Genomic DNA, 45,354 nt, shown 5'->3' with positions numbered 1-45,354 from the left:
ACCAAGGCGGCGGCTTCCACCTTAAATTCCTGTGTAAAAGTACGACGTTTTCTGGTCATAGACACCTCTCATTGAGTGGTAATAATACCACCTAAAATAGTGTCCGGTTTTATTGAATCACAACAATCAGTTTATTGGTGAGAGTGTGTATTTCAAAGCTTTTCATTGCAATGTTGGAGCCGGGCCAGAACAGTAAAATCAATGTCTTTAACGGTGATTCATCTAGTTGCGCAGATCTGGCGTTCAATTGACAAGTAAATAGTACCAAGGCGAGCAAAGACAAGATAAATTAAGCGGTCATCTCTGATGAGATAGTGGCACCACATCTTTCAACCTGGATTGGTTATAAAGCATGTGATGCCGAAAGCGTTAGCAATAAGCGCTCAATGCCCTCAGCTGAGGGCTGTTATTTCTCACATTCAAGAGCTGGCAATTCAATGTCTACCCATACCAGGCGGTGATCTGATGATGATGCTCTGTCTGCAACCAGCTCTGCACCAGTCTCGTTGCTTGCAGGCCAAAACACGCCGCTGCCGGTAACGGCAAGGTCTGCAGAGGGCAGGACATAGTCTGCTCGCATACCCCAGTGTGCGGTGTGTGTAGCGCCATGCTTGTTTTCGGGCTTATTCAGTAGTCCACCTTGCGACGTCGGTGCCGGGTAGTCATTGACGCGGAGGTGTTTAAGTAGCTGATCAATGGCACCCGGATACGCATCACCATCAACCGAGCTGGCGTTCAGGTCGCCCAGGATGACAAATGACGTATCAGTAAATCCACCTTTTTGTCCTTTGTCGTCATAGAGGTAGTCGTTACCCGTCGCGCTGATATAGTCTTTCCACAACCTCAGCTCATCGTGATTACGCTTGCCGTTTCTGTCTTCCGGACCGTCAAACACTGGTGGTGTCGGATGGCTGGCCAGCACATTGATTTGCTTGTTACAGATCTGAACCGGGATGTCCCAATGGGATTTTGACGATAAGCGCATGGCAGATACCTCTTTTGCAGAATACCAGCTGCTGCCATCTGGCTGGGTCGGCATCAGGTTACCAGGCATGTCTTTCCATAAAAAGTGCTGAAATGTTCTTACCTGCTCCTGTTTGATGGGGTATCTGGACAACAAGACCATGCCATACTGACCCGGATACTTGCCAAATCCATAATGCGTCAGACGAGTATTATCGCCGGAAAAAGGGGTTTTTACACCGGTATTAACCGGTGCCAGATACATATAAGGATACTCTATGGGGTCAAAGCCATTTTGCGATACTTCAAGGTAGTCTCGCTTGAACAGGTTAATGCCTTGCTCCGGGTCTTTGATATAATCAAACTCGTTCAGCAAGATAATATCCGGGCGGGTACGTTGAATGATCTGGGCAATGTTGTTGATCTGGTTGAACTCTGCGCTTTTCAGGGCAAAGGTTAATGCATTACCCGATTGCGCAGTATGCTTAGCCATATCATAGTTGGTGGCTTCCATGCTGACATTAAACGTGGCCACTCTCAGAGTATGATGACTAGTTGACTGAGAGTCTGATGACACTGTGGTTGACGTGCTCTGACAGCCAGTATTTAAAACGCCGGCGGCCAGTACTAAAGGTAAGAAAATTGCTTTCATTGTTAGCCTGATACAGAGTAATACTCGCTTTACTATACCGTTTTTCTGCAGAAAAATGTGTTAATATTTCGTTGTGAGTTTGATTCTAAGTCTAGGTTAAATAAGGAGCTTGCCTGTGTATTTTTCAATTCGCTCAGGACCCCGGGGGTGGGGCCTGAGCGGGTTGGCCTTACCCTCAGAGCTTGGCTTTATTCACCATAGCTTCTATGTGTTCAAGTGCAATCCAGGGATCTGTCTCATCAAACAGGTGTGAAGCGTATTTCATGGTAACCGCCTGCGTATTGTTGTTGAGCTTAGCCAGTTTCTTTTGTGAGTCGTTCCAGGTCTGTGTGTAGACATCAATATCAGCGTAACTCATTTTGGTTTGTCTGATGGTTACATGAGGGATGCCGCGCGATAATACGGTAACAGGCAGATCATCTTTAATTTTATAAAGCGCAGAATGGCTGGATGCCTCGGCAAAGTCCTCAAACGAGTTATGCTCACGCTCCCAGTTGATGATCATCTCCATCGTGCCCCAACCGGGCTTAGACATGTTTGACTTCATGGCGTCGAACCAGGATTCATGGGCCGTGTCTATCAGCACCATCCCTTTCACTTTGTCAGGGTATTTGCTGGCGTAGGCACGGGCGACAAAACCGCCAAAAGAATGCGGCACCAGCACCAGAGACTCGACTTTCAGGTGCTCAATCAGGCCGGCAAGTTCATCGCGCAGCTCAACCATGGTTCTGACTTTGGGGTTCTCATACTGGCTTTTGCCATAACCGGCGCGGTCGTAAAAGCACAACCGGTAACCTTCAGGGTTGGCATTGTGCAAGGTATTTTTATAGGTGGTATGGGCATCAAGCCCCATACCTGCAACCAGCAGCGCCGTCACTTTACCTTGTCCCTGACAGGCATAGGCCAGCTTCTTTCCCCTGATCTCAGTATATTGGTAATTATGAGCATCCTGCGATTGGCCTGCCTGGCCTGCAAATGCGGTGCCCAGCAGCACGACAGTGGCGAGTTTATTCATAGTGCAAGTTCCTGTTGTTGATTGTTTATTATTTGATTCACCACAGCTAGCTTAGCGCGGTTGTTATTGAACTTTCAATAAAAGTTGAAACCTAATCGCTGAACTTTTTCTTTTTCTGGTTCGTAAAAGGTCGCATATATCCGAATCCAACAGGGCAGCGTGTGAAAAAAACACTCTACTGGTTTACTCAAGATCTCAGGCTGGATGACAATCTGGCACTGGATTTTGCCGCTCACAACAGTGATGCGCTGACGTTTGTGTATGTGATAAACCCAAAGTATCGCACTCAGACCAACCATCACTGTAAATTACTTGGCGACAGACAGGCGGCATTCATTGCTGACTCGCTGATGACGCTGGACAGCCAGCTTGTAGCCTGTGGCCACAAACTGTTGGTACTGGAGGGGGAGCCCAATCACCTGTTGTCGGAATTAGTTGCGAAGTATCAGATAAATCAAGTGATCTGTGCCGAACCCGTCGGGTTTTATGAACGAGCGATATTGCATCAGACGCGCCGGGCACTGGGCGCTGTTCCTGTGCATAGCTTTTGGCAGCATACCTTATTCGACCAGGCACAAATTCAGACTCTCAACAGTGATTTAGGCAGCTTTACTCAGTTCCGTAAGCGCGTTGAAAAGGCACCTTTGTCGGTGGTCACTGCATGCCGTTTTGATTCAAACAAATTGCAGGCTCCCTTAACCATCGACAATAGCGCTTGCGTAGCGCTTGAACATTGGCAGGCACAACTCCAGTCAAATTTGTCAGAAACTCGCGTACCGCTGGACTTTCCAGCCGGTGAAGAAGCCGCTCAGGCCCATCTTAAGGACTATTTTGAGAGTGGCGTGGCACGCAGATACAAAGAGACCCGCAATGAACTGGATGGCTGGCTGAATTCAACCAAAATGAGCCCTTATCTGGCGCTGGGTAATTTGTCACCCCGCCAGATTTGGTGGGCGACAGACACCTTTGAGCGCCAAGTAGAGGCCAATGAGTCGACCTACTGGATCAAGTTTGAGCTGCTGTGGCGTGAATATTTTCAGTGGCTGAGTCTCAAGCTTGGTGCAAAGCTCTATCGTTTTCAGGGGCTGGCTCAGTCGAAACCTTTAACCACCTTTATGCCCGAGCGCTTTGTGCGTTGGTGCGAGGGCAACACGCCCGCACCTTTGGTTAACGCATTGATGAACCAGCTCAACGAAACCGGCTATATGTCAAACCGCGGCAGACAGATTGTCGCCAGTTACTTTGTTCACGAGCTGGGGCTGGACTGGCGCTACGGCGCAGCTTATTTCCAACAACAGCTGCTTGATTTTGACGTCGCCTCAAACTGGGGTAACTGGCAGTATATCGCCGGTGTAGGGGTTGATCCCCGCGGTGGTCGCCACTTTAACATTGAAAAGCAGGCACAGTTGTACGACCCACAAGGCGTATTCGTGGCTAAGTGGCGGGGTAAACAGGGTATAACAGCTGTGGATAGTGTGGATGCGGCGGACTGGCCGATGCCTGCTGAGGCTGATGTATGAGTGTGGCGCTGGTCTGGCTTAAGCGCGATTTGAGGTTGTCTGATCATGAGCCTTTGTGCCGGGCTGTGGCCAGTGGTCATCCGGTGTTGTTGTTATATTGCTTTGAGCCTATGCTGCTGGAAGACCCGCATTATTCGCCGCGTCACTGGCAGTTTGTTTTACAGTCGCTGCAGGACATTCAGGCACGTGTGCCACACGCGGCGTTGTGGGTGTGTGAGCAAAGTGCACTGCAAACCCTGCAACAGATCCATGCTGATCACCAGATTGCCGGGCTTTATTCGCATCAGGAAATTGGCCTGGCGAATACATTTGAGCGGGATAAGGCCGTTGCTGCCTGGTGCCGCGAAGAGGGGATCGACTGGCTGGAGTCGCGCAGCGGTGCGGTCCAGCGTGGCTTAAGACAAAGGCAAAGCTGGGATAAACAATGGCAAAAAACCATGCGCTCAGTCTGCGCGACGCCAGATCTGTCGCAGGTTAACTGGTTCACAACAGGTAAGTCCATTGGTCAGCTTCATGATATTCAGCAACGCTTTAGTGCACCGCCGGGGAATTATCAGCCGGGCGGAGAGTCGCAGGCGCAGCGGGTACTGGACGAGTTTTATCAGGGGCGGGGCAAAGGGTATTCGTATAGTCTTTCAAGTCCACTGCTCAGTCAGCAGGCCTGCTCGCGTATGTCTGCCTATCTGGCGTGGGGCAACATCAGTTTGCGTCAGGTGTACCAGAGTGTGCTGGCCCACTCGCAAATGGTTGGCTGGCGCCGCACTCTGGTGGCCTTTTCTTCCAGGCTGCACTGGCATTGTCACTTTATTCAAAAGTTTGAAAGCGAATGCGAGATGCAGTTCAGGCACATTAACCGGGGCTATGAGCCGCTGCCGCGCTGCACCGGCGATGAGGCGAAGCGAAGGTTACACGCCTGGGAAACGGGCAACACCGGGATCCCCATGGTGGATGCCTGCATGAAATGTCTGCTCGAAACCGGTTATATTAACTTTCGTATGCGCGCCATGCTGGTGAGCTTTTTATGCCACCACCTTGAGCTTGACTGGCGCGCCGGGGTTGCGCATTTGGCTCGTCTGTTTCTGGATTTCGAGCCTGGCATTCATTACAGCCAGTTTCAAATGCAAGCAGGCGTGACGGGCATTAACACCATTCGTATTTATAATCCTGTTAAGCAGGGGGAAGAAAAAGACCCCGATGGCGAATTTGTGAAAACCTGGCTGCCTGCGCTCAGAGATATTCCATCGCCGCTGGTCCATCAGCCCTGGGCGCTTTCGCCAATGGAGCAGTTGATGTACGGCATTGAACTTGGCAAAGACTACCCCGAGCCGATTGTTGATTTAAAGCTAAGCTATAAAGCAGCCCAGGAATTGCTGTGGCAGTGGCGCAAGAAACCTCAGGTAAAAAAAGAGGCGCAGCGGATCTTAAAACGGCACGTACGGCCAAGTTAAAAGCTGGATGAGAGAATGAAAAAATCACAGTTACCGCAAAAAACCTGTCCAGTCTGCCTGCGTCCTTTTTCCTGGCGCAAGAAATGGCAACGGGACTGGCCCAATGTTAAGTATTGCTCCAAACGCTGTGCAGGCAGCAAGTCAACGCAAAGAGAACCTCATGAGTAAGCAACTGAGATTAATCCTGGGCGATCAGCTTAATGCTGGTCACACCTGGTACAAAGAAAAATCCGACGATGTGCTGTATGTGGTGGCCGAGCTGCATCAGGAAGCCAGTTACACACGGCACCATGTTCAAAAGGTGTGTGCGTTTTTCGCTGCAATGCAAGCCTTTGCGCAGGCGCTTGAGTCGGCCGGGCACCGGGTACTTCACCTGACATTGGATGATACTCAGGATTTTGCCTCTCTCCCTGAACTACTGACGCATCTGTTTAGCGAGCACAACATCAGTCATTTTGCCTATCAGCTCCCTGACGAATATCGGCTGCGCACGCAACTGGCTGAGTTTTGTGAGTCGCTTTCAGTCACATCAAGTGTGCACGACACTGAGCATTTTTATCTCGCCGATGAACAGCTAAGTCGTTATTTCAAGCGCGACAAGCGTCATCGCCTGGAGCACTTTTATCGCAAGATGCGCAGTGAATTTAATGTGTTGATGGTTGATGGTGAGCCGCAAGGAGGCCAGTGGAACTTCGACAGCGATAACCGCAACAAACTCAAAGCGGCGGATCTTGCCGATATCCCTGAGCCACTGGTGTTCGCTAACGATGTTACTGACATTTTATCGCGACTGGAACGCCATCAGATCAAAACCATAGGTCAGGCAGATAAGCAGTTATTGTGGCCCGTTAATCGGATTCAGGCAAAAGACTTGTTGACGTTTTTTTGCCAACATTGTTTGCCGTCTTTCGGTCGATTTCAGGATGCCATGACGGGCAAGCTGATAGAGCTGGGTGAAGACCGGGGCTGGAGCTTGTATCACTCCCGCCTGTCTTTTGCGATTAATGCCAAAATACTCAGCCCAAAAATGGTGGTCGATGCGGCCATTGCGGCCTTCGAGCAGTCCCTGGGGGCCATTAGCCTGGCTCAAATCGAAGGCTTTGTCCGTCAGATCATTGGCTGGCGCGAGTTTGTGCGGGGGATTTATTGGGCCAATATGCCCCAGTATGCACAGCTCAATCATTTGCAGGCCAAGCGTGCTCTGCCATCCTGGTTCTGGAGCGGTGAGACCAAAATGCGCTGTCTCAGTCATGCTATCACCCAATCGTTGACCTATGCCTATGCGCATCATATCCAGCGCCTGATGGTCACTGGCAACTTTTGTCTGGTGGCTGGCATTGACCCGGACGAGGTGGATGACTGGTATCTGGGCATTTATATCGACGCCATCGAATGGGTTGAAATGCCAAACACCCGGGGCATGAGCCAGTTTGCCGATGGCGGCATTGTTGGCTCTAAGGCCTATGCAGCCAGTGGCAACTACATTAAAAAAATGAGCGACTATTGCGGCGATTGCGCCTACAAGGTGACAGAAATCGTGACTGAGTCTGCCTGTCCGCTCAATGCCTTGTACTGGCACTTTATGCAGCAACACCATGCACAGTTTGCCAGTAACCCGCGCACCAAAATGGTCTACAGCAACTGGCTGAAAAAGTCAGACGAAGAAAAACAAGCCGTGCTCGAGCGCGCCAGGCAGGTGCTCGATAATATTGAACAGCTTTAACACTGACGTACCAAAAAAGGACTCAGTGCAGTAAAAACAGTGATAAATGAGGAAGGTATACAGATGATCAAACAGCTCAACCGGGAAGACATAGCCAATATGCAGGAGCGAGAAAGGGCACGGCTGATCAACAGCTTGTCGGGGTTTAAAAGTGCTAACCTGGTGGGGACTCAGGATGCGCAGGGCAACCCGAATCTGGCGATTGTCAGCTCGGTGTTTCATATCGGGGCTAACCCGCCGCTGATAGGCATGATCATTCGCCCCGATACGGTAACAAGAGATACCTTAAGTAATCTTAAAGCCACCGGTTTTTATACGCTGAATCATGTGAATGCGGATATCTGGCAACAAGCGCATCAGACTTCAGCGCGCTATGCGCCTGGCGTCTCAGAATTTGCGCAAGTCGGGCTGGAGGTTCAGCATGAAGCGGGTATTGCGGCCCCTTATGTGGCGCAAAGCCAGCTTAAGTTTGCGCTGGCGTTGCGTGAAGTGCAAAAGCTGGAGATCAATGGCACTATTTTGGTGATTGGCGAAGTGATGGACATCCAGCTGCCGCAACAGAGCATTAAAGCCGATGGTTATATCGACATTGAGTCTCTCAACACGGTCGCTATATCCGGGCTCGACAGTTATCATAAAACCCAAAGACTGGGCCGTTTGAGTTATGCAAAGCCTGAAAATCCGCCCAGAGCGCTGAGCCTGGATGGCGAATAGGCACCACAAAAAGGAGTATTAAGCGCAAGGTGACAACCGCTTCTCATAAGTTATGGCATGCATCCATTGCAGCAACGCTTTTATTAGCCTGTAGCACGGTTCTGGCAGCGCCAAAAATAGAGGTAACAGACTCACGGGTAAACGGAGTGTATTTGGTATCCGTGTCAGACCCCGATGAGCTGGCAACTGAGTTGCTGACATTGTGGCTGAGCACAGCAAAAGAGTTGTGTGCAGGTGGTACTTATCGTGTAGAGCCAAAGGGTCATCCGGTGGTGCGGGAGAAACGTTGCAGCGACGCTGTGAAGTCAGTCCAGAGTGGCTTGCAATGCCTTGAGGTAGACGCCAGCGTGTTTGGAAAAGTGATCTGTGAACTAGCCCCGCCAGCTGCATCTCGCTAAAAGCGGGGCCCTGCGCTTATTTGCTCAATCGCATCGCCAGAGCATTGATCTCCCGAAGAACACTTTGGCGATTCATTTCCATAAAGATCCACAGTTTGGTGGCTATTTGCACCACTAACCCGGCGATAAACCACACCGCCCAGAAGACCTGATCCATCACCGATGTGGCAATATAAAAACGATAACCGCTGTACACAAAACCTAGTGTGATCAACAGGGCGCTGATAGACGCCAAAATCACCCAAAAGCGGGTATTGCCCTGATATACATTGCCTAACATAGTGAACAGGCCTTTTTCCTCAGCGAGGATCGGGGCCATGTCTGCTTGTTCTTGTTGTAATGCTTTACTGATCTCTTTGTCTAAATTCATGATGCTTGCTCCTCGTTAACCATGGCACGCAATTGGGCTCGTGCGCGGTTCAATCTTGATTTAACGGTGCCCTGGGGGGCATCCAGTATATTGGCGATGTCTCTGAGCGACATCTGCTCTAAATAAAATAAATACACGCAGTGGCGCTCGTCATCCCCAAGCTGATTTATCAGTGCCAGAATGCTCAGCGAGGTATCCAGATCAGGTGTCTCGTAGGCTTGCTCCGGTTGGGTGTCTTCGAACCTGCTTTCGCCTTGCTTTTGACTGATAAAGCGTCGATAGATGGCCTTGAACACCCAGGCGCGAAAAGCACTGGGCTCTTTGAGCTGCCCCAGCTTTTTTGCCACACTGGTCCAGACATCCTGACAGATATCATCTGCACAGGCGCGCTGGCCACTGAGTTTCATTGCAAACCGCCAGCTTGGCTGATAAAACGCCTCGCATAAGGTTTCGAACGCACGCCGGTTACCCTGTTGGGCAGACAATACCAGTAATGCGGCCTTTGATGGTTCCATGCTGTTCCTTGTGGCTTTTTCTACAAGACGGCGCAGAACATAAAAAGGTTCACGAACATCACATTATTTTTCCCAGTAAGGGATATCGCCGAAATAGCGGGTCAGGTAATCAATAAAAACCCGTACTTTAGGCGCGAGTAATCGGGAGCTGGGGTAAACCAGCCAAATGGCGGTATCAGACTTCAGAGGGTAGTCCGCGAGCACCTCAACTAACTCTCCAGAGCGCAATGCCTGATAAGCACTCCAGCGCGAATTAATGGTGATCCCAAGGCCAAGTTGACAGGCTTCTCTGATGGCATCGCCGTTGTCGGCGCGCAGCTGACCCTGAACTTTAATGGTCTGCACGCCATCCGGGGTTTGAAAAGACCAGTGTTCCAGCCCAGAGAGTGTAATGCAGGCATGAGAGCGCAAATCCTCAGGGCTTTGCGGGGCTCCTTTAAGGGCCAGATAGTCGGGAGCCGCAGTGAGCAGGCGAGTGTCTGTTGCTAACCGCTTGGCCACCAGAGTTGAGTCTTTCAGCGCACTATTTCGGATGGCCAGATCAAACCCGCCTTCAACCAGATCCGCTATGGTGTCAGAGAGTTTCAGGTCGAGCTTAATGTCCGGATACAGTGCAAAAAAGCCAGGCAAAGCCGGCAGAACGTGCATGCGGCCAAAGGAGGCGGGCATGGTCAGCCTCAGTGTGCCACTGGGTTTGGTGGTGCCTGCGCCGATGGCGGCGCGGGCGGCTTCAATGCCATTTAAGACATCCTCGGCGTGAGGCAAAAACGCCAATCCTTCTTCGGTCAAAGCGACCTTGCGGGTGGTGCGGTGCAGTAGTCTTACGCCCAAGTCTGTTTCCAGCTTATTAATATGGCTGCTCGCGACTGCAGCTGACAGCCCCAGATCCTGACCTGCCTGACTGATGTTGTGCGTGGAGGCAATGCGGATAAACAGCTTCAGATGTTCAATGTTCATTATCAACAAAATGCATAAAGTGATTATAAAACCAAGTCTATTATCAAAATAGTGAAAGACAAGTATAGTTTTCGTCATCAACACAGGAGAGCACAATTATGAAAGCAATGGTTTTGAATCAATATGGCGATGACGCTGAGTTTACTGTTACAGATGTGGTTAAACCTAGCGTGAGCGCCGGTCATGTGCTGGTGCAGGTCGCAGCCAGCAGTGTTAACACTGTGGATACTATGATCCGTACCATGGGTGAGGCGCTGCCCTTGTCACCAGCTTTACCAGCCCTTTTGGGGATGGACTTTGCCGGTACCGTGGTTGAGGTAGGCGAAGGCGTAACCGGCTTTGCACCAGGCGATGAAGTTTATGGCTGTGCCGGTGGGCTGGTCGACTTACAAGGTGCGCTGGCGGAATATATGCTCGCCGATGCACGACTGATTGCACGTAAACCGCGTAATCTGAGTATGCGAGAAGCAGCTGCGTTACCCCTGGTTGGGATCACCGCCTATGAAGGGCTACAGCGTGGCGGTATTACAGCCGGACAACAGGTGTTAGTGCATGGTGGCTCTGGCGGGGTCGGTCATGTGGCATTGCAGTTAGCTAAGCATTTTGGCGCCCGTGTTTATTCTACCGGCGGCGGTGAAGCGCAGCTGGACTTAATTCAGCGTCTGGGCGCCGAACCAATCAACTATAAAACCGAGCAGGTTGCTGACTATGTTGCTAAGCACACCGATGGCAAAGGGTTTGATCTGGTCTTTGACTCGGTCGGGGGAGCTAATATGGCCAACTCGTTTGAAGCGGCTGCACTCAATGGTCATGTTGCCTCAACGGTCGCTATGGTGGACCTTGATCTGTCGCAGGCGCACTTTAAAGGGTTGTCGTTGCATGTGGTCTTTATGCTGATCCCCATGTTGCATAACCACAAACGTGAAGCACATCATCACATTCTGAACGAGCTAACAAACATAGTCGAAGCCGGTGAGCTAAAGCCGGTACTGGATGAGCAGCGATTTGAGTTGGCTCAGGCAGGGCAAGCACATGCACGTTTGCAAAGTGGCCGGGCGATGGGCAAAGTCGTGATTGATGTTTAGCGCTATTTGTTAGTATCTTTTGTAAAAGAAAGGAAACAGCGTCTAAAGTATCAGTGCTTAATTGACAAGGACTAACAACTTATGACGCTGGATTTGGGACTCATTTTAGCGGGTATTGCCATGCTGACACTGGGTGGTGAGGCGGTGATCGGTTTAACTTTGGTGGCGGTGGGCACCTCCTTGCCCAAACTGTCCGTCTCTTTGATTGCCGCAATGCGTCGCCATGCCGATGTTGCCATTGGCAATGTTCTGGGCAGTAATATTTTTAATATCCTTGGGATCCTCGGTGTTTCTGCTTTACTACAACCACTACCTGCTCACCCTCGCGTATTGCAGTTTGATCTGTGGGTGCTACTTGCCATTGCGTTTATTTTGTTGTTTTTTCTGTTCACCGGGCGTCGTCTAAGTCGACTGGAAGGCGGCGTGTTGCTTAGCGGCTACATAGCTTATCTTATCCTCAGTTTTAAAGTCTTTGTCAGCTAGTTAATATGAGAGAGCCTGCTTCTATCTAACAATCGATACGCCATAGATGGACCGAGATGGCATAGCTTTTGACTCTGTAACTGAGAAAAAATTACCGTCTTGCGCGCATTAAAATCCTAACACTATGAAATATATTAAGTTATAGGGGTATAAACAAAATGCAAGGCAGATCATCAACAAAAACAATAACCAATCTGGTGCATAGCATGAGTCCAAAGCTGGCTGCTTGCACCAAAAGGGGGCAATATGAACTACTACGAAGTGAATTTTGATGGCCTGGTTGGCCCAACGCACAATTACGCCGGGCTGTCGTATGGTAATGTGGCGTCCAAGTCAAATGCCAATAAAATCTCGAACCCAAAACAGGCGGCACTTCAGGGGCTCGAGAAAATGTGGCACCTGGTTCAGCTGGGTCTGCATCAGGGCGTGGTTGCACCTAATGCCAGGCCGGACCTGATCACGCTCAGGGCTTGCGGCTTCACAGGCTCAGACAGTGCGGTGATAAGCAAAGCGGCAAAAGAACAGCCTCAGCTGCTGAAGGCATGCTACTCAGCTTCTTCAATGTGGACAGCAAACGCGGCGACTGTATCACCGAGCTGCGATTCAGCCGACGGTAAATTGCATATCACACCAGCCAACCTGAATAACAAGCTACACCGGGCCATTGAAGCACCTCAGACCAGCCAGATCCTCAAGGCCATGTTCAGTGATCCTGACTTTTTTAGTCATCATGAGGCACTGCCACAGCACCCATTATATGGCGACGAGGGCGCGGCAAACTACACGCGTCTGGCAGACAGCTACGGCCATCAGGGTCTGGCATTATTCGTTTATGGCGAAGACGCCCATACCCAGGTAAAACCGCAATTATTCCCTGCTCGCCAAACGCGCCAGGCATCCGAGGCGGTAGCGCGCAGTCACCAGCTGGACCCGCAGAACACTTTATTTATTCAGCAAAATCCTGAGGTGATTGATCAGGGCGTGTTTCACAATGACGTGATTGCCATTGGCAATGAAAATGTCTTTTTATTCCATGAGCAGGCGTTTTATCAGCAGCAAGGCGTGATTGAGCAGATCAAAGCGGGCTATCAGGGCGACCGGCCGCTTCACCTGATTGAGGTAAAAAATGCCGATATCAGTGTTGAAGAAGCGGTTAAGAGTTACGTGTTTAACAGCCAGTTAGTCAGCCTGCCCTCCGGTGGTATGGCCGTGATTGCACCGGGAGAATGTCAGATGGTAGATAAAGTAGAGCAGTATTTATCTGCGCTGTGTCAGGCCAGCAACCCGGTAAGCGAAGTGATCTACATGGATCTTAAACAAAGCATGCAAAATGGCGGTGGGCCGGCCTGCCTGCGTCTGCGGGTTACTTTGTCCGAGCAAGAGCTCAGTGCTGTGAACCCGGCATGTTTACTGGACGAGGGGTTGTACCATCGGCTGCGTGACTGGATAAACCAGCATTATCGCGACAGGCTGAGCGAGGCTGACCTGGCCGACCCAAGATTAATGGCAGAGAGTCAGGCGGCTTTGGATACGCTCACGACTATCCTGAATTTAGGGTCGGTTTACCCGTTTCAGCAGGCCTAGACAGCATTGTCTGAAACAAATTCTATTCGCGGGCTTGCCAGGGTTAAGGGTTAGCAGGTTTAATGGTCTTGATAATAACAAACAAGACCATGCACTACTAAAAAGGAATACTATGCCAGCTTATACCATCAGCAACGATCCGACCCGGCTCAATTTTGACGTAATTTATAACTTTATCTCAGGCTCTTACTGGGCAAAAGGTATTCCCCGCGAGACTATGGCCAGGGCAATCGACAATTCACTGTGCTTTGGCGTGTACTGCGAGGCGGAAGAGCAGGTGGGGTTCGCCCGGGTGATCACCGACAAGGCCACGTTCGCTTACCTTGCAGATGTATTTATTCTAGACCAGCACAGGGGCCAGGGTTTAAGTAAACAGCTGGTGGACGCGGTGATCAACCACCCTGAATTACAAGGCCTGCGCCGAATGATGCTCGCAACCAAGGACGCGCACGGCTTGTATGCCCAGTTTGGCTTTGCCGCTGTGGAAGACCCAAGTATCCTGATGCAAATTTGTTATCCGGACATCTATTTAAACCAGCAAAGCCGCTGATTATTGCAGTTCTAGGCTAAACCGTCTAAATAGAATTGGGGCTGAGAGAATACTGGAACCCCATGCAGTAAAACGTTAGAAAGTGTAAAGCGCAATCTGGGACACTTTTTTAGTGCCTTGCTCTGTCACACTGGCCGTAAGTTTGTAGTACTCGCGGAGCCGGTTGTGAACCTCCTTAATTCAATTTCTTTTGGTGCGATTATTCGCACCAGCCCAGTTAAAATTCTGCTCACCTGGACTATGGTGATCTTAGAAAATATCCTACTCATTTTATTACCTTTATTTATTGGTTATGCCATCGACGGCGTACTTGAACAGTCATTTAACCCGTTAGTCTGGTTTGCCTGCGTCTTGCTTGCCCTTGTCGTTGTTAGTGTGCTCAGGCGCTTTTACGATACTCGCGTATTTGGCGCCCTGAGGGTGAAACTGGCTGAAATGCTGGCCTTTAAACTGCGCGCCGCTCCTGTCTCGGTGAAAGATGCGCGCCTGACGATGTCTCGGGAGCTGATTGATTTTCTCGAAAATGATTTGCCGGGGGTGTTTACCGCCGTTATTCAGCTAATTGCCACTGTGGTGATCCTGGCTGCTTTTCATATCTATCTGGCGTTCAGTGTGGTCTTTGCCGCCGGTTTAATGTGTTTGATTTATGGCCTGTTTCATGATCGCTTCACCCACTTAAACAGCAAATTGAATGATCAACTGGAGCAGCAAGTGTGGGTGCTGAGCCATCGGCCACTGGTTGCAGTGAGTGCGCATTTTGAGCGCCTTAAGCGCTGTGAGATCCGCCTGTCAGATACCGAAGCCTGGGTGTATGGCCTGATCTTTTTGGTGCTGTTCATTGCGGTACTGAGCAATTTATGGATGGTCCAGCTGATCCCTGATATCAGCGTCGGTCAGGTGTTTTCCATCGTGACCTATTCACTGGAATTTGTCGACACTGCCATCATGTTGCCAATCACATTACAGACGCTGTCGCGCTTAAGCGAAATTAGTAAACGACTGAATCAGCCCGTTGATTCGGCGACGAACCAGGAGGTTATCCATGACGTTTAAATCCCGAAAACCGGCCATCTTTGCCGCAAGTAGCTTGCTGCTGGCGCTCGTGACCGTCGTATTAATGACGCCATCTGAGCCACAGATGCAGGGCGAGGAGGTACAACCGCCGGTTGTTTCGGTGTTAATGGTGCAGCGCAGCGAACTTAATCCAAAGTTAACAATACAGGCCAATACGCAGGCCCGCTGGCCGTTGCAACTAAAAGCAACCAGCAGTGCCAGATTAGACTATTTAGGTGCGGACATGGAGCCGGGTAATCACATTAAAAAAGGTCAGGTGCTGGCGCGGCTTAACACCCGTTTACTTGAATCTCAGCTTGCCCAGGCCCAGAGCACATTGAAACAGGCCGAGCTTAACTTGCAACAGCAGTTACATGAGCAGCAAGTGGCCAAAACCATGCGCCCGGGTGCCAGTTCGGCCTTTGCCAGAATGGAGCCGCACGTGGCTGCTGCACGCTCTGAGCTGGCACGCGCCCAACAGAATGTAGAAAGTGCCCGTCAGCTGTTGGACGATGCCATCATTGTTGCGCCCTTTGATGCCGTTATCACGCAGCGGTTGGCTAGCCCGAGTGAATGGCTGGAGGCAGGGCAAACGCTGTTTGAGGTGGTGGCCAGTGACAGCATTGACGTGCATGTGCCCTTATCTCAGCGTGACTGGAACAAAGTTGGCGCGACACTGGGTGAACAACCAATCACGGTCGTTAGCCGCACAGGCGTAAAATGGCCCGCATTCGTTCGTTATTTGTCACCTCAGGTGAATGCAATGACCCGTCAGCGCACCCTGGTGCTGGCGGTATCTGAGCCTTACCAGCACTCAACCCGGCTGCTGCCTAATCAACAAGTAGCCGTACATTTTGAGCTAATTACACACAAAGGTCTCTATAAGCTGCCACTGAGTGCGGTCGACCCGGACCAGACAATCTGGATAGTAACCGAGGCGCAGCAATTGCGTCAGGTCCCGGTTCAGGTGGTTGAAGTTCGGGGAGACAAAGTGCTCGCCTCCCTTGAAGGCGAGCAGCCTGACACTTTACAGCTGGTGCGCTATCCGCTGCGCTCCATGATGGCTGGTAAACGCGTCAGCGTTCAGTCTGATGCGGTTCAGGTTGCGGATAAACAGGAGGCGCTATGAGCTGGCTAAGCAAATGGTTTATTGATAACCCGGTGGCTGCCAACTTACTTATGGCGATGATTATTGCTGGTGGTTTACTGGCGTTTGGTCAGCTCAGGGTGGAGTCTTTTCCGCAGATTGCCCCATCGAGCGTCAGTATTCACGTTGCCTATCCGGGAGGGACTGCCAGGCAGATAGATGAGAGTATTACCCAGCGCATTGAGGAGTCTGTCAGCTCAATTGCCGGTATCAAACAAATTACCAGCCAGTCGCAGGCTGGATTGTCTACCGTAACCATTCGCAAAAAGCCCGATGCCGATCTTGGCAAGTTACTGGAGGAAGTTCGCAATCAGGTTAATGCTATCAGCCACTTTCCGGCGCAGGCCGAAAAGCCCATAGTCACGCGCGATGAATTTACTAATCTTGCAGCTTTTGTCATTGTCTCGGCGCCGCGCAGCGATGACGCATTGCAGCAGGTTGCCAGGCGTGTGGAGCTGGCCCTGAAAACACATCCGGATATTTCTAAAGTCAGCAACTGGGGCGCACGGGAGCCCAGACTATTTATCGAGCCCAGGCCTGAAGCCTTGCAGCGTTATGGTATGACGATAGAGCAGCTAGCCAACATCATGACTCAAATGTCACTTGAAACCCGCAGCGGTCAGTTGCAACACGAGGGCGGGCGCATTACCTTGCGTGGAGACGGCTATCTGAGCGCATTGGGTGAGTTGAAAAGCCTGCCTGTGATAAACGGCCCGGCGGGAGAAGTGACTTTAGGCGAGGTTGCAACTGTGCGTCGAGGCTATGAGCAAAGTGACGCCATTGTGCGAAACAATGGCATGCCGGGCATTGCACTGATGGTCAGCACCAGTCAGAGCGACAATCTACTTGATGTTAGTGCGGCAATTCGTGACACCATTGCTAAGCTAAAACCTGTGTTGGCAGAAGATATTGAGATCACCACCATGGCAGACATGGCGCCTTACATCGAAGAGCAGTTGCAAAGGCTGGGTAGCAGTGCCTGGCAGGGGTTGCTGATAGTGATTTTGTTATTAGGGGTGTTTTTAAATCTCAGGCTGGCATTTTGGGTGGCTGCCGGGATCCCGGTTGCCATTTGCGGCACCTTATATGGCATGCAGCTGCTGGATTACAGCCTCAACGACATCACTTTATTTGGGTTTATTCTGGTGCTGGGCATTTTGGTCGATGATGCTGTGGTGGTGGGTGAAGCCATTGAGGAGCATCAAACCAGTAACGCAAACTATAAACAAGCGGCATACACTGGGGTAGAGTCTGTAACGGTTGCCACTGTGTTTGGTGTGCTGACCAGCATTGCGGCGTTTTCGCCCATGTTGTGGATCAATAACGACTTGGCCAAGTTGTTTGCGGGGTTTTCGGCGGTGGTGATTCTCGCGTTGTGTTTATCGCTGGTTGAAAGTAAATTTATTCTGCCATCCCACCTGGCCGCAATGGCAAAAAAAGGATCGCGAAGCGGCATAATTGCGACAATTCAGAATAAAGCGCGCTGGGCGTTAACTCAGTTTATTCAGCGTGTTTATAAACCTTTACTGCAATTGAGCCTGAATCATAAGCGATCGACCCTGGTGATGTTTGTCTCGGCCTTTGTATTGGCATATGGATTGTGGCTTGGTGGTGCTATTCGCAGTACTTTGTTCCCGGAAATTCCGGGGCGCTATGTGACCGCTAAGGTGGCGCTGGAAGAAGGCGCGCCATTAGGCTTGCAGGCGCGTGCATTAAGCCAGCTTGAGCTGAGTGCACAAAAGACCAACCGGGCCTTGCAAGCTGAGTATGGTCTGAGCACAGCACCGATGAACAATGTTCTGGCCTGGTCTAACGGCCATGGCGACATTGAGGTGACTGCCGAGCTCACATCCGAGGCCTTAAATGCTTTACCAGCAAACACACTGAGTGATGCCTGGCGTGCGCAAACTGGCTTGATAGAAGGAAGCTATGCACAGCACTTCAGTGCCGCCGAGCCTCCGGCGGGCGGGACATTTTTGGCGATTTCAGCCGCTGATGCGCAGCAGGCCAAGCAGGTGAGTGCCACACTGAGCAGCAAGCTGGCAGGATTGCCCGGGGTTAAAGATGTGCGCGACGATCATCAGGCTGCACAGCGGCAAATTCGCGTCAGGCTGAATGCATTTGGTCGCCAGCTGGGGCTGACTCAGGCACACCTGGCGCAGCTCGTTGCCAATGCCCTGGGAGAGCGCGAAGTACATCGGCTGCTCTATCAAGCCCAGGAGCTAAAAGTGGTGCTGCGGTTTCCCCAGCACGCCGTGCGTACCGAACATGAGTTGCTCGACATGCGGGTCATGCTTAATGACGGGCTGAGCGTGGCGCTTGGGGATGTGGCCGAGCTGAATGACGAATATGAACCTCAGACACTGCAAAGGCGTGAGCGCGCGCGGGTGATCAACCTCTCTTGGTCTCAGGATCGCACCGCAGGCTCGCCGGAACAAACTCTTGCACTACTGGCAAGCGAGATTGAGCAACTAAACGCCCTGTATCCGGACGTCAGGATTAAGCCGGCCGGTGAGTATGAAGAAATCGAAGAGGTCAGCAAAGGCTTTAAAGGCGCGCTTATTCTGACCCTGATGCTGATATACGTGTTGCTGGCGATCCCGTTAAAGTCCTACTGGCAGCCGCTGATCATTATGGCCGTGATCCCATTTGGCTTTGCCGGTGCCATTTTTGGCCACGCCGTGATGGACTTACCGGTCAGTTTATTGTCGCTGTTTGGCATGATGGCCATGACGGGGATAGTGGTGAATGATGCGCTGGTGTTGATGACCCGGTTTAACAGTGAATACCGCAAAGGCACTGAGCCCGGACAAGCTTTAATAGTTGCAGGGACCGCCCGCTTCAGGGCGATTTTCCTGACCACAGTAACGACGGTGTGTGGTTTATTGCCGCTGTTATTCGGTACATCGGAGCAGGTCCAGTATCTCAAACCCGCGGCGGTCTCGCTGGTGTTTGGTGAGCTGTTTGCGACTCTGATCACCTTGTTTTTAATCCCTGTATTGCTGGGGGCTTTTTACCGTAAACCAAAACCCGTAACTGTGTCGCAGCAGGAGGCTGCTACGGCAGGTTGACTTGGGGCAGCGCCTGGGCGATATTTGTCGCCTAGGATTCAGCTGTGAGCCCCTATGTCTGAAAAACAAGATCCCGCGTTTAATCTGGTGCCAGAGATTGCTTTACTGGCGCCGTTACCCGAGCACATGCGCAACCGCTTTGAGCAGGCGCTATTACTGATGCACGAGCAGCTTGAAGCAGGGTTAAGCTGGCAGCAGATAGCCAAAAAAAGTGCTATTTCCGCGTTTCATTTTCATCGTCAGTTTAGCAAGCTGTTCAATGAAACACCCGGGCGCTACCTGAGCCGCATACGACTGCAACATGCGGTGTATTATCTACTCTATCACGATCCCATGTCTGTCACTGATATTGCGCAATTGTGTGGATTTGCCTCGTCACAAGCGCTCGCCAAGGCCCTTAAGCGTGAACTGGGGCTTACCGCTAAAGCGGTACGTTTGATGGGTCAACAGGCAACTCCGGCGCAAACCACAGTACTGCTCGACAAACTGGCACATCCGGGTAACGCAGGTTCACTGGAGAAGCAACTGGCGGAAGCATTGCCGTGTACGCTTGAGAGACTAGATACTCGCTACATTATGGGAGTAGCCAGTGCAACCACGGACTGGGATCAAATATTAGATCAATATGGTGAGCAGTCTGTGGGTTTGCTGGGCGTTACTCCTTGCAGCGAACTGGAGAAAAGTTGGTCTGCGATTAATACTCAAATAGCAAGAATGGTCAGCCAGTCTGAGCCCCATGATTTGGTCATTCCGGGCGGTGCGTATTTTTGTTGCCGTGCTTACTTGTTGTCGGACGTCGCCTACAGCCAGGTGCTCAGTACCCTGTTTGACAAAGCGCAAACTGCTGGGTACGAAATAGACCCGCACGGCTATTTCATTGAGCACATTGAAGAGGTGGATATGGCGCACTATGGTGGGATCACAATGCAATTTCAGATCCCCATACTTTGTTGATGGTTATCTCAGGAGGCACTATGGCGCACTTATTTGTCTATGGTACTTTGGCACCAGGCCGCGTGAATGCGCATATTCTGGCCGAACTCACCGGGCAATGGCAAAGCGCAACAGTAAAAGGCCAGCTACAAAATGAGGGGTGGGGCGCTAAGTTAGGCTATCCCGGTTTGATTTTGGATGAGCACGCAGGGGAGGTGACAGGTCTGGTATTTACTTCAGATGACTTGGATACCCACTGGCAAAGGTTGGATGACTTTGAAGGTGCGCATTACACCAGGGTGCTAACGAATGCCCAGCTGGAGGGCGGCCAATTTATAGAGGTTTATGTATATACGCTTGCCCGCTAAAAATTGCATTATTCGGGTATGCCTAAAATTGACACTATTCCACAATTCGGTCTACGTTTAATTAACCGCAGTGTAATGCTGGTATGTTTATCTGCATAGCACATTAAACTTGTTAGCGGCGTGCTTTCACCTTTGCTCTGAGGTTAATTGATGATCCAGTCACTCTTTTTTAGTAAGTCGGACAATACTCGCGCGATCCTCGACCAGGCTATTGATGCCGTTATCAGTATCGATACGAACAATAACGTTACCTATATGAATGCGGCAGCAGAAAAACTGTTTGGTTATGGCAAAACAGAGGTGCTGGGAAAAAATGTCAAAATGCTGGTGCCACGCGAATTTGCGACCAATCACGACCAGTATGTGAATGCCAATCGCAATGGCGGGCCTGATAAAATCGTCGGTACGTCTCGCGATATCCAGATTGAAACCCGTAGCGGCGACAGGAAGTGGTGCAGCCTGTCATTGTCTAAGGTGCGCCAGTCCGATGGCATTCATTATACCGCATTTATCAAAGACATTACGGCGCAAAAAGAAGCTCAGGAGCGCATTGACCAAACGCTCGAGCAGTGCATTGATGCCGTTGTATCGATTGACCACAACAACATAGTGACGTTTTTTAATCCCGCGGCGGAGCGATTATGGGGCTATCAGCGGGAAGAAGTTATCGGCCACAACGTTAAAATGCTGGTGCCCAAAGTCATTCAGGGAAACCATGATGAAATGGTCAACCGCAATCGCAGGACCGGCGAAGACAAAATCGTAGGTACATCACGGGATGTGGAAATTGAACGCAGCGATGGTCAGGTGCTGTGGGCAAATTTGTCGTTATCCAAAGTAAATGTGGCTGGAAAAATCGCTTACACCGCGTTTGTTAAGGATATTACCGAAGAAAAAGCCCAGCGCGACCAGATTGCGCTGCTTTCTTTGGTGGCCAATGAAACCGATAACTCAGTGATTATTACAGACGCGAATGGGCTCATAGAATACGTTAACCCGGGTTTTACTAAGCTCTCTGGTTTTGAACAGCATGAGGTGCTCGGGAAAAAGCCCGGACATGTCCTACAGGGTAAACATACTTCGCCAGATACCAAAAAGCGCATCAAAAAAAACCTGGAACAGCGCACGCCGTTTTATGAAGAGATCCTTAATTACACCAAAGAGGGAGAACCATACTGGATAAGTCTGGCCATTAACCCGGTTTTTGATGAGCTGGGCAACCTGGTGCGCTTTGTCTCTATTCAGGCGAATGTTGACAGCACCAAGCGTGTGGCGTTGGAAAACGATGTACGTCTCAAAGCCATAGGCGAAGCCAATATTGTACTTGAGTTTGACCCCCATGGCGAGTTGACGCTCATTAATCCGATGGGCCTCAGTGCGTTGGGCGCGACCGACAAACGCGCAGTACAACAAATGCTTAATACCTTGTCGAGTTATCTCAGTGATGAGCAATGGCAATCTATACGCACCGGTCAGTTTGTTAAAACCCAGCTTACTTTAACCACAGGCCTGAGTGAAGTGCAGATAGATGCCGCCATTTCGCCTGTATTAGATGAAGACGGCAAGCTGAATAAAATTCTGCTCTACGGTACGGATGTGTCTGAGCGTAACGCCGTACTCACTGAAACGCATCATGCCATGGAGCAGGTATTGTCGAAGATCAGCACGATTATCAATACTATCAACAGCATTTCAGATCAGACCAACCTGCTGGCGCTCAACGCGGCGATTGAGTCGGCCAGAGCGGGCGATGCGGGCAGAGGGTTTGCTGTGGTTGCGGATGAAGTCAGAAGCCTTGCGATGCGCACCACGGAGTCAGCGGGAGAAATCGGTGGGCTGATTGATGAAACACGTCATCATGTTGATCAACTGAGTAGTTATATCCAGGCGAAGTGAGCCAGGTGATTTAGGTTATTGTGAGTCAATAACGAGCTGAAAAGGTATTTTTAGCCAGAGGTAAGTAGCATACCCGCATCGATGTACGCATCGTTTTCTCGATGTGTCGAGAACTTTCTTTACTGGGAGATTCATCTTAAAGATTTTATTTGTCGTATAAATGCTTATACAGCCGGGTCACTTTTTACAGAGTTGGATAAACATGCAGGTTCTTTACTCCTTTACTTTGGTTTTATTCTTGTTGTGCCCTATGAAGATAGTGAGTCAGGAGGCATCATCTTTTCATTTGGAAAATCTCAGGGTCGTGACCGAAGATCTGCCGCCCTACCAGATGTCCGGTAAAAATGGTCAAATTGAGGGAGTTGCAGCTGAAAAGGTAAATAGAGTATTGGCTGCCTTAGAGATCACATCAAACATTGAAGTAATGCCCTGGGCCAGGGCTTATAAAACTGCGCTTAATGAGCCTGGCACGCTCATTTTCTCGATCGTACGTACGCCAGCCAGAGAGCATCTCTTTCACTGGCTGGGTGTGCTGATGAGCACTAAAACTTATCTTATTGCATTACGAGAGCGAACCGATATTCAAGTCGAGACGTTGTCAGATCTGCTTGACTACAAAGTAGGCGTAAAGCGTGACGATGTTGTTTATCAGTTTCTGTCTGGCAAGAATATGTTAGACACTATCGTTGTGTTACCCGAGACCTTTGTGACCGTGAAAATGTTGCTGCGGGGCAGGGCAGACATAATTGCGGCGTCACCGATACACCTTGACTACATGTGTGAGCAAATTGGATGTAAACGAGATGATTTTACTTTTTTGTTCGAACTGGATGAACTTAGTAATGACTTTTACCTTGCTGCTAACAGGCAGACGTCACCTGATATTATTTTACTGCTCAAGCAAAAACTCGCTGAGCAAGAATAAGTTATAGCGAGCTATTTCCCTGTACGAGTCAGCTGGTGGCTTCAATCGCTTAAAAAACTTCATGGCTGACTTTGATATAGGTATCTGGCTACCATTGACAGCGCCAGATTGACGAGGGTCGCACATCAGACCGGTTCTGTAAGATAAGGCAAAGTTGCCGATCTTACACTGGGCGATGGTGATTCAAGTAAGGATAGCAAATCGGGATCAAGCCTTTTCCCCCGGCTGCCATTATTAAGCTATCGCTATACTTATTCCCCGCACAGGCTTTAACTTTCTGTCTTATCCACAGACAGCTAGCGTGCTGTTATAACGCGTTATATCGACCCTTAGGAGTTCGTCCTACACTGACTTCGCAGTAAACAATACGACAGTTAAATAAGGATACTCAAATGAAAACACATAGTTTATTGGTCGTTGCAGCGATGGTCAGCACATCTGTTATGGCAGGTGAGAAAAGTACCACAACGGATTCTGATTGGATGCCAGTCGGCATGGTAAATACCAACGCAAGCGATAAATGGGGCCCCAATCTGGTGGATGTTCGGATTGCGCAGTTTACCAACCAAAGTAATCAGCAGGATTTCAAATTAACCTATGAAGAACAGGTTAAAACCTACCTGAGCGGTCAGGCTAACGACCATTTTCTTTACACGGAAACCGCAGACTGGAACAACCCGGACTGGGCCCGGAGTCATGTGTTAGCAACTGCTGAAGCGTTCACAAAAAAGACCTATGAGCTCAATGGTGTGACTGAGAATTATAAGTGGTGCAACCGGCATACCCCTTACCTGGTTAAAAATAGTAGTGAAGTCAGCGGCTATTGTGGCATAGGTGACCGCGGCATAGATTGTTCGAATTTTACTACTTTTATCTATAATTATGCTTTGGGTAACCGTTTTTCGTCACATGTGCAGAAACAAGCTGGTCAGGATCCATCATCGCTGATTGACGGTCGTTATAGTTACCCGAATGAAAGCAGCTTTGACGTCAATGCGGTTCCAACGAGTCGTGCCGGTAATCTGGTATGTAAGGATGGTTCACTGGCTCAGCCAAGTTGCTCTGGGAGTGCGCCATATATATCTGCATTTGATGACAAAGGAGTGCTGGACTCAGGTTTCTTTGCTCAATTTGAAACAGATTATATCAACCAGCTAAAGCCGGGTGATCTACTCTATTTCGATTGGAAAAGTTCAAGCAAAGTGAGAGGACAGGTAGTGCATGCGGCTATTTGGACAGGTAAAGAGTCAAATTCAACACCCAAAGAATGGTACGTCATTCAAAATGGCGAGTTGGTTTCAAAGGGGGCTTCTTCATTTGATTATCTTTGGGGCGTAAGGCGGGTTATCAAAGATACAGATACCGCAACTGGTTACGTTAATAAAAGCTATGGGGTAGACAAGTTTGTAGCTAATAGTAGTTATGGTTATGTATCAATTGACTGTACGGGCGGGCCAAGCTATGCCGGGACTAATAGCTTTACAATTTCATTTTTGGACGCAGCCAACAATGAGATTGGCCAGGCTGTTATTGACGATATGCAGGATAGTAGTTGCAGCGTCAGCGGTGAAAATAGTGTGACTTATCCCGTGCTGGCAAATATCAACAGCCATGATGTCAAAACCGTGAAGCTAACTGCCAGTGATGGCAATTCATTCTGGATAGATCGAATTAAGCTTACTCTGTTTAATGGTGAAGCTGGGCAGACTAAAAATATTGAGTGGGGCCTGGACAATGATCAGGGCTGGGCACTGTCGACAGATGCCAATGACGGGCAAGTATGGTCCGCTAATGTGCCTTTGAACACCGCCTACTCCTGCATCAGTTACCACGTAGAGCCAGTCAACGGGAGTCTTTATAGCTACAATTGTCAGTAACAATGCTCAAAAGAGCACTGTGTTGCACCACATAGGACCGCAAGGACTTATGTGGTGTCGTTGCTGGAGCCCAGCGGTTTACTGGTGTAACTCTATGTAATTTCGAACTGACCACTATGATGTAAAATATAGATGATTATTTATCCTGTCAGCATCTTGAAAAGTGGGGCCTTACGATGGCTAGGTTACAAAACGTGATTACCCGGGAAACGATCCATTTGTTTGCACAGTTTAGCATTGGCAGGAGTGCCAAAATTAGAGGGTTGGTTATCGATGATCCGAAAGTGTCCAGGTTGCACTGTGTGTTTAGTTGGTCAGACGAAGCCTGGAAACTTATGGACCTTAGTAGTAACGGCACTTATCTCAACGGTAAAAAAGTGCCGCGTAACACCACAATAGAGCTAAAAAAAGGGATGAAGTTGTCATTTTCGGAAGATGATTTACATGGCTGGGAAGTCGTGAGTGTGGCACCGCCAAAAAGCATGCTCATTCCTGTAAATAAACACGCTGATGTTATTTATTTGAGCTCAATAGTGACTTTACCAAGTGAATTTGAACCTCAGGTGACATTGTACAAAGCGCAGTCGGGGCAATGGTGTCGTGAATCAGAGCAGGATACGATTTTACTGCAAGATGGCGACTGTATTGAAGTAGCAGGCCAAAGCTGGCAGTTTGTTGAAGTCAGTCGAGAAATTGAGCCGACGTTCAAAGTTCAACCTCAACCCCGTATCGTTGCCGATAATATTACGCTGTTTTTCCATGTTAGTCAGAACGAAGAACATGTCAACCTGATAGTGGAGTATAACGGAGTGCAAATTGATTTACAGGAACGCACTCATCACTATTTACTTTTGACTCTGGCCAGACAAAGTTTGTTAGACAGAAAGTCCGGGTTCAAAACTGACGAGCAGGGTTGGATCTGCAAGGATCTCCTGGCTGATACACTAAAACTCAGTGAAGTGTTGCTTAATATGCAGATCTATCGCTTTCGCAAGCAGCTTAATAGTTTGGTAAGTACATTAGCAGGTTTTCCGCAATTGATAGAAAGGCGGCAGGGTGAGGTCAGGCTGGCTCAGGTCAATATCTCGGTTTCTGGTGGCTTGTCTCGGATGCAAGCATAATGAGATATCTGTTATTTGTCAGGTTAGTCGTTTTGAGCTTAATGTTCAGCAGTGAATTGGCTATAGCAGGCGGCACGAATAGCAGTGAAAAACTGATAGTAATAGCAATTGACAACCACACAGACCAGCTAATTCAAAGTATTTTGCCTGGCTTAACGTCGGAATTTGCCAGTTTATCTGCTAAACACTGGTCGCTTGAGTTGTGCGCTACGTCTCAGGCGGGTGCCAAGGCAAGCTGGGCCCGACTGCTTTCTTCTACTTATACCAATCAAACTGACAACGTGCTTGATGGTTTTTCCGCGGAAAATCGGCATGCCAGTGCAAACTTGTTTCATGTTTTCCGGGCGCAACGTCCAGAGGGTTTTAGTCTTGCTGTGGGTAATTCATTTACTCCCAGCCTGGTTTTGGCGAAACAAGGAGGGGCTTTTGATCATATAAGCCATCTGGATATGCCTAAACCAAAAGCCGTTATTACTCTTCTCACGGAGGCAATAGAAGACAATCACGTCGACTTTGGGTTGCTACTTGGTCAGTTTGAGCTGACCAGCGTGTCATTTCGAGCGTTAAATATGCAGATGTCCGCACTGATAAGAAGTCTACAGCGGTCGCAAAAGTGGCAGAATTCACGTATTGCTATTGTTTCAATGCCCAAACAGGCGGAACAATGCACAGGGGAGTTGCTTTTGCTAGAGGCACAGCCTGAGAAGTATGCGCCTGATGAGTATGGGCAAAGGATCAATTTGGTTGATGTTGCACCAAGCCTGGCGTGTTTTCTAGACTTATCTATTCCAGATACATGGCAAGGAAGAGCTGATGTAGTTTTGTCGACGTGCAAGCCTGATATCATAGTACCCCATATTGATGCGCTGTTACATTATCGTAAAGCAAGTGGTTCGGATCCGCAGCGGTACTTTGTGTTTACCCAAATCTGGGCGACACAATTCCGTTTCACACCTCTATCGAATACATTTAAAGCCGAAACGACGGAACCTGGCCCAGTACCTGCTTATTCTTACTTCTATGATATTAAATTTGCACCTGATGCTGCTTTGTACAGGCGCTTTCGGGGGGACGAGAAGGCCTATTTCTTTCATGGTAGGAACTACTACCGGTACGGCCTGAAGAGCAGAGCGATAGGGAAAACATACCCCAGAGATATTGCCCGTTGGCGGGTCCCCAAGCACTGGTTGAAGATTGACGCAGCATTTAATACTCAGACTAGCCCTAAGATGTTGGCCTACCTCTTTAATGGAGATGAAGTCATGGGTATTTACCTTGGTGAAGTGAATGCTCTACCTATTACCAAAGTCAGTGAAGTCTTTATTGGTTGGCAGGATGGTATACGTGTGGATGCTGCGACTGCAATTAAAGATAAGCAGGGGGCACTCTTTGCGTACTTAGTGAACCAGTCACGAATCTACATATTCAAAGCAACCGATGAACATGCGCTGCAATATAACTTGTGGTCAGGCCCACACCAAATAAAACCGACTGCAATGGGTAATTTTCGTGGCCTGCAAACTCGAAATTATGCAGATCCAGTATTCGTACCAATTGCCCATTAAAAGTTCCGGTTTTCTGTGGGGGCTCGCATTTCTCTCACCCAACGAGAGAATACGGCGCTACTCTCCTTTCGATAGGGAGACATAATATTGTTTATGGTGTTTATAGATACTCCTTTGTCGTGAGCATAGACGAGATAAGTCAGCGCCCGAGTATATTGCCCTAGCTCAGCAAGTGATTGGGCAAGAATCAGATAATCTGTTCCGGTAAATGCCTCGTTCTGAGGTAAGCGGTTGATGAGATGGTGTGCCTGGGCGTATCTTTGCAGGCGGGCCAAATGCAAGATCCGCTGTACTTTCGCCTGTGTATCCTCGGGCGATTTGGCCAGACGTTCGGCGGCTAAAGTGAGTGCTTTGTTTAATGCAATCTGCGACTTTTTCGGGTCCGAATGCTTAAGAGCCAAACCAAGCTTACTCCAGAGTAAGTCATCATTAGGGCTTAGAGCTAGTGCACCACGGTATGCTGTTGCGGCGTACTCCTGTTGATTGCTAGCCATCAGTATGTCTGCGAATAATTCGTACTCATATTTTGCAGGCGTGGTTTTGACGAGTTTACCTGCATATCTCTGCGCTTCTCCAAATCTTTGTAAGTCTCGATTTATATGCGCTAAAGCCGAGAGCACAATGGGGTTGTACGGCGCTAACTCAATGCCTTTTTGATAGTAGAGTAGCCCCATTGTGAGGTTGTCTTCGGCGATATAAAAGCGTGCTAGTGACAATAGGATATCAATATTCAGTGGCGCTATTTTATGTGCTTTCAGTAATGACGATTCCTGTGCAACGGAATTGTCGATATCCTTGTATAATGTCGCGAGTGTGAGATGGGTAGCCATGTGTTCAGGGTAAAGCTGAGCGTTGCTTTCGAGTACTTTTAGGGCATCAGCGTTTTGCTTTAATGCGATGAAATACTGCGACTGAAAGTAACGTCTGTACTGAGTTTCAGGAAAATGGCGTTGATATTCGCGCAGATGTTGGTTAAATGCACTCAATACATCTGCTGTCGGCGAGATTGCAATGAGCTTCAAATTCAAATTAAGCCGGTAAATGTGACCGGTTGCATGTGCTGGTTTGTCATGCAAAAAGCCGCTCAGTACTTGAATCGCTGACTCAAGCTCACCTTTTGAGCGGGCAGGGTGGACCTTACTCACTATCCTGATAAATCTGTCATCATATACAAATGGCGTGACGTTATTCTGTCGCGCTATATTTTTGCTCAGATATAGTGCTTTTCGCAGCCCTGCTTTTATATTTTCCATAGTTCTCTGAAGGTTAGTGTCTTTGATTGAAACATCTATAGTCTTTAGTGGCTGCTCATATTCAGGCCCATATACAAAAAACCTAAGCTGGTGGCCCGTGTCGACAGTCATGAGCTTAGAACTAATGAGTAAATCGACCCCCTGAAAGTCAAACAGTTGATGTGATCCGGGCTGTGCAATAGGTTGATGATCATTCATAGGTAGTGTGCTTATAGATTGCTGTGAAGCATTATCCAGTGCAAATGACCATTCATTACTTAGCGCAGATAAAATAAAATTTAGCTGTTTATTTAGCGCGTTTTGTTGAGATTGCACAGGTGTCGCCAGAGGCGTGAAGGCAAGCAACCTCGCGGCTTTTATCGCATGTTCATATGTGTCATTGCGGTCTTTAAGCAACACATATAGATACAAACAGGCAGGCAGCAATGCGGTTAGTACAAAGTAGAGAATGAGAGCTGGGTATCTGGCTAACATACTTTGCGGGGTTTGTGTTGCCGCTTGTATGTGTTCTAGCTCTGTGAGCACAGAGGACATAGACTGTGGTCGTTTTTTAGGATCTGGCTGAAGCGTTCTACAGATGAATTTGGCGGTTAAGTTATAGCAGGGTTTAGTTGCGATTTCCTCAATAGTCTTATTTTGCAACCTGGTCAGAATCTCAGCTTCACTGACTCGGGTATACATGTTGTCTGCAAACAACATAAAGTAAAACAGCTTTCCGAATGCATAGATATCGGTTGTCTGATCGGTACTTTTTCCCAACATCTGCTCTGGTGACATATAGCCGGGTGTCCCACTGGAATCAGGGTGACTATTTCGCTGATAGAGTAGCTTAGCGATCCCAAAGTCCAGTATTTTGATGTGGCGCTGTGATGTTACAATAATGTTGTTCGGCTTTATGTCTCGGTGCACTATCTGTTGTGTGTGAGTACTTTCGAGGCCTTTGGCTATTTGTATCGCGAATGTCAGTGTTGCATCGATGCTTAATCCGGATTCAGGGAGGTATTTATCCAAAGTAACACCGTCGACCCATTCCATGATCAAAAAGCTGTCGCCTTCAGTCGTTATGATATCAAATATTGTGACTATATTTGGGTGATTGACCTGACATGCCAATCTGGCTTCATCTAACAGGGCGGGTGAATGTCCTTTTGATGAGATTACTTTAATGGCAACCCTTCGGTTTAACAATAGGTCCTGTGCTTGATATACAATGCCCATACCTCCTTTGGCAACCATGTCTTCAAAACGATACTGCTGAAGTCGATCATAAGTGGAAGTGGTACTGGGATTAGCGTTCTCTCTATTAGCACTGTCAACCAATTGATGCGTGCAGATATCAGACTTTGTCGTTGGATCCTTGTGTTCTGCTCCTTCTGTAATTTCCCTGACCTTACTCACCATTCATTGCACTCGCAATGTAGTTCAAAAACAATAACTAATATAGTAGCGCGACGGATACATAGCGCAAGGATCTAGAAGTCTAAAATACATGCGCTAACATACGCTTTGGGTGTTTGTATTGGTGTGATGTGCTTACCAAATGTAAGGAGAGAGTACTGGAAGAAGAGGCTTTTAAGCAGTATCAAAAAAGCTGGCTGTGTCTAAATCTGACGAAAAATATACTTCATGACGTTTCCATGAAATATTTCTACACTTGCCTTTTGTGATTGATTTTTGAGCAAAACACCAACACACTGTTTGTTACCAATATTGGTGCAATCATGTATAGGTGAAAATAATGACATTAGTACTCAACAAGAAGAAGGTAAAAAACCTGTCTGAACAGACGGTCCTCAACGCTTATAAGACACGTCTGATTGGCGGAGCGATTTCTGCGATGGGATGCGGTCCAATTTCAGATCCAAATTATTCATGTCCTGTGTCTGTAAATGGATATCGCTGCTAAACTTAAGGGCTGACCGGGTTATTATGGTCGGCCCTTTGCTACTTAAGCGGTTTATAAAACAAAAGGGTCAGGAGACATCGTTAAGAAAAACCTTTAGGAGAAAGAAAAATGGATTATAAGCACACCCAGGTTGGTACCGCCATATTAGCGGTTATGGGCATATCCGCACTGGTGTTAGCCTACGGCAGCATTGCTAAACCCGAGGAGCCTATTGGCTTTGCGTTTTTGATTGTAGGCATCATCGCCATATTATTTTGCTCATTGACCATTACAGTAGGCGAAGGTCAGATCCGCTGGTTTTTCGGCCCCGGCTTCTGGCGCAAATCACTCGATTACAGCCAGATAGAATCCGCTCGTGTTATAACAACCAAATGGTATTATGGCCTGGGTATTCGCTTGTTATCCACTGGCTGGCTATACAATGTTTCCGGTTCAAACGCCTTAGAACTTAAGCTGAAAGACGGCACCACGGTCAGCTTAGGCACCAACGAGCCTCAAAAACTGCTCGCCGCGATTGAAAAAGCGCTTGAAAGCTAATGGCATAGTTAGGGTTTGGTCTAGCCCGACTTTTTTGCCTGACATTATTTAATGATTAAACCTTGTTGTGATTATAATTGACGCAGGCGTCGAATTTTCAAGGAAATAACAGTGTATATAGGTGAAGTGGCAAAGAAAACCGGTTTATCCGTCAAAGCAATCCGGTTTTATGAAGAGAAAGGCTTGATCATAGCACCGAAGAGAAAAGGGGTGTATCGGGTTTATACCCCAGAACATATTGAGGTGTTGAAACTGATCTCAGAGGCTAAGGACCTGGGGGTAACCTTATCAGAGCTGAAGGGAGTGATTAAATATCACCATGGCAGCGCAAATTGGACAGAGATTAATGCATTCCTGGTAGTGATAAGGCAAAGACTTGAAAACGACTTGCAGGCCATTTCCGAAAAAATAGCCAAGTTAGATGTCTGCATAGGCTCAATCAGTTCTTGTCAAAAAACAGCTTGACTCTTCCCTTAACGGGAGACTCTAAGATGTTCATTGTTTACCTAAATTAAAGAGGAAAATAATGAAAAAAGTCTTACTGTTAAATGGCAACCCAAAACAAAGTAGCTTTTCACATCGTCTAAGCTCTGAGTATCAACACCACGCCGAAAAATCGGCAACAGTTCGCCGCTTCAATTTGTCAGATATGAAATTTGACCCAAATTTGACTTGCGGCTACGATGAAGTTCAGGCGCTGGAAGCTTGCCTGAGCGATTTTATTGAAGCCCTTATTTGGGCCGAACATATCGTAATTGTTGCACCTGTCTGGTGGGGCGGATTGCCTGCAAAACTCAAAGGACTACTTGATAGAGGTTTTTTACCTGGAACGGCGTTTTCTTACCAGGATGACAGTGCCAGCGTTGTACAATTGCTGACTGGTAAAACGGCGAGAGTCATATTAACTATGGATGCGCCTCAAGAGTTCGCTGAACAACAATCCAGGCCGGTCCTGGAGCAGCTGAGCCTTTATACGCTTGAATTTTGTGGCATAAATAAAGCTGAAGTGACTTTATTTGGGTCAGTAATTCTATCTGATGAGAGTCAGCGGACGAGTTGGCTTGAAGAGGTACAAACGCTGGGAATGAGTGTAAGTTAACAATTACGCCGGCAGTCGCCGGCTTTCTTGGGTCGTTTTATTCAGTATTTTCTCCAAACATCGCAGCAGTTAGCATTGGTCCAATAGAATCAGAGCAGCAGGCGAGTCAGGTTGATGACGTCTCATATGTACCCGTCATGGCTTGCCGTGTTCAGATACATTGATGTTTTCTTATTGTGAAATTCTCTAATATGTACCTGTAATGAATGCAAAGTGAGTATGCCGATGTATTTTGTAGCACAATGACTGCTTTTCGTGAATTCGGGTTACTGATTGTAAGTAATTGTTTTGTATTATTTTAAAAGCAAATGAAAGTGTTATCATCGGTTTGCCTTTGGATGGCATTAAATACTCAATTACTAGAAAGGACAATCAGTATGAGAAATAAAATAAAAACACTCGTAACAGTATCTTCACTTATCGCATCCAGCGCTATTACAACGGTATATGCACAAGACAGTTCACCTATGTCTTGTTACTGGCAGGTAGACAGTCAAAATGAACTTGGTATTTGGGAGCGCCAGCTCTGCAGCAACCCCCAGGATGCCAGTTTACCAGACGTGTTTGTAGCAAGCCGGGGAATTCTGCTCAACCAAAACCATTGCAGTGTTAGTTGGTTTGACGGTTATCGCACTGAGCTTAAAGGAACGGTTGAAGTTGAGGGAGACAAATCTGCTTGTTACGGTCACTCAGTTTCATTTCGCCCCGAGCCAGAGACGCGTATTGTTGATGGTATTCAGGAGCAGCTTCTGAATTGTCGTTGGGATAAACAAGCCAACAACATCCACAAGTTAATGTGCGATGAGGTTGATGGCGGTACTATTGGATACCCAGTAGCGACTAAAATACAAGCAGAAAACTCTGCCCAATGTCTAATGAGTTTAAACTCGTTTACATTAGATCTTTTCCAGGGTGGTAAGGCAGTTATTGACAAAGAACCCGCTTCGAACGCCTGTGACCTGGCACCGGTTTACTTTAGGCCATTCCCAGCTAAGCGACTTATAGAAGGGGTTGAAGCGTCTTTACTCCAGTGCACCTGGCAGGATATGAGCGACAGTATGCGTGTGAAGGTTTGTTCCAATGTCGGTGCATCTAACAAACAGGTGGCAGTTGCATTTATGGTGAATGGGCAACAGCAGTCAACGCTTGATTCAGCAAATCGTGGCTTGAAAACAGGGCAAATTATTGAAGACAAAACGCTTAACCCTGCCTATCCGCCGCTATATTTTAAGCCTAACCTGAACTAAGCATCATTAAATGCGTGCCAAATAGCTAACAGCATATGAAATGCGCTATTAAATTAACCATAGCACACAGAAAGAGCCGACAATTGTCGGCTTTTTCACGTCAAATAACGCGATAAATTTAGACTTTTAGCTTCAATAAAATGGCTAAGAGAAACAATGAATTCATGAACCTACAATGTGGCAACTGGTATGCTAACTATACGGCTATGCGCAGGGGCCATCTTAAATCACTTCAGTGCACTTTGTTATTCGATTGTTACATTATGATGCCTATACAAATACAAAGCATTCTTTGCTTGAAATTTATTCTCTTGATTGATACCAATATGTCATACAGTCCATTTTGTCAGGTTATGTTTCGACATTATGGAAGATAATTAATGGTTGAATTTTAGGCGTAGCCAGGGATAAATTTTGTCAAAAGTGATTGTATTCTTAATTGCGATGCTCACGAGCATAGTTCATGCGCAAGTGTCTTTTTCTCAGCGAAGCCTGCAACTGGCTGCTAATCACTATACGTTGAATTATGATATTAATGTTGAAAAGCGAAGCTTAGCCGCTTCAGGTGTTATTACTGTTATTAATACCTCAAACAAAAATGCAGATCATATTCCTCTGCGCTTATATCGTTTATTTAGGGTATCTTCGCTACTCGATAGTAAAGGCAATGAACTAGAATTTACGCAGCAAGTGTTGAGTAACGAAGATTGGCCTGTATTGCAGACTAATTATATTGAAATTAAGCTAGATACGCCTCTTAAGCCAAATCAGTTTTTTGAGTTTCAAATCAGTTTTGACGGCTCGTTACGAGGCTATTCAGAAACTGGAATGAATTATGTTAGAGATAACATCTCTCAAGCGTTTTCTATTATCAGAATGGACGCCCTGGCATACCCTCTTGTTACCTATCCAAATGACCGAGTGAACAAAAGAGCAAAGTTTTGGCTGAACACTTATGAGTATGACGTCACTATCAATGTACCGGAGGGGTTGGTGGTAGCGAATGGTGGAGAGTTACTATCTCACAGCACCCGTAATAAGGTTAGCACTTATCGCTATGCCAATAAGCTGCCAGCATGGCGAATGGATTTCGCAGTTGCAAATTACCAGCATTATTCAAAGGGAAATTACTCAGTGTTCAGTTGGGAATCAGAGCAAGCTTCTCTTCAGCTGCTTGAGAAAATTGCTGCAACTTTTGATTTATACACTAATTGGTTTGGACCTTTACAGAAGGATTTAGGCTATACCTTTATTGAAGTACCAGAAGATTATGGGGCACAAGCAGATGTAACAGCCGTTATTCAAGATGCTAAAGGCTTTAAGGAGCTTGACAGGGTATATCACGAAATCAGTCACCAATGGAACGTAAAAACCCTTGATGCATATTCACCTAGGTGGAATGAAGGACTTGCAACATTTTTAGAAGAACTTACATTAGATAAATTTGGTAAATCAGGTCACTTGAGAACCCAGACAGAAAAGAATTTGCTTCACCTGAAAAAGGTCATAAAAGAAAATCCACTTTATACAAGAACAGCGTTTATTGATTATGGTAAGCACGGTCTAAATTCATACATCACAGGGATGGTTTTTTTTCATTTGCTTTATGACCTGGTTGGAGAAAAAAAATTTAATGAGATGATTGGTGGCTTCTACAGGACTTACTATTCTACCGGTGCTACAACAGAACAGTTTGTTCAATACATTAAAAAATATGCTAATGCGAACTTAGAACATTTTTTTGAAGAATGGGCGTACTCTCCAAAATATTCTAAGCGATTAGTTTATTATAAATCATACACACAACTGTATGAATTCTATAAATCCAACAATCATATTGAGCCTACAGCGCACACTGATTAAGACACTGGTTTGGTAAAGGCTTTGGTGATTGCTGGTTTTCACGGTATAGAGCTGGGTTATGCAATCACTGACCAAGCACCGCCGTTAGTACTAAAATAAATGAATGTCCTATTTTTAAAAGGAGGCGTTATATGAAAACCTTAGTCGTGGATAGCAGTGCTTTTATACGCAAGAGTGTTGTACAAGTTCTGTCTCAAATGGGCTATCAAGATTCAGTTCAGGTGGACACCTGCAGTGCGGCATTAGAGGAGCTCAACAAGGGAGGGTTCGATCTTGTCATAGCTGACTGGCACATGCCCGATATGTCGGGGCTTGAGTTTGTGAAGACCATTTGGGCCGGGCCTCACAATAATGTGAGCTTTTTAATGATGACTGTCATCGCATCACGTGCTGAGATCAGTGAAGCGCTCGGAGCCGGGGTAAATAATTATATTGTTAAACCTTTCACTGCAGGTGGATTGAGAGAAACAATTGAGAGCGTTATTGTACATAAAATACCGGGAAATACTTTTAATAGTTAAGTTGTGATTAATACCTCATGTTGGTCACACCAATTTGCTGAACTAAGTATTCTAGTTTGGGGCGAAAGTATTTCAACCTTTGTCTGAGGCATAGGTTTGAAAAAGGAAACTTTTAACACCATTAGCGTCATATACGCTTATTAGAACAGGATAGACATTAAGTGGAATTGGTATTAGCCAAATCTGTTGATAGGGTAGGCCACAGCCTCCAATCGTGAATGAGTTTTAGGGCGTTTAGGCACAAAAAAGCCGACAGTAGTCGGCTTCTTCAATTAAAACAGCAATTTATTAGTTACCGTTTTCTTCAGCGTATTTTTTACACGCTTCCACGTCGCTGCACTCACCGTACAGGTAAAGAGAGTGGTTGGTCAGCTTAATGCCGTTGTCTTTGGCAATTTCTTCCTGACGCGTTTCAATCACATCGTCTTCAAACTCAACGACTTTACCACACTTTAAGCACACCAGGTGGTCATGGTGTGTACTGCCTGACAATTCAAATACAGACTTACCACCTTCGAAGTGGTGACGGGTCACGATGCCGGCGTCGTCAAACTGGTTTAGTACGCGGTAAACGGTCGCAAGACCGATTTCTTCGCCTTTATCCAGCAGGATTTTGTATACGTCTTCGGCACTGATGTGCTGGTTATCAGGACACTGCAGGATCTCTAAGATCTTAATGCGTGGCAGGGTAACCTTTAAACCCGCTTTTTTTAGCTCTAAGTTGTGATCAGTCATTAATCTGTCTCAATTTGTCTAATTTCAGTTACTACTTAAGTCTAGCACGACACAGACTTAAAAATAGTGCGCTTTGGATACTAAACCGAATAGGTCTGGCTTAGTCTTCCAGCTCGCTTAGGCACATTTCTTCATATACCTGAGCAGACCACTTTTTAACGCGCTCTTCTGTGAGCTCTGGCTGACGGTCTTCGTCGATACCCAGACCCACAAAGTGACTATCGTCTACCAGGGCTTTAGAAGCTTCGAAGTCATAGCCTTCTGTCGACCAGTTACCGATCACGATTGCACCACGTTCAGTGACGATGTCATTGACCATACCCATTGCATCGAGGAAGTACTCGGCATAGTCTTCCTGGTCACCGCAACCGAAGATTGCAACCAGCTTGCCTTCAAAATTGATTTCTTCCAGTTCTGGGAAAAAGTCATCCCAGTCGCACTGGGCTTCACCGTAGTACCAAGTAGGGATACCAAAAAGGATCAAGTCGAACTCTTCGATATCCGCTTTGCTGCTCTTGGCAATGTCTTTTACGTCGACTAATTTTTTGCCCAATTCTTTTTGGATCATTTTTGCAACGTGTTCGGTGTTACCCGTGTCACTGCCGAAAAAAATACCTACGCTTGCCATTAACTACTTACCTTTTATCTATTAATCGCTAATTTTTCTTGCAAAATGGTTTCTATCAGCGCGCTACGACTGATGTTTTGCTCTTCTGCCATATCGCTCAATGCCTGATATAGTTCAGAGGAAATTTTAAACTCAACGCGCTTTAACCCTCTTGCTCTGTCTCTTTTAATCTGATTGCGCTTGTTGATCTTTAGCTGCATCTCTCTGGGGAGAGGATTTGTCTTAGGCCGACCAGGGCGCTTTTCATTTTCAAACAAGTCGATAGTGGTTCTATCTAATTCAGACTTGGCCATTAACCAACACCCGCACCTTGCCAAAATACTTGTATCAGGCCCTTGGCGATAAAGCCTGAGCACCCTAAAAATAGCACTAACCAGACAATGTATCGACCAAACTTGGGCACGTCTCCTTTCTTTAGGACGTCCTGAATGGCCATACCTATAAAGAAGAAAATCCCGGCGAGAGCAAAGTAAAGACCAATGGTTTCAAACTCATTCATAAATTCGTTGATCATCTTTGCACTACTCAAAACATAAACGGCGGCTACTATAGCATACCTGTAACCGATAAATTAAGTTCGCAGAGAAAAAACTGGGCTAATTATTGAATAAAATCAATAATTGAACGATTGACGGCTTGTGGCTTCTCTGCGTGCAGCCAATGTCCGGCACCTTGAATGATTTTTGCTCTGGCATTGCTAAAGGATTGCATAATGGCGTCTCTGTGCTCGGCCAGAATATAATCTGAGTTGTTTCCTTTCAGGAACAGAGTATCACACAAACAAGAATGAGTAGTATTTATATTTGATATGATCTTATCGTAGTTGGCTTCTATGACAGCTAAGTTAAATCGCCAGGTAAGCACGCCTTGTTCGTCTTTTGCTAGGCTCTTAAGTAAAAAGCCGCGTACACCTTGCTCTTCTATATAGGTTTGCATGAGGGTGTCAGCTTCACTGCGGCTTGCCACCGGTGTAGCAGCGACCGCATTCAGCGCCTGAATAATGGCATCATGACGCGGGTGATAATCCACCGGTGCAATATCCATGACTACTAGCTTATTGATTTTATCTTCATTGAGCATGGCGACTTGCATGGCCACTTTGCCACCCATGGAGTGGCCAACCAGGTGTGCTTTTTCTATTTCCAGGTGGTCGAGTAGAGTAAGCACATCCTGAGCCATGCTAGGGTAATCCATCACATCACTTTTGAACGACTGGCCATGATTTCGCAAGTCCAGGTTTATAACAGTAAATGACTCACTCAGTGCGCGGGCTATAATATTCAGGTTCTCCAGCGAGCCAAACAGGCCGTGGAGTAACACAACTGGCTCGGCACTGCCCAGCGGCTGTCCCGATAATTTGTAGTTAAGCAACATAATACCTCCGGATCCGGCGCATAGTTTGCCAGTGTTGAAAGCAAAATCATAGCCGTAGAGGAATAAGTTAAATTTAGATATAATCCCGTGAAGATGCAGTAGATGTATAAAATGACAGGACAAGCATGAAAAAAATAGAAATAGATGACGAGCTATATCAGTACATTGCCAGTAACACGCAAAGTATTGGTGAAAGCGCTTCCCAGATCCTGCGTCGTTTATTGAACCTGAACTCTGTGGCGCAGCCCGCTCAGGAAACCGAGCAAACCGCTGAGGCAACTGCTCAACCAGAAGTTGAGCAACAGCAAGCGGCGGTTTCAAACGAACCTTCAGGCAATGTATTTGATATCCTTAATAAAGAGGAACTGGCTATGCAAAAAGGCGTAGTTGGTCGCTTCTTGTTTATTTTGGCGGCGTTTCATCGCAGTCACAAAGCTGATTTTCACAAAGTGTTGGAAATCAAAGGGCGAGATCGTATTTATTTTTCGACCAGCAAAGCTGCGCTGCTCGAAAGTGGTAGTAGTACAAACCCCAAAAACATTGCAGACAGTCAGTATTGGGTTATGACAAACTCAAACACGACGCGCAAAAAAATGATGTTGCACGAAGTTGCGCTCATACTTGGTTATTCGGCGCAACAAGCAGAAACTATCCGAGACTACCTATAAGGAAATGTGATGGCAAATCACCCCAATGCAGGCAAACCAGCTCCGTTAAGTCAGCTGGCGAATATTCCCAAACTGGTATCGGCTTACTATCTGAATGAGCCAGATCTGGAACAAAACCCGGGGCAGTGCGTTGCTTTTGGCACATCAGGTCACCGTGGCTGTTCGTATAATGTGAAATTTAACGAATCTCACATTTTGGCTATTACTCAGGCTATCTGTGATTACAGAAAAGCCAACAATATTTTTGGCCCGCTGTTTTTAGGCAAAGACACCCATGCCTTGTCAGAAGCTGCGTTTAACTCCGCTATCGAAGTGCTGGTTGCCAACGAAGTTCATGTGGTAACGCAAGAAAACGATGATTACACACCAACCCCGGTGATAAGCCACGCGATTGTATGTCATAACAAGACGCACCCGCATGAGCTGGCCGATGGTATTGTGGTGACACCATCGCATAACCCGCCAGAAGATGGCGGCTTTAAATATAATCCACCCAATGGTGGACCAGCCGATACAGACGTCACTAAGTGGATTGAAGATCGCGCCAATCAGCTATTGGTCGAAGACTTAGTTGAAGTTGAACTGTTCCCATTTGCAAAAGCCAGCCGCTCTGGATTTGTAAAATACGTCGATTTGATCACGCCTTTCGTAGAAGACCTGGCAAATATTGTCGATCTTGAAGCCATTGCAAAAGCAGGCGTACGCATTGGTGTTGATCCGTTGGGCGGCTCTGGCATTAATTTCTGGCCGGTGATTGCCAAGCAATACGGGTTAGATCTCACGGTTGTGAATGAGCAGGTTGACCCACGCTTTGCCTTTATGCCTTTGGACAAAGACGGCAAAATTCGTATGGATTGTTCTTCGCCATTTGCGATGGCAAACCTGGTAGCGATTAAAGACGATTATGATATTGGCATTGGTAACGACCCGGATTACGATCGTCACGGTATTGTCACGAAAGACGGTCTGATGAATCCAAACCACTTCCTGGCCGTGTCGATAGACTACCTGCTTAAGCATCGCGATTGGGGCAGTGAGATTAAAATTGGTAAAACCCTGGTATCCAGCGCCATGATCGATAAAGTGGTTAAAGGCAATCAGCGCGAAGTGTACGAAGTACCGGTCGGTTTCAAGTGGTTCGTTGAAGGCCTGAGTGAACAATGGCTGGCATTTGGCGGTGAAGAAAGCGCCGGCGCATCTTTCCTGCGTCGTAACGGTGAGGTCTGGAATACAGACAAAGACGGCTTTATTCTGGGCTTACTGGCTGCGGAGATCCTGGCTGTGACCGGTAAAACGCCATCACAATACTATCGTGAGCTGGAAGCACAATATGGCGCGCCAGTTTACAAGCGTATTGATGCACCGGCGTCACCTGAACAAAAAGCCAAACTAAAAGCTTTGAGCCCACAAGATGTGACGGCCAGCACGCTGGCCGGTGACGCCATCACAGATATTCTGACTGAGGCGCCAGGCAATAATGCCGCCATCGGCGGGTTAAAAGTGGTGACCGAGTCGGGTTGGTTTGCGGCTCGTCCATCAGGCACCGAAGACATTTATAAAATCTATCTTGAGTCGTTTAAAGGCGAAGCGCATCTTGCTGAGCTGGAACAGGCGGCCAAGACATTGGTAGATAGCGTGATCCGCTAACTTTAAGTGATAAAAGGCCATTCATTGTGATGGCCTTTTTTTATACCTACTATTTAGTTGCTGAAATCTGACTGCTCAGCGACGCTCATTTCTCTCACAAAAGGTGATGTTCGTATGTACCTTGATACGTTAAAACAAACTGGAGACTTCCTGACTCTGACTCGCAATAACGAGTTTTCCCTTGCCGCCGAGCAATTTACGCTGAGCAACGGCACTTTGGTTGAAGTAAAAGACACAGGTGTTATTCAGTTTACGCCTGCCACTTATGGTAACAAAGACATCGTGTTGTCGAGCGCGGTGCATGGCAATGAAACCGCTCCCATCGAAATATGCGACGAGTTTATTCAGGATGTGATCCTGGAGCGCATTGAACTGGCACACCGTGTGTTATTTGTGTTTGGTAATCCTAAGTCCATCAATATTGCAGAGCGCTTTGTGGATGAAAACCTGAATCGACTGTTCAACGGTGCCCACGAAAACCGCACCAAAAACCCGGAGCAGATCCGCGCTGCAAAACTTGAAGGCTATGTACGTGACTTTTTCACCAGCGTGCCAGAGGGGCGTTATCGCTGTCACTATGATCTGCATACCGCCATTCGTGGCTCCAAAAACGAGAAATTTGCAGTTTATCCATTCCTGCATGGGAAACCGTGGAAGAAGTCGCAGCTGCAATTTATGTTGGCCTGTGGCGTCAATACCATTTTAATGATGCGCTCAGCAGCGACTACTTTCAGCTACTTCTCATCTTTCCAGTTTGGTGCTGACGCCTTTACAGTTGAACTGGGGCAGGTGAAGCCTTTTGGTCAGAATGATATGTCTCGCTTTGCCGCGGTAAAGCAAACACTAAAAGCATTAATTAGCCAAGAAAATGTCGAGTTTGGTGAGTTTAATGCAAATGACTTCGAGTTGTTCCAGGTGCATCGCACGATAAACCGCACCTGTGAGGCGTTTTCATTCCCATTCCCTGATTCTGCGGTAAATTTCACCGGCTTTGCGAAAGGCGAATTGCTCGCAACCGATGGTGATACGGCCTACTTTGCAGAAGTTGAGGGCGAAGCCATCATCTTCCCGAATGCTAAAGTCGCGCTGGGTCAACGTGCATTATTGACTGTGATCCCGCTGGAAGTAGACGAAAACTTCGTGTAACCCTCTGTAAATAAAGCGCTTAATAAAGCGTATCAAAAACTTTCCACCGCAAAATGTGCAAATTAACGGTTATTCATCTAGGATTAGTTGAATAACCGTTTACGTTAACGTAAAGTGGCAAAAGCTTTAATTTAATTAATTTGCATTTACCGCACTAATTATTCAAATCTCTAACCGCGGATCCGGCCCATTTTAAGCGGCTTTGGCGTTGCAAATTAGTTATGACAACAAGAGAAGGTAGGTTATGACTAACCCCAATAACATATCGTTGAATATCAGCCATGCGCTCGAATTTATCGATGGCCATGCGCTTAACATCCCGACGCTGAAAATTCTCAGCGAAGACGGTGATATTTTGGACGGTGCAACGGCACCTGAGTTAGACAAAGACACGGCGCTGCGTATCTATTCTACCATGCGTTTTATCCGTCTGCTGGATGAACGTATGCAGGCGGCCCAGCGTCAGGGTCGGATCAGCTTTTATATGCAGTGTCTAGGTGAAGAGGCTGCAATTACCGCCAGTGCGGCTGCGCTAAAACAAGAAGACATGATCATGGCGCAGTATCGTGAACAGGCGGCGCTGCACTATCGTGGATTCTCGCTTGAGCAGTTTATGAACCAGCTGTTCTCTAACGAAAAAGACTTGGGTAAGGGTCGTCAGATGCCAGTTCATTATGGCTCAAACGAATTACACTACCTGACCATTTCATCGCCACTGGGCACACAGATCCCGCAAGCAACGGGGTATGCGTACGGCCAGAAGCTGAAGCATATTGATGCGCAAAGCGGTGAGCTAAGCAGTGAAATTGACAATGTCACCATTTGTTACTTTGGGGAAGGGGCCGCATCGGAAGGCGACTTCCACGCTGGTTTGAACATGGCCGCAGTGCATAAGGCACCGGTACTGTTTTTTGCCCGTAACAATGGTTACGCCATCTCTACGCCAGCTGATGAGCAGTTTAAAGGCGACGGTATTGCGTCTCGTGGTGTCGGCTATGGCATAAAGACCATTCGTGTCGACGGAGCAGATACCTTGGCGGTATATGCGGCAACGCAAAAAGCCCGTGAAATCGCAGTCACCACAGGTGAGCCTGTCCTTATTGAATCGATTGCTTATCGCTTAGGCGCGCACTCTACGTCGGATGACCCGTCGGGTTACCGTACCAAAGACGAAGAAGCCGAGTTTAAGTCAAACTGTCCGGTTGCCCGCTTCAAGGCCTGGTTGCTAAAACAAGGCTGGCTAAACGAAGAAGAAGACGAAGCACAAAAAGACAAGATCCGCGAAGAGATCCTGGCTGCGCTGAAGGTGGCTGAAAAGGTTCAAAAACCAGCACTGGAAGAGCTCGTTTCCGACGTTTACGATACGCCTATCCCGGCACTACAAAAACAATACGAAGAACTTAAAGAGCATATTAAACAGCATCCGGATGCGTATCCAATCACGGCTGGGAGGATAAAATAATGGCTAAAATGAACATGCTGCACGCCATTAACTCGGCGCTAGACATCACCATGGCAGAGCACCCGCAGGCGTGTATTTTTGGTGAGGATGTGGGCTATTTTGGCGGTGTATTCCGTGCCACTTCAGGCTTACAGGAAAAATACGGTAAACACCGTGTGTTTAACACGCCACTAACTGAACAGGGGATCCTGGGTTTTGCAAACGGTCTGGCGGCTTTCGGTGCACCGGCGCTTGCTGAGATCCAGTTTGCTGACTACATTTTCCCGGCGTTCGACCAGATAGTAAACGAATCGGCCAAGTTCCGTTACCGCTCTGGTAATGAGTTCAATGTCGGCAATTTGACCATTCGCACACCTTACGGCGGTGGTATTGCCGGTGGTTTGTATCACTCACAATCACCCGAAGCTTACTTTGCACATACACCTGGTCTGAAGCTGGTCGTGCCGCGTAACCCGTATCAGGCGAAGGGCCTGCTACGCGCATGTATCAAAGACGATAACCCGGTGATTTTCTTTGAACCAAAGCGTTTGTACCGCGCTTCTACTGGTGAAGTGCCTGAGGGCGATTACACCATTGAAATTGGTAAAGCGGAAGTAGTGAAAGAAGGTAAAGACGTGACACTACTTGCCTGGGGCGCACAGATGGAGATCATTGAGCAGGCAGCAGCCAAGGCAGAAGAAGCCGGGATCAGTTGTGAAGTCATTGACCTGCGCTCAATTTTACCTTGGGATGTTGAAACCATCGCTAAGTCTGTAACTAAAACCGGTCGCCTGGTTATCAGCCACGAAGCACCGATCACGAATGGATTCGGCGCTGAAATTGCAGCGACTATTCAGAAAGAGTGTTTCCTGCATCTTGAATCGCCTATTGAGCGTGTTTGTGGCCTGGATACACCTTATCCGCTGGCACTGGAAAAAGAGTATGTACCGGATGCACTTAAAGTATTCGCTGCAATTAAGAAGTCAGTAGAGTTTTAAGGGACGGATCATGTCTAAAGAATTTATTTTACCGGATATCGGCGAGGGGATCGTCGAATGTGAACTGGTCGAATGGCTGGTGAATGTTGGTGATGAAGTAAAAGAAGATCAGCCTATCTGTGATGTAATGACAGATAAGGCGCTGGTCCAGATCCCGGCTGTACATGACGGTGTGATCACCCAGTTACACTATGCAAAAGGTGATATTGCTAAAGTCCATGAGCCTTTGTTTGCAATGGATGTTGCCGGCGAAGCGCCTGCACCTGGCAGCAATACAGGTGACAGCGGTTCAGCGCCAGCTGCTTCTTCGGCGCATTTAGAAGACTTTATTTTGCCGGATATCGGTGAAGGTATTGTC

Annotated in this window: 43 protein-coding genes (1 of these 43 only partly in view); 32 read left to right on the top strand and 11 right to left on the bottom strand. The window is 47.6% G+C overall.

Translation table 11 applies throughout. The annotated features are described in order from the left end of the window. Nucleotides 1-406 precede the first annotated feature (406 nt). Both L1285_RS14330 and L1285_RS14325 read right to left on the bottom strand, forming a co-directional pair. A complete protein-coding gene (locus tag L1285_RS14330; RefSeq protein WP_235412888.1) occupies nucleotides 407-1,615 on the bottom strand; it encodes an endonuclease/exonuclease/phosphatase family protein in 1,209 nt (402 codons plus the stop codon). A gap of 175 nt (nucleotides 1,616-1,790) precedes the next feature. Beyond that, nucleotides 1,791-2,630 carry an alpha/beta fold hydrolase gene (locus tag L1285_RS14325; RefSeq protein WP_235412887.1) on the bottom strand — a complete coding sequence of 280 codons (840 nt, stop codon included), beginning with the start codon at nucleotides 2,628-2,630 and terminating at the stop codon, nucleotides 1,791-1,793. Nucleotides 2,631-2,791: 161 nt separating this feature from the next. Between L1285_RS14325 and L1285_RS14320 the strand changes: the two genes are divergently transcribed. The 6 genes from L1285_RS14320 (at nucleotide 2,792) to L1285_RS14295 (ending at nucleotide 8,433) form a co-directional block, all read left to right on the top strand. After that, nucleotides 2,792-4,150 (top strand): DASH family cryptochrome, encoded by a 1,359-nt coding sequence (locus L1285_RS14320; RefSeq protein ID WP_235412886.1) that lies wholly within the window; start codon nucleotides 2,792-2,794, stop codon nucleotides 4,148-4,150. After that, complete coding sequence (locus tag L1285_RS14315) at nucleotides 4,147-5,598, top strand: cryptochrome/deoxyribodipyrimidine photo-lyase family protein (RefSeq protein WP_235412885.1); 1,452 nt, start codon at nucleotides 4,147-4,149, stop codon at nucleotides 5,596-5,598. Before L1285_RS14320 ends, L1285_RS14315 begins: the two co-directional genes overlap by 4 nt. 15 nt (nucleotides 5,599-5,613) lie before the next feature. Further along, nucleotides 5,614-5,766, top strand: coding sequence for a DUF2256 domain-containing protein (locus L1285_RS14310; protein ID WP_082078882.1), 153 nt, complete (start codon nucleotides 5,614-5,616; stop codon nucleotides 5,764-5,766). Further along, a complete protein-coding gene (locus L1285_RS14305) occupies nucleotides 5,759-7,321 on the top strand; it encodes a cryptochrome/photolyase family protein (protein WP_235412884.1) in 1,563 nt (520 codons plus the stop codon). The genes L1285_RS14310 and L1285_RS14305 overlap by 8 nt, the downstream gene beginning before the upstream one ends. A 63-nt stretch (nucleotides 7,322-7,384) precedes the next feature. Beyond that, complete coding sequence (locus L1285_RS14300) at nucleotides 7,385-8,035, top strand: flavin reductase family protein (protein ID WP_235412883.1); 651 nt, start codon at nucleotides 7,385-7,387, stop codon at nucleotides 8,033-8,035. Nucleotides 8,036-8,064: 29 nt separating this feature from the next. After that, nucleotides 8,065-8,433, top strand: a complete 369-nt coding sequence (locus L1285_RS14295; RefSeq protein WP_235412882.1) for a hypothetical protein — start codon at nucleotides 8,065-8,067, stop codon at nucleotides 8,431-8,433. A gap of 16 nt (nucleotides 8,434-8,449) precedes the next feature. Here the strand turns inward: L1285_RS14295 and L1285_RS14290 are convergent, their stop codons facing one another. The 3 genes from L1285_RS14290 to L1285_RS14280 form a co-directional block, all read right to left on the bottom strand. After that, nucleotides 8,450-8,803: a DUF6768 family protein gene (locus L1285_RS14290; protein ID WP_235412881.1), complete on the bottom strand. Its 354-nt coding sequence runs from the start codon at nucleotides 8,801-8,803 to the stop codon at nucleotides 8,450-8,452. Continuing rightward, on the bottom strand, nucleotides 8,800-9,318 hold the full coding sequence (locus tag L1285_RS14285) for an RNA polymerase sigma factor (protein ID WP_235412880.1): 519 nt from the start codon (nucleotides 9,316-9,318) through the stop codon (nucleotides 8,800-8,802). Before L1285_RS14285 ends, L1285_RS14290 begins: the two co-directional genes overlap by 4 nt. 63 nt (nucleotides 9,319-9,381) lie before the next feature. Continuing rightward, nucleotides 9,382-10,275 (bottom strand): LysR family transcriptional regulator, encoded by an 894-nt coding sequence (locus L1285_RS14280; RefSeq protein ID WP_235412879.1) that lies wholly within the window; start codon nucleotides 10,273-10,275, stop codon nucleotides 9,382-9,384. A gap of 98 nt (nucleotides 10,276-10,373) precedes the next feature. Between L1285_RS14280 and L1285_RS14275 the strand changes: the two genes are divergently transcribed. The 14 genes from L1285_RS14275 to L1285_RS14210 all read left to right on the top strand — a co-directional run bounded on the left by L1285_RS14275 (nucleotide 10,374) and on the right by L1285_RS14210 (nucleotide 27,933). Next, entirely contained in the window at nucleotides 10,374-11,360 is a 987-nt protein-coding gene (locus L1285_RS14275; protein ID WP_235412878.1) for a zinc-dependent alcohol dehydrogenase family protein, read from the top strand. 81 nt (nucleotides 11,361-11,441) lie between these two features. Then, nucleotides 11,442-11,843 carry a sodium:calcium antiporter gene (locus L1285_RS14270; RefSeq protein ID WP_235412877.1) on the top strand — a complete coding sequence of 134 codons (402 nt, stop codon included), beginning with the start codon at nucleotides 11,442-11,444 and terminating at the stop codon, nucleotides 11,841-11,843. A 246-nt stretch (nucleotides 11,844-12,089) separates the two neighbouring features. Further along, the gene (gene astB / locus L1285_RS14265) at nucleotides 12,090-13,427 is read left to right on the top strand and encodes an N-succinylarginine dihydrolase (protein ID WP_235412876.1); all 1,338 of its coding nucleotides are present in this window, start codon (nucleotides 12,090-12,092) and stop codon (nucleotides 13,425-13,427) included. Between the two features lie 112 nt (nucleotides 13,428-13,539). Continuing rightward, nucleotides 13,540-13,977, top strand: a complete 438-nt coding sequence (locus L1285_RS14260; RefSeq protein WP_235412875.1) for a GNAT family N-acetyltransferase — start codon at nucleotides 13,540-13,542, stop codon at nucleotides 13,975-13,977. A 165-nt stretch (nucleotides 13,978-14,142) separates the two neighbouring features. Beyond that, nucleotides 14,143-15,030, top strand: a complete 888-nt coding sequence (locus L1285_RS14255; protein ID WP_235412874.1) for an ABC transporter six-transmembrane domain-containing protein — start codon at nucleotides 14,143-14,145, stop codon at nucleotides 15,028-15,030. Next, on the top strand, nucleotides 15,020-16,159 hold the full coding sequence (locus L1285_RS14250; protein WP_235412873.1) for an efflux RND transporter periplasmic adaptor subunit: 1,140 nt from the start codon (nucleotides 15,020-15,022) through the stop codon (nucleotides 16,157-16,159). The genes L1285_RS14255 and L1285_RS14250 overlap by 11 nt, the downstream gene beginning before the upstream one ends. Further along, nucleotides 16,156-19,248 carry an efflux RND transporter permease subunit gene (locus L1285_RS14245; RefSeq protein ID WP_235412872.1) on the top strand — a complete coding sequence of 1,031 codons (3,093 nt, stop codon included), beginning with the start codon at nucleotides 16,156-16,158 and terminating at the stop codon, nucleotides 19,246-19,248. The genes L1285_RS14250 and L1285_RS14245 overlap by 4 nt, the downstream gene beginning before the upstream one ends. 54 nt (nucleotides 19,249-19,302) lie before the next feature. After that, on the top strand, nucleotides 19,303-20,202 hold the full coding sequence (locus tag L1285_RS14240) for a helix-turn-helix transcriptional regulator (protein ID WP_235412871.1): 900 nt from the start codon (nucleotides 19,303-19,305) through the stop codon (nucleotides 20,200-20,202). Nucleotides 20,203-20,222: 20 nt separating this feature from the next. Further along, the gene (locus tag L1285_RS14235) at nucleotides 20,223-20,549 is read left to right on the top strand and encodes a gamma-glutamylcyclotransferase family protein (RefSeq protein WP_235412870.1); all 327 of its coding nucleotides are present in this window, start codon (nucleotides 20,223-20,225) and stop codon (nucleotides 20,547-20,549) included. A gap of 150 nt (nucleotides 20,550-20,699) precedes the next feature. After that, nucleotides 20,700-22,445, top strand: coding sequence for a PAS domain S-box protein (locus L1285_RS14230; RefSeq protein ID WP_235412869.1), 1,746 nt, complete (start codon nucleotides 20,700-20,702; stop codon nucleotides 22,443-22,445). Between the two features lie 250 nt (nucleotides 22,446-22,695). Then, a complete protein-coding gene (locus L1285_RS14225) occupies nucleotides 22,696-23,370 on the top strand; it encodes a substrate-binding periplasmic protein (protein ID WP_235412868.1) in 675 nt (224 codons plus the stop codon). A 392-nt stretch (nucleotides 23,371-23,762) separates the two neighbouring features. Next, nucleotides 23,763-25,247 (top strand): hypothetical protein, encoded by a 1,485-nt coding sequence (locus tag L1285_RS14220; protein WP_235412867.1) that lies wholly within the window; start codon nucleotides 23,763-23,765, stop codon nucleotides 25,245-25,247. 176 nt (nucleotides 25,248-25,423) lie between these two features. Next, on the top strand, nucleotides 25,424-26,368 hold the full coding sequence (locus tag L1285_RS14215) for an FHA domain-containing protein (protein WP_235412866.1): 945 nt from the start codon (nucleotides 25,424-25,426) through the stop codon (nucleotides 26,366-26,368). A 32-nt stretch (nucleotides 26,369-26,400) separates the two neighbouring features. Further along, a complete protein-coding gene (locus L1285_RS14210) occupies nucleotides 26,401-27,933 on the top strand; it encodes a hypothetical protein (RefSeq protein ID WP_235412865.1) in 1,533 nt (510 codons plus the stop codon). On the opposite strand, the gene L1285_RS14205 is transcribed toward L1285_RS14210, so the two are convergent. After that, the gene (locus tag L1285_RS14205) at nucleotides 27,930-30,587 is read right to left on the bottom strand and encodes a serine/threonine-protein kinase (RefSeq protein WP_235412864.1); all 2,658 of its coding nucleotides are present in this window, start codon (nucleotides 30,585-30,587) and stop codon (nucleotides 27,930-27,932) included. The two genes, L1285_RS14210 and L1285_RS14205, sit on opposite strands and share 4 nt — an antisense overlap. A gap of 613 nt (nucleotides 30,588-31,200) precedes the next feature. On the opposite strand from L1285_RS14205, the gene L1285_RS14200 reads away from it, so the two are divergent. The 6 genes from L1285_RS14200 to L1285_RS14175 all read left to right on the top strand — a co-directional run bounded on the left by L1285_RS14200 (nucleotide 31,201) and on the right by L1285_RS14175 (nucleotide 36,359). Beyond that, nucleotides 31,201-31,629, top strand: a complete 429-nt coding sequence (locus tag L1285_RS14200) for a hypothetical protein (protein ID WP_235412863.1) — start codon at nucleotides 31,201-31,203, stop codon at nucleotides 31,627-31,629. A 111-nt stretch (nucleotides 31,630-31,740) separates the two neighbouring features. Next, the gene (locus L1285_RS14195; RefSeq protein WP_235412862.1) at nucleotides 31,741-32,094 is read left to right on the top strand and encodes a MerR family transcriptional regulator; all 354 of its coding nucleotides are present in this window, start codon (nucleotides 31,741-31,743) and stop codon (nucleotides 32,092-32,094) included. 61 nt (nucleotides 32,095-32,155) lie between these two features. Then, nucleotides 32,156-32,728 carry an NAD(P)H-dependent oxidoreductase gene (locus L1285_RS14190; protein WP_235412861.1) on the top strand — a complete coding sequence of 191 codons (573 nt, stop codon included), beginning with the start codon at nucleotides 32,156-32,158 and terminating at the stop codon, nucleotides 32,726-32,728. Between the two features lie 377 nt (nucleotides 32,729-33,105). Next, complete coding sequence (locus L1285_RS14185; protein ID WP_235412860.1) at nucleotides 33,106-33,975, top strand: hypothetical protein; 870 nt, start codon at nucleotides 33,106-33,108, stop codon at nucleotides 33,973-33,975. Between the two features lie 423 nt (nucleotides 33,976-34,398). Continuing rightward, entirely contained in the window at nucleotides 34,399-35,838 is a 1,440-nt protein-coding gene (locus tag L1285_RS14180) for a M1 family aminopeptidase (protein ID WP_235412893.1), read from the top strand. 131 nt (nucleotides 35,839-35,969) lie between these two features. Next, the gene (locus L1285_RS14175; RefSeq protein WP_235412859.1) at nucleotides 35,970-36,359 is read left to right on the top strand and encodes a response regulator; all 390 of its coding nucleotides are present in this window, start codon (nucleotides 35,970-35,972) and stop codon (nucleotides 36,357-36,359) included. A 288-nt stretch (nucleotides 36,360-36,647) separates the two neighbouring features. Here L1285_RS14175 and fur read toward each other — a convergent pair whose 3' ends face one another. The 5 genes from fur to L1285_RS14150 all read right to left on the bottom strand — a co-directional run bounded on the left by fur (nucleotide 36,648) and on the right by L1285_RS14150 (nucleotide 39,096). After that, nucleotides 36,648-37,094 carry a ferric iron uptake transcriptional regulator gene (gene fur, locus L1285_RS14170; RefSeq protein WP_054015203.1) on the bottom strand — a complete coding sequence of 149 codons (447 nt, stop codon included), beginning with the start codon at nucleotides 37,092-37,094 and terminating at the stop codon, nucleotides 36,648-36,650. A 100-nt stretch (nucleotides 37,095-37,194) separates the two neighbouring features. Beyond that, a complete protein-coding gene (gene fldA / locus L1285_RS14165; RefSeq protein WP_046004501.1) occupies nucleotides 37,195-37,722 on the bottom strand; it encodes a flavodoxin FldA in 528 nt (175 codons plus the stop codon). A gap of 14 nt (nucleotides 37,723-37,736) precedes the next feature. Then, nucleotides 37,737-38,015: a LexA regulated protein gene (gene ybfE / locus L1285_RS14160; RefSeq protein WP_010384731.1), complete on the bottom strand. Its 279-nt coding sequence runs from the start codon at nucleotides 38,013-38,015 to the stop codon at nucleotides 37,737-37,739. Next, nucleotides 38,015-38,236 (bottom strand): DUF2788 domain-containing protein, encoded by a 222-nt coding sequence (locus L1285_RS14155; protein WP_046004500.1) that lies wholly within the window; start codon nucleotides 38,234-38,236, stop codon nucleotides 38,015-38,017. The genes ybfE and L1285_RS14155 overlap by 1 nt, the downstream gene beginning before the upstream one ends. Nucleotides 38,237-38,322: 86 nt before the next feature. Next, nucleotides 38,323-39,096 carry an alpha/beta fold hydrolase gene (locus L1285_RS14150; protein ID WP_235412858.1) on the bottom strand — a complete coding sequence of 258 codons (774 nt, stop codon included), beginning with the start codon at nucleotides 39,094-39,096 and terminating at the stop codon, nucleotides 38,323-38,325. A 125-nt stretch (nucleotides 39,097-39,221) separates the two neighbouring features. Between L1285_RS14150 and seqA the strand changes: the two genes are divergently transcribed. From seqA to L1285_RS14120, 6 genes are all read left to right on the top strand, one after another. After that, a complete protein-coding gene (gene seqA / locus L1285_RS14145; protein WP_235412857.1) occupies nucleotides 39,222-39,764 on the top strand; it encodes a replication initiation negative regulator SeqA in 543 nt (180 codons plus the stop codon). Between the two features lie 9 nt (nucleotides 39,765-39,773). Beyond that, nucleotides 39,774-41,411: a phosphoglucomutase (alpha-D-glucose-1,6-bisphosphate-dependent) gene (gene pgm / locus L1285_RS14140; RefSeq protein ID WP_235412856.1), complete on the top strand. Its 1,638-nt coding sequence runs from the start codon at nucleotides 39,774-39,776 to the stop codon at nucleotides 41,409-41,411. 114 nt (nucleotides 41,412-41,525) lie between these two features. Continuing rightward, complete coding sequence (astE, locus tag L1285_RS14135) at nucleotides 41,526-42,557, top strand: succinylglutamate desuccinylase (protein WP_235412855.1); 1,032 nt, start codon at nucleotides 41,526-41,528, stop codon at nucleotides 42,555-42,557. A gap of 244 nt (nucleotides 42,558-42,801) precedes the next feature. Continuing rightward, nucleotides 42,802-44,019 carry a thiamine pyrophosphate-dependent dehydrogenase E1 component subunit alpha gene (locus tag L1285_RS14130; RefSeq protein ID WP_046004495.1) on the top strand — a complete coding sequence of 406 codons (1,218 nt, stop codon included), beginning with the start codon at nucleotides 42,802-42,804 and terminating at the stop codon, nucleotides 44,017-44,019. After that, entirely contained in the window at nucleotides 44,019-44,996 is a 978-nt protein-coding gene (locus tag L1285_RS14125; protein WP_046004494.1) for an alpha-ketoacid dehydrogenase subunit beta, read from the top strand. Before L1285_RS14130 ends, L1285_RS14125 begins: the two co-directional genes overlap by 1 nt. 10 nt (nucleotides 44,997-45,006) lie before the next feature. Further along, nucleotides 45,007-45,354 carry the start of a dihydrolipoyllysine-residue acetyltransferase gene (locus tag L1285_RS14120; RefSeq protein WP_235412854.1) on the top strand. 1,200 nt of this gene lie beyond the right edge of the window, so the window shows 348 of its 1,548 coding nt (coding positions 1-348); the start codon lies at nucleotides 45,007-45,009; its stop codon lies beyond the right edge, outside the window.

Origin of the sequence: Pseudoalteromonas sp. DL2-H2.2, assembly GCF_021532535.1 — a bacterium.
In the GTDB taxonomy this organism is placed as follows: domain Bacteria; phylum Pseudomonadota; class Gammaproteobacteria; order Enterobacterales; family Alteromonadaceae; genus Pseudoalteromonas; species Pseudoalteromonas rubra_A.
Note: the sequence above shows the minus strand (reverse complement) of the source record. Positions and strands in the feature narration are given on the sequence as shown.

Excerpts from the sequence above, each read along its gene's own strand:
- L1285_RS14330 (WP_235412888.1), bottom strand. The coding sequence starts at position 1,615 with ATGAAAGCAATTTTCTTACCTTTAGTACTGGCCGCCGGCGTTTTAAAT.
- L1285_RS14325 (WP_235412887.1), bottom strand. The coding sequence starts at position 2,630 with ATGAATAAACTCGCCACTGTCGTGCTGCTGGGCACCGCATTTGCAGGC.
- L1285_RS14315 (WP_235412885.1), top strand. The coding sequence starts at position 4,147 with ATGAGTGTGGCGCTGGTCTGGCTTAAGCGCGATTTGAGGTTGTCTGAT.
- L1285_RS14310 (WP_082078882.1), top strand. The coding sequence starts at position 5,614 with ATGAAAAAATCACAGTTACCGCAAAAAACCTGTCCAGTCTGCCTGCGT.
- L1285_RS14305 (WP_235412884.1), top strand. The coding sequence starts at position 5,759 with ATGAGTAAGCAACTGAGATTAATCCTGGGCGATCAGCTTAATGCTGGT.
- L1285_RS14300 (WP_235412883.1), top strand. The coding sequence starts at position 7,385 with ATGATCAAACAGCTCAACCGGGAAGACATAGCCAATATGCAGGAGCGA.
- L1285_RS14290 (WP_235412881.1), bottom strand. The coding sequence starts at position 8,803 with ATGAATTTAGACAAAGAGATCAGTAAAGCATTACAACAAGAACAAGCA.
- L1285_RS14285 (WP_235412880.1), bottom strand. The coding sequence starts at position 9,318 with ATGGAACCATCAAAGGCCGCATTACTGGTATTGTCTGCCCAACAGGGT.
- L1285_RS14280 (WP_235412879.1), bottom strand. The coding sequence starts at position 10,275 with ATGAACATTGAACATCTGAAGCTGTTTATCCGCATTGCCTCCACGCAC.
- L1285_RS14275 (WP_235412878.1), top strand. The coding sequence starts at position 10,374 with ATGAAAGCAATGGTTTTGAATCAATATGGCGATGACGCTGAGTTTACT.
- L1285_RS14270 (WP_235412877.1), top strand. The coding sequence starts at position 11,442 with ATGACGCTGGATTTGGGACTCATTTTAGCGGGTATTGCCATGCTGACA.
- astB (WP_235412876.1), top strand. The coding sequence starts at position 12,090 with ATGAACTACTACGAAGTGAATTTTGATGGCCTGGTTGGCCCAACGCAC.
- L1285_RS14260 (WP_235412875.1), top strand. The coding sequence starts at position 13,540 with ATGCCAGCTTATACCATCAGCAACGATCCGACCCGGCTCAATTTTGAC.
- L1285_RS14250 (WP_235412873.1), top strand. The coding sequence starts at position 15,020 with ATGACGTTTAAATCCCGAAAACCGGCCATCTTTGCCGCAAGTAGCTTG.
- L1285_RS14245 (WP_235412872.1), top strand. The coding sequence starts at position 16,156 with ATGAGCTGGCTAAGCAAATGGTTTATTGATAACCCGGTGGCTGCCAAC.
- L1285_RS14240 (WP_235412871.1), top strand. The coding sequence starts at position 19,303 with ATGTCTGAAAAACAAGATCCCGCGTTTAATCTGGTGCCAGAGATTGCT.
- L1285_RS14235 (WP_235412870.1), top strand. The coding sequence starts at position 20,223 with ATGGCGCACTTATTTGTCTATGGTACTTTGGCACCAGGCCGCGTGAAT.
- L1285_RS14230 (WP_235412869.1), top strand. The coding sequence starts at position 20,700 with ATGATCCAGTCACTCTTTTTTAGTAAGTCGGACAATACTCGCGCGATC.
- L1285_RS14225 (WP_235412868.1), top strand. The coding sequence starts at position 22,696 with ATGAAGATAGTGAGTCAGGAGGCATCATCTTTTCATTTGGAAAATCTC.
- L1285_RS14220 (WP_235412867.1), top strand. The coding sequence starts at position 23,763 with ATGAAAACACATAGTTTATTGGTCGTTGCAGCGATGGTCAGCACATCT.
- L1285_RS14215 (WP_235412866.1), top strand. The coding sequence starts at position 25,424 with ATGGCTAGGTTACAAAACGTGATTACCCGGGAAACGATCCATTTGTTT.
- L1285_RS14205 (WP_235412864.1), bottom strand. The coding sequence starts at position 30,587 with ATGGTGAGTAAGGTCAGGGAAATTACAGAAGGAGCAGAACACAAGGAT.
- L1285_RS14200 (WP_235412863.1), top strand. The coding sequence starts at position 31,201 with ATGGATTATAAGCACACCCAGGTTGGTACCGCCATATTAGCGGTTATG.
- L1285_RS14190 (WP_235412861.1), top strand. The coding sequence starts at position 32,156 with ATGAAAAAAGTCTTACTGTTAAATGGCAACCCAAAACAAAGTAGCTTT.
- L1285_RS14185 (WP_235412860.1), top strand. The coding sequence starts at position 33,106 with ATGAGAAATAAAATAAAAACACTCGTAACAGTATCTTCACTTATCGCA.
- L1285_RS14175 (WP_235412859.1), top strand. The coding sequence starts at position 35,970 with ATGAAAACCTTAGTCGTGGATAGCAGTGCTTTTATACGCAAGAGTGTT.
- fur (WP_054015203.1), bottom strand. The coding sequence starts at position 37,094 with ATGACTGATCACAACTTAGAGCTAAAAAAAGCGGGTTTAAAGGTTACC.
- fldA (WP_046004501.1), bottom strand. The coding sequence starts at position 37,722 with ATGGCAAGCGTAGGTATTTTTTTCGGCAGTGACACGGGTAACACCGAA.
- ybfE (WP_010384731.1), bottom strand. The coding sequence starts at position 38,015 with ATGGCCAAGTCTGAATTAGATAGAACCACTATCGACTTGTTTGAAAAT.
- L1285_RS14155 (WP_046004500.1), bottom strand. The coding sequence starts at position 38,236 with ATGATCAACGAATTTATGAATGAGTTTGAAACCATTGGTCTTTACTTT.
- L1285_RS14150 (WP_235412858.1), bottom strand. The coding sequence starts at position 39,096 with ATGTTGCTTAACTACAAATTATCGGGACAGCCGCTGGGCAGTGCCGAG.
- seqA (WP_235412857.1), top strand. The coding sequence starts at position 39,222 with ATGAAAAAAATAGAAATAGATGACGAGCTATATCAGTACATTGCCAGT.
- pgm (WP_235412856.1), top strand. The coding sequence starts at position 39,774 with ATGGCAAATCACCCCAATGCAGGCAAACCAGCTCCGTTAAGTCAGCTG.
- astE (WP_235412855.1), top strand. The coding sequence starts at position 41,526 with ATGTACCTTGATACGTTAAAACAAACTGGAGACTTCCTGACTCTGACT.
- L1285_RS14130 (WP_046004495.1), top strand. The coding sequence starts at position 42,802 with ATGACTAACCCCAATAACATATCGTTGAATATCAGCCATGCGCTCGAA.
- L1285_RS14125 (WP_046004494.1), top strand. The coding sequence starts at position 44,019 with ATGGCTAAAATGAACATGCTGCACGCCATTAACTCGGCGCTAGACATC.